44 protein-coding genes (1 of these 44 cut by a window edge) are annotated in these 57671 nt (G+C 53.2%); 27 read left to right on the top strand and 17 right to left on the bottom strand.

Annotated features, from left to right (window positions below; genetic code table 11):
• Both dcd and udk read right to left on the bottom strand, forming a co-directional pair.
• Positions 1-480 carry the 5' portion of a dCTP deaminase gene (gene dcd / locus JTI85_RS09160; RefSeq protein WP_003036774.1) on the bottom strand. Its footprint begins 102 nt before the window's first position, so 480 of the gene's 582 nt are visible here — the first part of the coding sequence; its start codon is at positions 478-480; its stop codon lies beyond the left edge, outside the window.
• A gap of 91 nt (positions 481-571) precedes the next feature.
• Positions 572-1213 carry a uridine kinase gene (gene udk, locus JTI85_RS09155; RefSeq protein WP_005128328.1) on the bottom strand — a complete coding sequence of 214 codons (642 nt, stop codon included), beginning with the start codon at positions 1211-1213 and terminating at the stop codon, positions 572-574.
• A gap of 315 nt (positions 1214-1528) precedes the next feature.
• Between udk and JTI85_RS09150 the strand changes: the two genes are divergently transcribed.
• Complete coding sequence (locus tag JTI85_RS09150) at positions 1529-4858, top strand: diguanylate cyclase (RefSeq protein WP_219352573.1); 3330 nt, start codon at positions 1529-1531, stop codon at positions 4856-4858.
• Here JTI85_RS09150 and alkA read toward each other — a convergent pair.
• Positions 4826-5695 carry a DNA-3-methyladenine glycosylase 2 gene (alkA, locus tag JTI85_RS09145; RefSeq protein ID WP_048212048.1) on the bottom strand — a complete coding sequence of 290 codons (870 nt, stop codon included), beginning with the start codon at positions 5693-5695 and terminating at the stop codon, positions 4826-4828. The two genes, JTI85_RS09150 and alkA, sit on opposite strands and share 33 nt — an antisense overlap.
• 136 nt (positions 5696-5831) lie before the next feature.
• On the opposite strand from alkA, the gene yegD reads away from it, so the two are divergent.
• Positions 5832-7184: a molecular chaperone gene (gene yegD / locus JTI85_RS09140; protein WP_219352461.1), complete on the top strand. Its 1353-nt coding sequence runs from the start codon at positions 5832-5834 to the stop codon at positions 7182-7184.
• A 99-nt stretch (positions 7185-7283) separates the two neighbouring features.
• Here yegD and JTI85_RS21750 read toward each other — a convergent pair whose 3' ends face one another.
• Complete coding sequence (locus JTI85_RS21750; protein ID WP_350203163.1) at positions 7284-7343, bottom strand: type I toxin-antitoxin system Ibs family toxin; 60 nt, start codon at positions 7341-7343, stop codon at positions 7284-7286.
• 278 nt (positions 7344-7621) lie between these two features.
• On the opposite strand from JTI85_RS21750, the gene JTI85_RS09130 reads away from it, so the two are divergent.
• The 7 genes from JTI85_RS09130 (at position 7622) to yegQ (ending at position 20130) form a co-directional block, all read left to right on the top strand.
• Complete coding sequence (locus tag JTI85_RS09130) at positions 7622-8869, top strand: MdtA/MuxA family multidrug efflux RND transporter periplasmic adaptor subunit (RefSeq protein ID WP_219352460.1); 1248 nt, start codon at positions 7622-7624, stop codon at positions 8867-8869.
• Positions 8869-11991, top strand: a complete 3123-nt coding sequence (locus JTI85_RS09125; protein WP_219352459.1) for an MdtB/MuxB family multidrug efflux RND transporter permease subunit — start codon at positions 8869-8871, stop codon at positions 11989-11991. Before JTI85_RS09130 ends, JTI85_RS09125 begins: the two co-directional genes overlap by 1 nt.
• Positions 11992-15072 carry a multidrug efflux RND transporter permease subunit MdtC gene (gene mdtC / locus JTI85_RS09120; RefSeq protein WP_116360253.1) on the top strand — a complete coding sequence of 1027 codons (3081 nt, stop codon included), beginning with the start codon at positions 11992-11994 and terminating at the stop codon, positions 15070-15072.
• Positions 15069-16481, top strand: coding sequence for an MFS transporter (locus tag JTI85_RS09115; protein WP_048212053.1), 1413 nt, complete (start codon positions 15069-15071; stop codon positions 16479-16481). The genes mdtC and JTI85_RS09115 overlap by 4 nt, the downstream gene beginning before the upstream one ends.
• A complete protein-coding gene (gene baeS / locus JTI85_RS09110) occupies positions 16481-17884 on the top strand; it encodes a two-component system sensor histidine kinase BaeS (RefSeq protein ID WP_219352457.1) in 1404 nt (467 codons plus the stop codon). Before JTI85_RS09115 ends, baeS begins: the two co-directional genes overlap by 1 nt.
• Entirely contained in the window at positions 17881-18603 is a 723-nt protein-coding gene (baeR, locus tag JTI85_RS09105; RefSeq protein WP_008785214.1) for a two-component system response regulator BaeR, read from the top strand. Before baeS ends, baeR begins: the two co-directional genes overlap by 4 nt.
• Positions 18604-18768: 165 nt before the next feature.
• Entirely contained in the window at positions 18769-20130 is a 1362-nt protein-coding gene (gene yegQ, locus JTI85_RS09100) for a tRNA 5-hydroxyuridine modification protein YegQ (protein ID WP_048212055.1), read from the top strand.
• 269 nt (positions 20131-20399) lie between these two features.
• Here yegQ and clpA read toward each other — a convergent pair whose 3' ends face one another.
• Together clpA and clpS are read right to left on the bottom strand one after the other, a co-directional pair.
• Positions 20400-22676 (bottom strand): ATP-dependent Clp protease ATP-binding subunit ClpA, encoded by a 2277-nt coding sequence (gene clpA / locus JTI85_RS09095; RefSeq protein WP_048212056.1) that lies wholly within the window; start codon positions 22674-22676, stop codon positions 20400-20402.
• 30 nt (positions 22677-22706) lie between these two features.
• On the bottom strand, positions 22707-23027 hold the full coding sequence (gene clpS, locus JTI85_RS09090; protein ID WP_005128368.1) for an ATP-dependent Clp protease adapter ClpS: 321 nt from the start codon (positions 23025-23027) through the stop codon (positions 22707-22709).
• Between the two features lie 322 nt (positions 23028-23349).
• Here clpS and cspD point away from each other — a divergent pair, with 322 nt between their 5' ends.
• Positions 23350-23574, top strand: coding sequence for a cold shock-like protein CspD (gene cspD, locus JTI85_RS09085; RefSeq protein ID WP_005128369.1), 225 nt, complete (start codon positions 23350-23352; stop codon positions 23572-23574).
• 84 nt (positions 23575-23658) lie between these two features.
• Here the strand turns inward: cspD and macB are convergent, their stop codons facing one another.
• Entirely contained in the window at positions 23659-25605 is a 1947-nt protein-coding gene (gene macB, locus JTI85_RS09080) for a macrolide ABC transporter ATP-binding protein/permease MacB (RefSeq protein ID WP_219352455.1), read from the bottom strand.
• Positions 25602-26717: a macrolide transporter subunit MacA gene (gene macA, locus JTI85_RS09075; RefSeq protein ID WP_048212058.1), complete on the bottom strand. Its 1116-nt coding sequence runs from the start codon at positions 26715-26717 to the stop codon at positions 25602-25604. Before macA ends, macB begins: the two co-directional genes overlap by 4 nt.
• A 161-nt stretch (positions 26718-26878) precedes the next feature.
• Between macA and JTI85_RS09070 the strand changes: the two genes are divergently transcribed.
• Positions 26879-27829 carry a VirK/YbjX family protein gene (locus JTI85_RS09070; RefSeq protein WP_199974782.1) on the top strand — a complete coding sequence of 317 codons (951 nt, stop codon included), beginning with the start codon at positions 26879-26881 and terminating at the stop codon, positions 27827-27829.
• Here the strand turns inward: JTI85_RS09070 and JTI85_RS09065 are convergent.
• Positions 27826-29484 carry an ATP-dependent endonuclease gene (locus tag JTI85_RS09065; RefSeq protein WP_048212060.1) on the bottom strand — a complete coding sequence of 553 codons (1659 nt, stop codon included), beginning with the start codon at positions 29482-29484 and terminating at the stop codon, positions 27826-27828. The two genes, JTI85_RS09070 and JTI85_RS09065, sit on opposite strands and share 4 nt — an antisense overlap.
• A 364-nt stretch (positions 29485-29848) precedes the next feature.
• Between JTI85_RS09065 and aqpZ the strand changes: the two genes are divergently transcribed.
• The 4 genes from aqpZ to hcr all read left to right on the top strand — a co-directional run bounded on the left by aqpZ (position 29849) and on the right by hcr (position 34499).
• Complete coding sequence (gene aqpZ, locus JTI85_RS09060; protein WP_048212061.1) at positions 29849-30544, top strand: aquaporin Z; 696 nt, start codon at positions 29849-29851, stop codon at positions 30542-30544.
• A gap of 268 nt (positions 30545-30812) precedes the next feature.
• Entirely contained in the window at positions 30813-31712 is a 900-nt protein-coding gene (locus JTI85_RS09055) for a lysine exporter LysO family protein (RefSeq protein ID WP_101741491.1), read from the top strand.
• Positions 31713-31867: 155 nt separating this feature from the next.
• Entirely contained in the window at positions 31868-33520 is a 1653-nt protein-coding gene (hcp, locus tag JTI85_RS09050) for a hydroxylamine reductase (RefSeq protein ID WP_048212063.1), read from the top strand.
• 10 nt (positions 33521-33530) lie between these two features.
• Positions 33531-34499 carry an NADH oxidoreductase gene (gene hcr / locus JTI85_RS09045; RefSeq protein ID WP_048212064.1) on the top strand — a complete coding sequence of 323 codons (969 nt, stop codon included), beginning with the start codon at positions 33531-33533 and terminating at the stop codon, positions 34497-34499.
• Positions 34500-34586: 87 nt separating this feature from the next.
• Here the strand turns inward: hcr and JTI85_RS09040 are convergent, their stop codons facing one another.
• On the bottom strand, positions 34587-35021 hold the full coding sequence (locus JTI85_RS09040) for a DoxX family protein (RefSeq protein WP_048212065.1): 435 nt from the start codon (positions 35019-35021) through the stop codon (positions 34587-34589).
• A gap of 153 nt (positions 35022-35174) precedes the next feature.
• Between JTI85_RS09040 and poxB the strand changes: the two genes are divergently transcribed.
• The 4 genes from poxB (at position 35175) to JTI85_RS09020 (ending at position 40602) form a co-directional block, all read left to right on the top strand.
• Complete coding sequence (gene poxB / locus JTI85_RS09035; protein ID WP_048212066.1) at positions 35175-36893, top strand: ubiquinone-dependent pyruvate dehydrogenase; 1719 nt, start codon at positions 35175-35177, stop codon at positions 36891-36893.
• 155 nt (positions 36894-37048) lie between these two features.
• Positions 37049-38050 (top strand): low-specificity L-threonine aldolase, encoded by a 1002-nt coding sequence (gene ltaE, locus JTI85_RS09030; RefSeq protein WP_219352453.1) that lies wholly within the window; start codon positions 37049-37051, stop codon positions 38048-38050.
• Positions 38051-38060: 10 nt separating this feature from the next.
• Complete coding sequence (locus JTI85_RS09025; protein WP_219352452.1) at positions 38061-39491, top strand: SDR family oxidoreductase; 1431 nt, start codon at positions 38061-38063, stop codon at positions 39489-39491.
• 97 nt (positions 39492-39588) lie between these two features.
• Positions 39589-40602, top strand: coding sequence for an NAD(P)-dependent oxidoreductase (locus JTI85_RS09020; protein WP_003840192.1), 1014 nt, complete (start codon positions 39589-39591; stop codon positions 40600-40602).
• 106 nt (positions 40603-40708) lie between these two features.
• Here JTI85_RS09020 and JTI85_RS09015 read toward each other — a convergent pair whose 3' ends face one another.
• Together JTI85_RS09015 and JTI85_RS09010 are read right to left on the bottom strand one after the other, a co-directional pair.
• Complete coding sequence (locus JTI85_RS09015) at positions 40709-41539, bottom strand: N-acetylmuramoyl-L-alanine amidase (RefSeq protein ID WP_116360257.1); 831 nt, start codon at positions 41537-41539, stop codon at positions 40709-40711.
• The gene (locus JTI85_RS09010; protein WP_001160725.1) at positions 41536-41859 is read right to left on the bottom strand and encodes a heavy metal-binding domain-containing protein; all 324 of its coding nucleotides are present in this window, start codon (positions 41857-41859) and stop codon (positions 41536-41538) included. Before JTI85_RS09010 ends, JTI85_RS09015 begins: the two co-directional genes overlap by 4 nt.
• Positions 41860-41985: 126 nt before the next feature.
• Here JTI85_RS09010 and JTI85_RS09005 point away from each other — a divergent pair, with 126 nt between their 5' ends.
• The 6 genes from JTI85_RS09005 (at position 41986) to artJ (ending at position 46504) form a co-directional block, all read left to right on the top strand.
• The gene (locus JTI85_RS09005) at positions 41986-42501 is read left to right on the top strand and encodes a lipoprotein (RefSeq protein WP_219352450.1); all 516 of its coding nucleotides are present in this window, start codon (positions 41986-41988) and stop codon (positions 42499-42501) included.
• Between the two features lie 224 nt (positions 42502-42725).
• Entirely contained in the window at positions 42726-43454 is a 729-nt protein-coding gene (artP, locus tag JTI85_RS09000; protein ID WP_003027295.1) for an arginine ABC transporter ATP-binding protein ArtP, read from the top strand.
• A gap of 16 nt (positions 43455-43470) precedes the next feature.
• Positions 43471-44202, top strand: coding sequence for an arginine ABC transporter substrate-binding protein ArtI (gene artI / locus JTI85_RS08995; protein ID WP_003027298.1), 732 nt, complete (start codon positions 43471-43473; stop codon positions 44200-44202).
• Between the two features lie 6 nt (positions 44203-44208).
• Positions 44209-44925, top strand: coding sequence for an arginine ABC transporter permease ArtQ (artQ, locus tag JTI85_RS08990; protein ID WP_040231854.1), 717 nt, complete (start codon positions 44209-44211; stop codon positions 44923-44925).
• Entirely contained in the window at positions 44925-45593 is a 669-nt protein-coding gene (gene artM / locus JTI85_RS08985; RefSeq protein ID WP_061067660.1) for an arginine ABC transporter permease ArtM, read from the top strand. The genes artQ and artM overlap by 1 nt, the downstream gene beginning before the upstream one ends.
• Before the next feature lie 179 nt (positions 45594-45772).
• Positions 45773-46504 carry an arginine ABC transporter substrate-binding protein ArtJ gene (gene artJ / locus JTI85_RS08980; RefSeq protein WP_048212074.1) on the top strand — a complete coding sequence of 244 codons (732 nt, stop codon included), beginning with the start codon at positions 45773-45775 and terminating at the stop codon, positions 46502-46504.
• Positions 46505-46681: 177 nt separating this feature from the next.
• Here artJ and phoH read toward each other — a convergent pair whose 3' ends face one another.
• The 5 genes from phoH to putP form a co-directional block, all read right to left on the bottom strand.
• Entirely contained in the window at positions 46682-47470 is a 789-nt protein-coding gene (gene phoH, locus JTI85_RS08975) for a phosphate starvation-inducible protein PhoH (RefSeq protein WP_005122110.1), read from the bottom strand.
• 520 nt (positions 47471-47990) lie between these two features.
• Complete coding sequence (efeB, locus tag JTI85_RS08970; protein ID WP_172741418.1) at positions 47991-49274, bottom strand: iron uptake transporter deferrochelatase/peroxidase subunit; 1284 nt, start codon at positions 49272-49274, stop codon at positions 47991-47993.
• A 5-nt stretch (positions 49275-49279) separates the two neighbouring features.
• Positions 49280-50407 (bottom strand): iron uptake system protein EfeO, encoded by a 1128-nt coding sequence (gene efeO / locus JTI85_RS08965; protein WP_048212076.1) that lies wholly within the window; start codon positions 50405-50407, stop codon positions 49280-49282.
• A gap of 58 nt (positions 50408-50465) precedes the next feature.
• Entirely contained in the window at positions 50466-51299 is an 834-nt protein-coding gene (gene efeU, locus JTI85_RS08960) for an iron uptake transporter permease EfeU (protein ID WP_101741501.1), read from the bottom strand.
• Positions 51300-51512: 213 nt separating this feature from the next.
• Positions 51513-53021: a sodium/proline symporter PutP gene (gene putP, locus JTI85_RS08955; RefSeq protein ID WP_048212078.1), complete on the bottom strand. Its 1509-nt coding sequence runs from the start codon at positions 53019-53021 to the stop codon at positions 51513-51515.
• Between the two features lie 422 nt (positions 53022-53443).
• Here putP and putA point away from each other — a divergent pair, with 422 nt between their 5' ends.
• Together putA and JTI85_RS21370 are read left to right on the top strand one after the other, a co-directional pair.
• On the top strand, positions 53444-57406 hold the full coding sequence (gene putA, locus JTI85_RS08950; protein ID WP_219352449.1) for a trifunctional transcriptional regulator/proline dehydrogenase/L-glutamate gamma-semialdehyde dehydrogenase: 3963 nt from the start codon (positions 53444-53446) through the stop codon (positions 57404-57406).
• A gap of 59 nt (positions 57407-57465) precedes the next feature.
• On the top strand, positions 57466-57671 hold a 206-nt coding region (locus JTI85_RS21370; protein ID WP_255575569.1), incomplete at its 3' end, for a lysozyme inhibitor LprI family protein.

Here is a 57671-nt window from a genome sequence, read left to right as displayed (position 1 = left end):
GAAGCTCAGTGCCCCTATCGGCATACCGGGGCGCAGAGCCAACGGTAATTTTCCTGAGTTGTAAAATTCCAGGACGATGCACCCCGACCAGCCCGGATCAATACGGTGTGCCGTAACGTGTACCATCAGGCCCAGACGTGCCAGCGAAGAACGGCCGTCTAACCAGCCAACAAGGTCGGAAGGCAGCGTAACGGATTCGAAAGTTACCGCCAGCGCTAATTCACCCGGATGCAGGAAAAACGCCTCACCGTCTTTGAGGACAATTTCATCACTCATTACGCGGTCAAGCGCAGCACTGACCTCATCCTTCGGTCCGCTCAAATCGATATACGCCGCCGTATGACCGCGGAACGTACGAAATTTGTTACCAAGGCGCACATCTACCGTTGCGCCATTGATACGCTCGACAGGAGGACGTGGATTGATCGACAGACGACCTTCATCCAACCAGGCTTCAATATCTCGGTCACATAAACGCATGGCACTTTCTCCTTTCGTGCTTCAAACCCTTAATGCCAGGCGCGTTAAGGGTGAACCAGGTTATCACTGAACGGTACACAATTCGCTGAACTTATTCAAAGAACTGACTGATTTTCGCCTTCAGAATATCGATAGCAATGCGGTTTTTACCCCCGCGAGGCACGATGATATCGGCGTATTGTTTTGAAGGCTCAATAAATTGCAGGAACATCGGACGTACGGTTTTTTGGTATTGCGCCATCACCGAATCCATTGAACGACCACGTTCATTCACATCCCGCTTGATACGGCGCATCAGGCAAATATCCAACGGCGTATCAACAAAAATAGAGAAGTTCATTTCATCACGCAAACGCGCATCCGTCAGCAACAAAATGCCTTCCAGAATAATGACTTTCTTGGGTTCAATATGAATAGTTTCTTGTGTGCGCGTGTGTTCAACATAGCTATAAACGGGCAATTCAATGGCGGAACCACGTTTAAGTGTTTGCAGATGCTGAAACAGCAAACTGTGATCCATCGCGTTCGGATGGTCGTAGTTCGTTTTTACGCGTTCTTCCATCGACAGATGGCTTTGATCCTTGTAATAGCTGTCTTCGGGAATAACGCCAATATGTTCGTCACCGACTTGTTCACGCAATTCGCGATAAAGGGTACTGGCAATAAGACTCTTGCCGGAAGCCGATGCGCCGGCAATGCCGATAATGACGCACTGATGGGACTGATCAGTCATAAATTTAGCGACCTGATTAACCTGGATGTAAGGAAGGGCGGCGTCGAAACGCCAAACGCGGCAATTATAGGGATTTCAGCCGCGCGATGCCAGCCCAGGCTGCACCAATGCTTTCCCTGTCGCAAATTAAAACGGTTAATTTTAAAGCAGGCTCAAATTTTATTCACCCGCCTTAGGAATTAATGGCTTGGGCGTGTTAATTTATGAGCAACTGGCGTATAAATTGTAAATTATTTGTACTAGCATAAACGAAGATTAAACGTGATGCGGCCGGTAACTCTGCTGGCCGACATCGGCTATTTGGGTAAAGTGGTAATGAGTAAACAATTCCAACATGTTTTAGTTACCCTACCCCATCCTCTGCTGCGCCTGGCCAGTTTAGGTCTGGTAGCATTTATCTTTACGCTATTTTCGCTGGAGCTGTCGCGCTTCGGTACCCAACTGGCACCGCTTTGGTTTCCAACCTCAATCATGATGGTGGCGTTTTACCGCCATGCAGGAAAAATGTGGCCCGGGATAGCGCTGGCTTGCTCATTCGGCAGCATCGGCGCGTCTTTGCTGTTTTTTCCTGGAGGCTCGCTTAACTATACTTATACGACCATCAATATTATTGAAGCGGTCGCCGGCGCGATGTTATTACGCAAACTGCTCCCCTGGTATAACCCTTTACAGAATCTGAATGACTGGGCGCGTTTGGCCTTGGGTAGCGCCGTCATCCCTCCGCTGTTAGGTGGTGTGCTGATGTGGCTACTGCTCCCGGAGGGAACCTCGTTAAATACATTTCTCATTTGGGTGCTTTCCGAATCCATCGGCGCGTTGGCGCTGGTGCCATTAGGTCTGTTATTCAAGCCTCATTATCTGCTGCGCCACCGCGATCCACGTTTACTGCTTGAGACCCTCATCACGCTGCTCGTCACCTTAACGTTCAGCTGGCTTTCCATGATGTACGTGCCGTGGCCGTTTACCTGCGTCATTGTGTTGCTGATGTGGAGCGCCGTCCGTTTGCCGCGTATGGAAGCATTTTTAATTTTCCTCAGCACCGTCCTGATGGTCTCTCTGATGCTGGCGGCCAACCCATCGCTGCTCTACACCCCGAAAGCGAATGTGATGTCAAGTATTCCGTGGCTGCCGTTTTTGATGATTCTGTTGCCAGCCAACATGATGACTATGGTGATGTACGCATTTCGGGCCGAGCGAAAACACATCTCGGAAAGCGAATCGCGTTTTCGCAATGCTATGGAATATTCCGCGATTGGCATGGCGCTGGTCGGTACCGAAGGGCAGTGGTTACAGGCAAACAAGGCGTTGTGCCAGTTTCTGGGCTACAGCCAGGAAGAGCTGAGAGCGCTGACCTTCCAGCAGCTCACCTGGCCGGAAGATCTGAATAACGACCTCGAACAACTCGGCATGTTGGTCCGTGGTGAAATCAACAGTTACTCCATGGAAAAGCGCTATTACACGCGCGCGGGCGACGTTGTCTGGGCATTGCTGGCCGTTTCGCTGGTACGCCACAGCGACAACACCCCGCTCTACTTTATTGCACAGGTTGAAGACATAAACGACCTGAAGCACACCGAGTGGATGAATAAGCGGCTGATGGAACGCATTACCCTCGCCAACGAAGCGGGCGGTATCGGTATCTGGGAGTGGGAACTGCAACCCGACGTGATCAGTTGGGATAAGCGCATGTTCGATCTCTATGAAGTCCCGCTACATATCAAACCCAGTTGGCAAGTCTGGTACGAGTGCGTCGTACCGGAAGATCGCGAGCATGCTGAAAATGTGATTCGCGACTCTCTGGCCGCACGAATTCCCTTTAAGCTCGAATTTCGTATTGCAGTACGTGACGGCGTACGCCATATCCGCTCGTTGGCTAACCGGGTACTGAATAAAGACGGAGAAGTTGAACGCTTACTCGGTATCAATTTGGATATGACCGAAGTGAAGCAGCTTAACGAAGCGCTGTACCAGGAAAAAGAGCGCCTGCACATCACGCTGGACTCAATCGGCGAAGCGGTGATTTGCATTGATGTCGACATGAACGTGACCTTCATGAACCCGGTTGCCGAGAAGATGAGCGGCTGGCAGCAGGACGACGCGATAGGTATTCCGTTACTGACAGTGCTGCGAATTACCTTTGGCGATAACGGCCCATTGATGGAAAACATCTACAGTGCCGATATGTCGCGCACTGCCATAGAGCAGGAGGTGGTTCTGCATTGCCGTAACGGCAACAGTTACGACATTCAGTACAGCATTACGCCACTCAGTACCCTTGACGGTGGTAGCATTGGCTCCGTACTGGTCATTCAGGATGTCACCGAGTCGCGTAAGATGTTACGCCAACTGAGCTACAGCGCGTCGCATGATGACCTCACCCATCTTGCTAACCGGGTCAGCTTCGAGAACCATCTGAAACAATTGCTACAAGCCGTACACAATACGCATCAGCGCCATGTTCTGGTCTTTATCGATCTGGATAGGTTTAAAGCCGTGAACGATAGCGCGGGCCATGCTGCAGGCGATGCCCTGCTGCGCGAACTGGCTTCTCTGATGCTCAGCATGCTGCGTACCAGCGATGTACTGGCTCGTCTCGGTGGCGATGAATTCGGCCTGTTGCTGCCGGATTGCAACATCGAAAGCGCTCGCTTTATCTCAGGCCGTATTATCAGCGCCATCAACGAGTATCAGTTCAGGTGGGAAGGCCGTCTGCACCGCATAGGCGCCAGTGCGGGTATTACGCTGATCGATGAGAAAAATCATGTCGCGACTGAGGTCATGTCTCAGGCAGATATCGCCTGTTATGCCGCCAAAAATAGTGGGCGTGGCCGGGTCTGCGTGTATGAACCCCAGCAAAGTCAGACGCACGCCTCACGGGAACTGCTGTCGTTTGATGAACAGAAGCACATTATTGCGCACAACCCGATGCTCATGATCGCCCGGGGAGTGGCCTCTCCACGCATTCCTGAGACATTCAGCTTCTGGCTACTCTCACTGCGCCTGGGAACAGAGGACGGTGATGTTATCGAAGAGCATATTTTCCGTACCGGACTCGTTGACCCCACGCTTAATCATGCGCTTGACCGCCGGGTTTTTAACGAATTTTTCCAGCATGCAGCGACGGCGATTGCCAGTAAGGGGCTCAGTATTGCCCTGCCCCTTTCTGCCGCCGGACTGTTGAGTACCGAACTTGTGGATGAACTTCTGGCGCAGTTGCAGCATAGTCCGCTACCACCACGCTTATTACACCTGACCATTCCAGCCGGAGTGATGAAATCGCATCCAGCTCAGAGCCTATCGGCCATTCAGCGACTTCGTCACGCGGGTTGTCGGATTATTTTAAGCCAGGTCGGACGCGACTTAGAGATTGTTGAAAACCTGAAGTTTCACACCGTCGATTACCTGTTACTCGACAGCGAGATCAGCGCCAGTGTTCACGGCAACCTGATGGATGAAATGTGGGTTTCTATTATCCAGGGTCATGCACAGCGACTGGATATCAAAACGATCGCCGGCCCCGTGCAAATGCCGCTAACTATGGACGCACTTTCTGGTATCGGTATTGATATGATCTACGGCGACATCATTGCTGATGCTCAGCCGTTGGATCTGCTACTCAATACCAGCAACTTCGCTATCAACTGACGGCTGCCACCCTTCCGTATACCAGATATGTAATAACGCATAGGAGCGCCACGGCTTCCAGCGCTCGGCATAGCGCCGGATCTGGGCTGGTGTCATGCCCGGAAAGCGTTGTTTGATCAAATAATCGTCAGGAAGAAAAACATCTTTCGCCTGCCAACCGCGTAGCGCGAAATAATTGGCAGTCCAGCGCCCTATACCGGGAAACGTTTGTAAGTGCTTTACGCCTTGCTCAATATCAACTGGTGCAACCGATGCAAGCCTTCCGGTAAGCATTGCTCGTGCCAGATGAATGAGCGCTTCGGCGCGTTTGAGCGGCATCCCTAAGGCTTTCAGATGCAAAGGCTCAGCTGCAGCCAGCGCTTGTGGTGTGGGAAAACAAACATACTCAGGCGCGTCATCAAGCCTGTCACCGTAGGCGCGTACAACTTTCGCGGTCAGTTTTGCCGCCATTGCAACGCTAACTAACTGGCCTAATATCGCCCTCACACCTTGTTCAAAGGCATCGACAGAGCCAGGCAGCCGCAGTCCAGGACGCGCTGCGCCCAGGCTGCCCAGCGCGTTAGCAATATGCTGTGGGCAACAGCGAAGATCGAACAACCGCTCAATTTTGGCGAGGCATTCTGGCGCAACGGGCTGTAACCCCGGACTTAGCCTGACCTGCAGCTGGTGTGTCTTCAGGTCAGGCACTACGCTCACCAGTCCACGATATTCACCGATAACCAGGCTTCTGGTGTAATACAGCTCCCCGACGGTTTCGACGCCATCCACCGCACGGGCGGCAAGAAACCCTAGCATCCAGGGCCAGTCATAGGGCGGCTGCCAGCTCAGTGTTAACATTCAGGTGTCCTTTTTAGTTAAACCTACAGCATAAACAGTATTCAATCGATACGCCTTGCTTTCATATTCCAGTTGTCGGGGCGGCGACATTTCGCTAAAGTCACGCCCCTTCTTCACTGGCATGGGGATTTCTACGGTGTTTATTGGTTTTGACTACGGTACGGCAAACTGTTCAGTAGCCGTAATGCGTGACGGGCAGCCACACTTGCTCAAAATGGAAAACAACAGCACGTTACTGCCCTCAATGCTTTGTGCGCCTACGCGCGAAGCGGTGAGCGAATGGTTGTATCGCCATCATGATGTCCCCACGACGGATGCCGAAACACAGGCGCTACTGAGTCGTGCAATGCGCTATAACCGCGATGAAGACATCGATGTTAGCGCCAATAGCGTGCAGTTTGGTCTGGCGTCACTGGCGCAATACATTGACGACCCGGAAGAGGTGTACTTTGTTAAATCGCCAAAATCATTCCTGGGTGCCAGCGGCCTGAAGCCGCAGCAGGTTGCGCTATTTGAGGATTTGGTTTGCGCGATGATGCTGCATATTCGCAATCAGGCGCAAAACCAGCTGCCTGAAGCGATCACCCAGGCCGTTATCGGTCGCCCGATCAACTTCCAGGGGTTAGTCGGTGATGACGCCAACGCCCAGGCGCAGGGTATTCTTGAACGTGCGGCCAAACGCGCCGGTTTTCAGGATGTCGTCTTCCAGTACGAGCCGGTAGCCGCGGGTCTGGATTTTGAAGCAACCTTGCAGGAAGAAAAACGCGTACTGGTGGTGGACATCGGCGGTGGCACCACTGACTGTTCGCTACTGCTGATGGGGCCGCAATGGCATCAGCGCGCCGATCGCGAAAACAGCCTGCTGGGACACAGCGGCTGCCGCGTGGGCGGTAACGATCTGGATATTGCGTTAGCCTTTAAACATCTGATGCCACTGCTGGGCATGGGCGGCGAAACGGAAAAAGGCATCGCATTGCCGATTTTACCCTGGTGGAACGCGGTCGCGATCAACGATGTTCCCGCGCAAAGTGATTTCTACAGTACCGCCAATGGACGTTTACTCAACGATCTTGTCCGCGACGCGCGTGAAGCAGACAAAGTGGCGCTGCTGCTTAAAGTCTGGCGTGAACGCCTGAGTTATCGCCTGGTACGCAGCGCAGAAGAGAGCAAAATTGCGCTTTCTGATCAGACAAACGTTACCGCGGCACTGCCGTTTATCAGCGAAGCGCTGGCCACCGCTATCAGCCAGCAAGGACTGGAAATGGCGTTAAATCAACCGCTGGCACGTATTCTTGAGCAGGTTCACTTAGCGCTGGATAACGCGCAGGAAAAACCGGATGTCATTTATCTGACCGGCGGTAGCGCCCGTTCACCGCTGATTAAAAAAGCCCTTGCTGAACAGCTTCCGGGGATCCCTATCGCCGGTGGCGATGATTTCGGCTCTGTCACCGCCGGACTGGCCCGCTGGGCTGACGTTGTTTTCCGCTAAGCGGCTCGCAGGCTCAAAGGTGCGCGTATTGACATCATCGTTACTGTGGCTTATTTTCAGGAGTGAGGGTTAGGGAAGGTTTCCCCTCCCCCTGGTGTCTTAGTAAGCCGGTAAGCTAATGACTAAGAGTACCACCAGTATGATGACGTACTTCATCATAACCCTTTCCTTATTTTGGCCCCTTCCTCGGGAGGGGCTTTCCCGTTCCAGCATCCCGCTGAAATCTTTGGCTTACCTCCTTTTGCCTTGACCGCACTCTAACGCACAATGACGCATTCGCTATTTTCGCCGCAAATTGTTGCGTAATGCCTCGCAAAGCCGCGCCGTCATTCAGACGAATCCCGACAGTGTTTCATAATTCCTCCATTTTTCTCCCTTGTTCACTGGCTAAACTAGTATCATTCCGCGAAACGTTTCAGGATGAGAAACTCATAACAATGAAAGGCCGTAACAAATCCCGCTGGGTGATAGTAATCGTGATCGTCGTGGCCGCCATCGCCGCCTTCTGGTTCTGGCAAAGTCGCAGCGAGCCCCAGGGAACAGCCCCCGGCGCAACCCGTCAGACGCAACCCGCTCCGACAGCGGGACGGCGAGGAATGCGTTCCGGTCCGTTGGCTCCGGTTCAGGCGGCCACGGCAGTCGAACAAGCGGTTCCACGCTATCTGACCGGGCTGGGTACCATTACTGCCGCGAACACCGCGACGGTACACAGTCGCGTGGACGGCCAACTCATCGCCATACACTTTCAGGAAGGGCAACAGGTGAAAGCCGGCGATCTGCTGGCTGAGATAGACCCCAGTCAGTTCAAAGTCGCACTGGCGCAGGCGCAGGGGCAACTGGCAAAAGATAAAGCCACGCTGGCCAATGCTCGTCGCGACCTCGCCCGCTATCAGCAGTTGGTTAAAACCAATCTGGTCTCTCGTCAGGAACTGGATGCGCAACAGGCGCTGGTCAACGAAACACAAGGGACGATAAAAGCCGATGAAGCCAGCGTCGCCAGCGCGCAATTGCAGCTCGACTGGAGCCGGGTAACGGCACCTGTTGATGGTCGGGTGGGCCTGAAGCTTGTGGATGTGGGTAACCAGATATCCAGCAGCGATACCACCGGGATTGTCGTCATTACACAAACCCATCCTATTGATCTGGTTTTCACTTTGCCAGAGAACGATATCGCGACCGTAGTACAGGCACAGAAATCGGGGACGCCACTGAAAGTTGAGGCCTGGGACCGTACCAACTCACAAAAACTGAGCGAAGGCGTGCTGCTGAGCCTCGACAACCAGATTGACGCCACCACCGGCACCATCAAAGCAAAGGCCCGCTTTAACAACCAGGACGATGCCTTGTTCCCGAATCAGTTTGTTAACGCTCGCATGCTGGTCGACACGCAGCAAAATGCCGTTGTGATCCCAACAGCCGCCCTGCAGATGGGCAACGAAGGCCACTTTGTCTGGGTGCTGAACAGCGACAACAAAGTCAGCAAACATCTGGTTAAACCGGGTATTCAGGACAGCCAAAAAGTGGTGATCGCCGCAGGGTTGTCCGCGGGCGATCGCGTCGTCACCGACGGGATTGATCGTCTGACGGAAGGCGCAAAAGTCGAGGTCGTTGAGGCGCACGACGCCTCTGTTTCCGATGAGAAAACAGCGCCACGCGGATACGGCAAAAAAGGAGCCAACTCCTGATGCAGGTGTTACCTCCCGGCAATACAGGCGGCCCGTCCCGCCTGTTTATTCTGCGCCCCGTCGCCACCACGTTGCTGATGGTCGCGATTCTGCTTGCGGGTATCATCGGCTATCGTTTCCTGCCCATTGCGGCATTGCCGGAAGTGGATTACCCCACCATTCAGGTCATAACGCTCTATCCCGGAGCCAGCCCGGATGTCATGACGTCTGCGGTTACCGCGCCGCTTGAACGTCAGTTCGGTCAGATGTCTGGCTTAAAACAGATGTCCTCGCAAAGCTCCGGTGGCGCATCGGTCGTCACGTTGCAGTTTCAACTGACCCTGCCACTGGATGTTGCCGAGCAGGAAGTTCAGGCCGCGATTAACGCCGCCACCAATTTATTACCCAGCGATCTACCTAACCCTCCGGTCTACAGCAAGGTAAACCCGGCAGATCCGCCGATCATGACGCTGGCCGTCACCTCGACCGCCATGCCGATGACGCAGGTGGAAGATATGGTCGAAACCCGCGTCGCGCAGAAAATCTCTCAGGTATCCGGCGTGGGTCTGGTAACACTTTCCGGTGGGCAACGTCCGGCGGTCCGCGTGAAGCTTAACGCACAGGCCATTGCCGCCCTCGGTTTAACCAGCGAAACCATCCGTACGGCCATCACCGGTGCCAACGTCAATTCAGCAAAAGGGAGTCTTGATGGGCCTACGCGTGCCGTTACCCTTTCAGCTAACGACCAGATGCAGTCCGCAGATGAATATCGTCAGCTCATTATTGCCTATAAAAACGGTGCGCCGGTTCGTCTGGGCGATGTCGCTACCGTCGAACAAGGGGCAGAAAACAGCTGGCTGGGTGCATGGGCAAATAAGCAACCAGCCATTGTGATGAATGTGCAGCGCCAGCCTGGGGCGAACATTATCTCCACGGCAGACAGTATCCGCCAGATGCTGCCGCAGCTCACCGAAAGCCTGCCCAAATCGGTTAAGGTCAGCGTACTTTCCGATCGTACCACCAATATTCGTGCCTCTGTGGCAGACACCCAGTTCGAGTTGATGCTGGCGATAGCGCTGGTGGTGATGATTATCTACCTGTTTCTGCGCAATGTTCCGGCGACGATTATTCCTGCAGTCGCCGTACCGTTGTCGTTAATCGGCACCTTCGCGGTGATGGTATTTCTTGATTTCTCCATCAACAACCTGACCTTAATGGCGCTCACCATCGCAACGGGCTTTGTGGTGGATGACGCTATCGTGGTTATCGAGAATATTTCGCGCTATATCGAAAAAGGGGAAAAACCGCTGACTGCCGCCCTGAAAGGCGCAGGCGAGATTGGTTTTACCATCATCTCCCTGACGTTTTCATTGATTGCGGTATTGATCCCACTGCTATTCATGGGCGATATCGTCGGGCGCTTGTTCCGTGAATTCGCCGTTACGCTGGCCGTGGCGATTCTGATTTCCGCCGTCGTTTCACTTACCCTCACGCCGATGATGTGCGCGCGTATGCTTAGTCAGGCCTCGTTGCGTAAGCAAAACCGCTTCTCCCGCGCCTCGGAGCGCATGTTCGATCGTGTGATTGCCGGGTACGGCCACTGGCTGGCAAAAGTGCTTAACCATCCGTGGCTGACGCTGAGCGTGGCGCTCGGCACGCTGGCATTGAGCGTCATGCTGTGGGTTTTCATCCCCAAAGGTTTCTTCCCAATTCAGGACAACGGCATTATTCAGGGCACGCTGCAGGCTCCACAATCCAGTTCATTTGCCAGCATGTCCGAGCGCCAGCGTCAGGTTTCAGATGTCATCCTTAAAGATCCTGCGGTAGAGAGCCTGACCGCGTTTGTTGGCGTAGATGGTACGAATCCGGCATTAAACAGCGCGCGTTTGCAAATCAACCTTAAACCGCTGGATGAACGTGACGATCGCGTGCAGAAAGTGATCGCCCGGTTACAGGACGCGGTTGACAGAGTCCCCGGCGTTGACCTCTACCTTCAGCCGACCCAGGACCTGACAATTGATACCCAGGTCAGCCGGACGCAATATCAGTTCACGCTGCAAGCAACTTCCCTGGATGCCCTCAGCACCTGGGTTCCGCAGCTGTTAGCAAAACTACAGCAGCTACCGCAACTATCCGATGTCAGCAGCGACTGGCAGGATCAAGGTCTGGTGGCGTATGTGAACGTCAATCGCGACAGCGCCAGCCGTTTAGGCATCAGCATGGCGGATGTCGATAACGCCCTGTACAACGCCTTCGGTCAGCGGCTGATTTCAACCATTTACACCCAGGCCAACCAGTATCGCGTGGTGTTAGAACATGACACCAACAATACGCCGGGGCTTGCGGCACTGGATACAATACGTCTGACCAGTAGCGACGGTGGCATAGTACCGCTCAGCGCGATCGCCAGTATTGAACAGCGTTTTGCCCCGCTGTCGATTAACCACCTCGATCAGTTCCCGGTCACCACCATCTCGTTCAACGTGCCAGACGAACATTCGCTGGGTGATGCGGTACAGGCGATTCTGGATGCCGAAAAAACGCTTAACCTGCCCGCAAATATTACTACCCAGTTCCAGGGCAGCACGCTCGCCTTCCAGGCTGCGCTGGGCAATACCATCTGGCTGATTGTGGCGGCAGTGGTCGCGATGTATATCGTGCTCGGCGTATTGTACGAAAGCTTTATTCATCCGATTACGATTCTCTCTACACTTCCCACCGCGGGTGTCGGAGCGCTGCTGGCGCTCATGATTGCCGGCAGCGAACTGGACGTCATCGCGATTATCGGCATTATTTTGCTCATCGGTATCGTCAAGAAAAACGCCATCATGATGATCGACTTTGCCCTTGCCGCTGAACGCGAACAGGGTATGGCGCCACGTGACGCCATTTTCCAGGCGTGTTTACTGCGTTTTCGCCCGATCCTGATGACTACGCTGGCAGCGCTGCTCGGCGCGTTGCCGCTGATGTTAAGTACCGGTGTGGGCGCGGAGTTACGCCGTCCGTTAGGGATTGGCATGGTTGGCGGTCTGTTGGTAAGTCAGGTATTAACTCTGTTTACCACGCCGGTGATTTATCTGCTGTTTGATCGACTGTCGCTGTACGTGAAAAGCCGCTTCCCACGTCAGGAAGAGGAAGCGTAAATGAACTTTTTCGCGCTTTTCATTCATCGTCCGGTAGCGACCATTCTCATCTCGGTGGCGATTACGCTGTGCGGCATTCTGGGCTTTCGTCTGCTGCCGGTCGCTCCACTGCCGCAGGTTGATTTCCCGGTGATTATGGTCAGCGCATCATTACCCGGTGCCTCCCCTGAAACGATGGCATCTTCGGTCGCAACTCCGCTGGAGCGCTCACTTGGGCGGATCGCGGGCGTAAATGAGATGACATCAAGCAGTTCGCTTGGCAGTACGCGCATTATTCTCGAATTTAAATTTGACCGCGACATCAACGGTGCAGCACGGGACGTACAGGCCGCCATTAACGCAGCGCAAAGCCTGCTGCCCAGCGGGATGCCCAGCCGCCCGACATATCGGAAGGCCAACCCTTCTGATGCGCCAATCATGATCCTGACGCTCACGTCTGACACATACTCACAGGGTGAACTGTACGATTTCGCATCGACGCAACTGGCGCAGACCATCGCACAAATCAATGGCGTCGGTGATGTGGATGTCGGAGGAAGCTCTCTTCCCGCCGTGCGTGTGGGGCTTAATCCGCAGGCGCTGTTTAACCAGGGTGTATCACTGGACGCAGTGCGTAGCGCGATCGACAACGCTAACGTGCGTAAGCCACAGGGCGCTATCGAAGATGAAACCCATCGCTGGCAGGTACAAACTAACGATGAGCTGAAAACCGCCGCCGAATATCAACCTATTATCATCCACTATAACAACGGCGCTGCGGTGCGGCTGGGTGACGTTGCGTCTGTAACCGACTCGGTACAGGACGTTCGTAACGCGGGGATGACCAACGCCAAACCGGCCATTCTGCTGATGATCCGCAAACTGCCGGAAGCCAATATTATTCAGACAGTAGACAGCATTCGCGCCAAATTGCCGGAATTACAAACGCTGGTCCCGGCCGCCATCGATCTGCAAATCGCCCAGGACCGTTCGCCGACTATTCGCGCCTCGCTGGAGGAAGTCGAACAAACGCTGATTATCTCCGTCGCGTTGGTTATCCTGGTGGTGTTTGTTTTCCTGCGCTCCGGGCGCGCGACCTTAATCCCCGCAGTAGCGGTTCCGGTCTCGCTGATTGGTACCTTTGCCGCCATGTATCTGTGCGGATTCAGCCTGAATAACCTGTCGTTGATGGCGTTAACCATTGCGACGGGATTTGTCGTCGATGATGCCATTGTGGTACTGGAAAATATTGCCCGCCACCTGGAAGCGGGAATGAAGCCACTCCAGGCGGCATTACAGGGTACGCGCGAAGTGGGATTCACGGTGCTCTCCATGAGCCTGTCGCTGGTGGCGGTTTTCCTGCCTCTGCTGTTAATGGGAGGATTACCTGGGCGCCTGTTGCGCGAGTTTGCCGTCACGCTGTCGGTTGCCATCGGCATTTCACTGCTGGTATCGCTGACGTTGACGCCGATGATGTGCGGCTGGATGCTTAAATCCAGCACGCCACGCGAACAATCGCGTAAGCGGGGATTTGGCCGTGTATTGGTGGCATTACAACAAAGCTACGCCACCTCGCTGAAGTGGGTGCTACGCCACACGCGCATGGTGGGCGTGGTGCTACTCGCAACCATTGCCCTGAACGTCTGGCTCTATATTTCAATCCCCAAAACCTTCTTCCCGGAGCAGGATACCGGCGTACTCATGGGCGGGATCCAGGCCGACCAGAGCATCTCTTTCCAGGCGATGCGCGGCAAACTGCAGGACTTTATGAAGATCATCCGCGACGATCCTGCGGTGAATAACGTTACCGGGTTTACCGGCGGATCACGCGTCAACAGCGGAATGATGTTTATCACCCTGAAGCCACGTGGCGAACGTCACGAAACGGCGCAACAGGTGATCGACCGCCTGCGTGTCGCGCTTGCCAAAGAACCCGGCGCAAACCTGTTTCTGATGGCGGTGCAGGATATTCGCGTCGGTGGTCGTCAGGCTAATGCCAGCTACCAATACACTCTGTTATCAGATGACCTCGCAGCACTACGCGAGTGGGAACCGAAAATCCGTAAGGCGCTTGCCGCCCTGCCCCAACTGGCTGACGTCAACTCCGATCAGCAGGACAATGGCGCGGAGATGAATCTTATCTACGATCGCGACACCATGTCTCGTCTGGGGATCGACGTCGCAGCCGCCAACAGCCTGCTGAATAACGCCTTTGGTCAGCGACAAATTTCAACCATCTATCAGCCGATGAACCAGTACAAAGTGGTGATGGAGGTCGACAGGCGTTACACCCAGGACATTAGCGCGCTGGACAAAATGTTCGTCATCAACAATGACGGTAAGGCGATCCCGTTATCGTACTTTGCCAAATGGCAACCGGCGAATGCGCCGCTATCGGTAAACCATCAGGGATTATCTGCCGCCTCAACCGTGTCGTTTAACCTGCCGACGGGTTCTTCTTTATCTGAGGCGACAGAGGCCATCAACCGAACCATGACCCAGCTCGGCGTTCCCTCCACGGTTCGCGGCAGCTTTGCCGGTACGGCGCAGGTATTTCAGGACACCATGAACTCACAGGTGATCCTGATCATCGCCGCTATTGCCACGGTCTACATCGTGCTGGGCATGCTGTATGAAAGCTATGTTCACCCGCTGACCATTCTCTCCACGCTACCTTCAGCGGGCGTTGGGGCTTTGCTGGCGCTGGAGCTGTTCAATGCCCCGTTCAGCCTAATCGCCCTGATAGGGATCATGCTATTAATTGGCATTGTGAAGAAAAACGCCATCATGATGGTCGATTTTGCGCTGGAAGCGCAGAGAAATGGCAATTTGCAGCCGGAAGAAGCGATTTTCCAGGCCTGCCTGCTGCGTTTTCGCCCAATAATGATGACCACGCTGGCGGCCCTGTTTGGTGCGCTGCCGCTGGTATTATCCGCAGGTGACGGCTCTGAACTGCGTCAACCACTGGGGATAACCATTGTTGGCGGGCTGGTTGTCAGTCAGCTCCTGACGCTGTACACCACGCCTGTGGTCTATCTCTTTTTCGACCGTCTGCGTCTGCGTTTTTCGCGTAAAAACAGCAAACCGGTAGCAGAGTTATGACAGAACTTCCCGACAGCACCCGCTGGCAACTTTGGATTGTGGCATTTGGCTTTTTTATGCAGTCGCTGGATACCACCATCGTCAACACCGCGCTTCCCTCGATGGCCAAAAGCCTCGGGGAAAGCCCACTGCATATGCACATGGTCATTGTGTCGTATGTGCTTACCGTTGCCGTAATGCTCCCCGCCAGCGGCTGGCTGGCTGATAAAATCGGTGTGCGCAATATATTCTTCACCGCTATCATTCTGTTTACGCTGGGATCGCTTTTTTGCGCCTGGTCCGGAACGCTGAATGAACTGGTGATGGCTCGCGTGTTACAAGGTGTAGGCGGCGCGATGATGGTGCCGGTCGGCAGATTGACGGTGATGAAAATCGTCCCACGCGAGCAATACATGGCGGCAATGACATTCGTCACCTTGCCCGGTCAGATTGGTCCACTTCTGGGCCCGGCATTAGGCGGTATTCTGGTTGAGTACGCCTCCTGGCACTGGATCTTTTTGATTAACATTCCGGTAGGCATTGTCGGGGCAATAGCGACGTTAATGCTGATGCCCAACTACACCATGCAAACTCGCCGTTTCGACCTTTCTGGATTCATGATGCTGGCTGTCGGCATGGCGGTACTCACCTTAGCGCTTGATGGTAGTAAGGGAACCGGCATTTCCCACATCACGCTGGCAGCACTGGTTATCTGTGGCGTACTGGCGATCCTGCTGTATCTGAAACACGCCCACAACAACCCTCGTGCACTGTTTAGCCTGCACCTGTTTCGTACACACACCTTCTCGTTAGGCCTGTTTGGCAGCTTTGCCGGGCGGATTGGTAGCGGGATGTTACCGTTCATGACCCCGGTATTCCTGCAGATTGGATTGGGCTTTTCGCCATTTCATGCTGGCTTGATGATGATCCCGATGGTGCTGGGCAGTATGGGAATGAAACGCATCGTGGTGCAGGTCGTCAACCGGTTTGGTTACCGTCGCGTACTGGTCACCACCACGCTTGGCCTGTCGATGGTCAGCTTGTTGCTGATGAGCACCGCGTTACTCGGTTGGTATTACGCCCTGCCGTTCATACTGTTCTTACAGGGAATGGTCAATTCTACCCGCTTCTCCTCAATGAACACGCTGACGCTAAAAGACCTGCCGGATGACCTCGCGAGCAGCGGCAACAGCCTGCTGTCGATGATCATGCAACTGTCGATGAGTATCGGGGTAACCATCGCCGGTCTGTTGTTAGGCATGTTCGGGCAGCAACATATCGCCATCGACAGCGCGTCTACGCATACCGTCTTTATGTATACCTGGCTGTGCATTGCGTTCCTTATCGCACTGCCCGCCATCATTTTTGCCCGCGTGCCGGACGACACGCAGACCAACGCGGTGATTTCACGGCGCAAAAGGAGTACCTGATGAAGTTCTGGCGGCCCGGTATCACCGGCAAACTGTTTCTGGCGATTTTCGCCACCTGCATTGTGTTGCTGATCAGCATGCACTGGGCCGTACGCATAAGCTTCGAACGCGGTTTTATCGACTATATTAAGCACGGTAACGAACAGCGGCTGCAAATGTTGAGTGATGCGCTCGGCGAACAGTATGAACAACATGGCAACTGGCGATTTTTGCGCAATAACGATCGGTTTGTTTTTCAGATCCTACGTTCTTTTGAACACGACAACGACGATGATAAACCGGGTCCAGGTATGCCGCCGCACGGCTGGCGTACACAGTTTTGGGTTGTCGATCAAAATGCCCACGTACTGGTCGGCCCGCGGGCTCCGGTCCCCCGCGACGGTATGCGCCATCTCATCCGCGTCAACGGTAGCGAAGTGGGTGCTGTGATTGCCTCTCCGGTGGAGCGCTTAACGCGTAATACCGATATCAATTTCGACATGCAGCAAAGACGTTCCAGCTGGCTTATCGTTGCGCTCTCCACGATCCTGGCGGCGCTGGCAACGTTTACGCTGGCGCGTAGCCTGCTGGCCCCGGTCAAACGGCTGGTGGAAGGCACGCACAAACTTGCGGCTGGTGATTTCACCACTCGCGTTGCGCCGACCAGTACGGATGAGCTGGGTAAACTGGCGCTGGACTTTAACCAGCTCGCCAGTACGCTGGAAAAAAACCAGCAGATGCGCCGTGACTTTATGGCCGATATTTCTCATGAACTGCGCACGCCGCTGGCAGTTTTGCGCGGCGAACTCGAAGCCATCCAGGATGGTGTACGTCAGTTCACGCCGGATTCGGTAGCCTCACTGCAGGCCGAAGTCGGTACGCTCACCAAACTGGTAGACGATCTCCATCAGCTTTCTATGTCTGATGAAGGTGCGCTGGCCTATCAGAAAACCTCGCTGGACCTGATCCCTCTGCTGGAAGTGGCCAGCGGCGCGTTTCGTGAACGTTTTGCCAGCCGTGGACTGACGATCCAACTTTCACTCCCGGACAGCATGACAGTCTTTGGCGACAGGGATCGCCTGATGCAACTGTTTAACAACCTACTGGAAAACAGCCTGCGCTACACCGACAGCGGTGGCGGTCTGCATATCAGCGCCGAACAGCGCGAGCGGATGGTGTTATTAACCTTCGCCGATTCCGCCCCCGGCGTTAGCGACGAACAGCTACAGAAGCTGTTTGAACGATTTTATCGCACCGAAGGCTCGCGTAACCGCGCCAGCGGAGGTTCCGGACTGGGGCTGGCGATTTGCGTCAATATCGTACAAGCGCATAATGGTCTGATCCGCGCCGCCCATTCGCCTTTTGGCGGGGTTAGCATTACAGTAGAATTACCGCTGGAACGCGATTTACAGAGAGATGTATGACTGAGTTACCCATTGATGAAAACACGCCGCGTATTCTGATCGTGGAAGACGAACCCAAGCTGGGGCAACTGCTAATTGACTACCTGCGTGCGGCAAGCTATGCCCCTACGCTCATCAATCACGGTGATCTGGTGTTGCCTTACGTACGCCAGACGCCGCCCGATCTGATCTTGTTAGATCTGATGTTGCCAGGTACCGACGGTCTGACTCTGTGTCGGGAGATTCGTCGCTTCTCGGAAGTCCCCATCATGATGGTGACCGCCAAAATCGAAGAGATTGACCGCCTGCTGGGGCTGGAGATCGGCGCCGATGACTACATTTGTAAACCGTACAGCCCGCGGGAAGTCGTCGCGCGAGTGAAAACGATCCTGCGCCGTTGCAAGCCGCAGCGCGAACTGCAACAAATGGATGCAGACAGCCCGCTGATTGTCGATGAAGGTCGTTTTCAGGCGTCCTGGCGTGGGAAAATGCTCGACTTAACACCCGCCGAATTCCGCTTACTCAAAACGCTGTCGCATGAACCGGGAAAAGTGTTCTCCCGCGAACAGTTGCTTAATCATCTCTACGACGATTACCGCGTGGTTACCGACCGCACTATCGACAGCCATATCAAGAACCTGCGCCGTAAACTGGAATCGCTTGATACAGAGCAGTCGTTTATCCGCGCGGTCTATGGCGTAGGATATCGCTGGGAAGCCGATGCCTGCCGGATTGCTTAATCTGCCAGAAGTCAAAAAGGCCGGGTAAGGCGAAACGCCCACCCGGCACAATAACTTTACCTACCCGTCACGCAGCGATACAATGCCCGCCCTTAATATGGGGGCACTCCCCCAACCGCTTCATTCAGTGAAGCGAGTCTGACCTGTCATCAGAACGAGAAAACTATGTTTAAACCGGAACTCCTTTCCCCGGCGGGAACGCTGAAAAATATGCGTTACGCTTTCGCCTATGGCGCAGATGCTGTGTATGCGGGCCAACCGCGTTATTCTCTGCGTGTACGCAACAACGAATTCAACCACGAAAACCTGCAGCTCGGCATTAATGAAGCCCATGAACTGGGTAAAAAATTCTATGTGGTGGTTAACATTGCCCCGCATAACGCCAAGCTGAAAACCTTCATTCGTGACCTGAAACCCGTTGTGGAAATGGGGCCGGATGCGCTGATCATGTCCGATCCAGGGCTTATCATGCTGGTGCGCGAAAACTTTCCGGAGATGGACATTCACCTTTCAGTACAGGCTAACGCCGTAAACTGGGCAACGGTGAAATTCTGGAAACAAATGGGGCTGACCCGCGTGATCCTGTCTCGCGAACTGTCGCTGGAAGAAATTGAAGAGATCCGCACCCAGGTTCCGGATATGGAGCTTGAAATCTTCGTGCACGGTGCGCTGTGCATGGCCTACTCCGGCCGTTGCCTGCTCTCCGGCTACATCAACAAACGCGACCCTAACCAGGGTACCTGTACCAATGCCTGCCGCTGGGAATACAACGTGCAGGAAGGGAAAGAAGATGTAGTGGGTAATATCGTACACAAATATGAACCCATACCGGTACAAAACGTGGAACCGACGCTTGGGATCGGCGCGCCTACGGACAAAGTGTTTATGATTGAAGAAGCCCAGCGTCCGGGTGAATACATGACCGCGTTCGAAGACGAACACGGTACTTACATCATGAACTCAAAAGATTTACGCGCAATTGCCCACGTTGAACGCCTGACCCAGATGGGCGTGCATTCGCTGAAAATCGAAGGCCGTACCAAGTCTTACTATTACTGCGCCCGTACCGCACAGGTCTATCGTAAAGCCATTGACGATGCTGCAGCCGGTAAACCGTTCGATCCGCAACTGCTGGAAACACTGGAAGGCCTGGCGCACCGTGGTTATACCGAAGGATTCCTGCGCCGCCATACGCATGACGACTATCAGAACTACGAATACGGTTTTTCTGTTTCCGAACGTCAGCAGTTTGTCGGCGAATTCACCGGCGAACGCAAAGGCGATCTGGCCGCTGTACTGGTGAAAAACAAATTCACCGTCGGTGACAGTCTGGAGCTGATGACGCCTCAGGGTAACGTCAATTTCACCCTTGAGCAGATGGAAAACGCGAAAGGCGAAGCTATGCCAGTTGCGCCTGGTGATGGTTATACCGTATGGATGCCCGTACCGCAGGATATCGATCTGAATTATGCATTGTTGATGCGTAATTTTGCCGGTGAGTCCACGCGCAACCCGCATGCTAAGTAGTTAATTACGGTTATTTTTCAGCGTTCGGAAGATTCTTAGAAATCGATCACATACCGTTTCGTTCATTAAGGGTATTATCCCACCCGCTGAAAAACATAACCCATAAATGCTAGCTGTACCAGGAACCACCTCCTTAGCCTGCGTAATCTCCCTTACGCAGGCTTATTTTTTGCCTGCCGTTTATACTCTCCGAGTCCCCCCAATTCAAATCACTACTTTCAGGCGAAAAAAAACCGGGCATTACACCCGGTTTATCATGTAATTAGAAATTAATGGGCAGCTTCTGGCTTGTGCTTTTGCGCACTCTGGAAACCATAGGTCAGCTCATTTTTTTCTTTGTCCAGTGCGACGGTAACCTGACCGCCATCCACCAGCGAACCAAACAGCAATTCGTTGGCCAATGGTTTTTTCAGGTTGTCCTGAACCACTCGCGTCATCGGACGTGCGCCCATTGCGCGGTCGTAGCCTTTTTCCGCCAGCCAGTTACGTGCTTCCTGACTCACTTCCAGAGAGACACCTTTCTGATCCAGTTGAACCTGCAGCTCGACAATAAATTTATCCACCACCTGATGAATCACCTCAGTAGAGAGATGATCGAACCAGATAATGTTGTCGAGGCGGTTACGGAATTCCGGCGTAAACACTTTTTTGATTTCGCCCATCGCATCAGTACTGTTGTCCTGATGAATAAGCCCAATCGATTTACGCTCAGTTTCACGTACCCCGGCGTTGGTCGTCATCACCAGCACCACGTTGCGGAAATCCGCTTTACGCCCGTTATTGTCGGTCAGCGTACCGTTATCCATCACCTGCAGCAGCAGGTTGAAGACGTCCGGGTGCGCTTTTTCGATTTCATCCAGCAACAGTACCGCATGAGGATGTTTAATCACCGCATCGGTCAGTAAACCACCCTGGTCAAAACCGACATAACCCGGAGGCGCACCAATCAGGCGGCTGACGGTGTGGCGCTCCATATATTCGGACATATCGAAACGCAGCAGCTCAATGCCGAGCGCTTTGGACAGTTGTACCGTGACCTCGGTCTTACCAACGCCAGTCGGCCCGGCAAACAGGAACGACCCGACCGGTTTATGCTCGTGTCCCAGACCAGCACGGCTCATTTTGATCGCTTCGGTCAGTGCTTCAATGGCTTTATCCTGCCCGAATACCAGCATTTTCAGACGGTTGCCCAGATTTTTCAGCGTATCACGATCGCTCTGCGAAACGCTCTTCTCCGGGATCCGCGCAATGCGGGCCACGACGGACTCGATATCTGCCACGTTGACGGTTTTCTTGCGCTTGCTGACCGGCATCAGACGCGCACGTGCGCCCGCTTCATCAATCACGTCAATCGCTTTATCCGGCAGATGACGATCGTTAATGTATTTCACCGCCAGTTCGACCGCTGCACGTACCGCTTTGGCGGTGTAGCGAACATCATGGTGCGCTTCGTACTTCGGTTTCAGACCGTTGATGATCTGCACGGTCTCTTCCACTGACGGCTCAGTGATATCGATTTTCTGGAAGCGACGTGCTAACGCACGGTCTTTCTCAAAGATATTGCTGAACTCCTGATAAGTGGTTGAACCTATCACACGGATTTTCCCGCTGGAGAGCAGCGGCTTGATCAGATTAGCCGCATCCACCTGGCCGCCCGATGCCGCACCCGCACCGATAATGGTGTGGATCTCATCGATAAACAGAATGCTGTTGGTATCCTGTTCCAGTTGTTTCAGCAGCGCCTTAAAGCGTTTTTCAAAATCGCCGCGGTACTTGGTACCAGCCAGCAGCGAACCGATATCCAGAGAGTAAAGGGTGCAATCAGCCATCACTTCCGGCACGTCGCCCTGGACGATACGCCAGGCGAGACCTTCGGCAATGGCGGTTTTACCGACACCAGACTCTCCCACCAGCAGCGGGTTGTTTTTTCTGCGACGGCACAGGACCTGAATGGCGCGCTCCAGCTCTTTGTCCCGGCCAATGAGCGGATCAATTCCGCCCACACGGGCAAGCTGGTTAAGGTTAGTCGTGAAGTTCTCCATACGGTCCTCCCCGCCAGCTTGCTCTTCGTTATTTGGCTGATTCCCAGAGTCAGAAGATTGACTCGGTTCGTCTTTACGCGTGCCATGAGAAATGAAATTCACCACGTCCAGGCGACTGACTTCATGCTTACGCAGCAGATAGGCCGCCTGTGACTCCTGCTCGCTGAAAATAGCGACCAGCACATTCGCGCCGGTCACTTCATTGCGCCCGGAGGACTGAACATGAAAGACAGCGCGTTGCAAAACACGCTGAAAACTCAACGTCGGCTGCGTGTCGCGCTCTTCTTCGCTGGCAGGCAATACGGGTGTGGTTTGTTCAATGAAGGCTTCGAGTTCCTGACGGAGCGCCACCAGATCCACAGAACACGCTTCCAGCGCTTCACGGGCCGATGGGTTACTGAGCAACGCCAGTAACAAGTGCTCGACGGTCATAAACTCATGTCGGTGCTCGCGCGCTCTGGCGAAAGCCATGTTTAAACTGAGTTCCAGTTCTTGATTGAGCATAGGCACCTCCCCCAATATTTATGCCTGCATTCAGGCTTTTTCCAGCGTACACAGCAACGGATGCTCGTTTTCCCTCGCATATTTGTTCACCATCGCCACTTTGGTTTCAGCAACCTCGGCGGTAAATACGCCGCAGATGGCTTTACCTTGATAGTGAACAGCAAGCATCAGTTGCGTTGCACGTTCTACATCATAAGAAAAGAATTTTTGTAACACGTCAATAACAAACTCCATCGGAGTGTAATCATCATTGACTAATATCACTTTATACATAGATGGCGGTTTTAGCGCGTCGCGCAATTTGTCTTCCGCCAGCTGTTCGAAATCCAGCCAGTCGTTCGTCTTACCCATTGTCAGTCGTCATCTTCAGTTACGGTTACCGGCAGAATAACTTGCCGCTGACAAGAGCCTATGCGCACAATCAATCTACCTCAAGTATTAGATAACTATCATCTATCAGTGCCATCCGCGACATCTGTCACATATCCGACAATAGCGTTAACTGCTTCAAATTTTGATGCATTTTTACCCTATTCCACCTGCCTGGCGCTTGACGCCTCGCCTGATTTCTCTAAATTGTAGTTTCGAGAGTTGGCGAGGTTTTGAACAGCCCCCACTCCGCCACCGGTTCATTCCATCTTACTTATATAAGATTTACGAAGGATGTCGAAGTATGGAAACGGGTACTGTTAAGTGGTTCAACAATGCCAAAGGGTTTGGTTTCATCTGCCCCGAAGGCGGTGGTGAAGATATCTTCGCCCATTACTCCACCATTCAGATGGATGGTTACAGAACGCTAAAAGCCGGACAGTCTGTCCAGTTTGATGTCCACCAGGGGCCAAAAGGCAATCATGCCAGTCTTATCGTGCCCGTCATTGAAGCAGAAGCTGTCGCATAGCTCTTCTGTCTCATTGTGTACATCCCGCAGACAAAATGCCAGCCCCTAAGGCTGGCATTTTTATTTCTTATGCAATACAACGCGTTATTCTCGTGCCAGAGCATCAACGGGATCCAGACGCGCTGCATTACGGGCCGGAAGCCAGCCAAACAAAATTCCGGTGGCGGTTGAACACAGGAAAGCCGTTAGCAGCGCGACAGGAGAGAAACCAATTTCCCACCCAGGCAGGAACAGCTGTAACGTAAAGGCAATTAACATCGACAAACTGATGCCGAGCGCGCCGCCCACCAGACACACCAGCACAGCCTCAATTAAGAACTGTTGTAACACATCGCTGGCCCGCGCACCCACGGCCATCCGAATACCGATTTCACGCGTACGCTCTGTCACCGATACCAGCATAATGTTCATCACACCGATCCCGCCCACCACCAGCGAAATCACCGCCACCAGCGTCAGAAAGAGCTGTAATGTACGTGTGGTTTTTTCGGCGGTTTTCAAGATGCCATCCATGTTCCAGGTGAAGAAATCTTTTTTGCCATGACGCAGCGATAACAGACGGGTGAGTTGCTGCTCGGCCTGGGCGCTATCAAAACCCTCTTTTACCCGCACGGTAATAGAGTTTAACCACGATTGCCCCATGATCCGCCCTGACATGGTGCTGTATGGCAGCCAGACGCGCAGGATCTTGCTGCTGCCAAACATCGATTGTTTTTCTTCCGCGACGCCAATAACGGTGGCTGGCATATTTCCCACCAGAATAACCTCACCCACCACTTTTGCTTTGCTGGGGAACAACTGACGTCGGGTATTGCTGTCGAGCACCACCACCTGCGCCCTCCCCGCCAGCTGTTCTGCATTAAAGGTGGCGCCTTCACTGAACGTCATGCCATAGACGTTGAAGTAATCACCGCTAACGCCGTTTGCGCTGGCGGCGACATCAATATTGCCATAGCGCAGGCGTAGGTTCTTCGATACCGCAGGCGTAACGGAACTGACCCAGGGTTGCTTCTGAATCGCGACTAAATCGTCATACTTCAGCGCCTGCTGATATTGTGGGTCGTCATCACCGAAATCTTTGCCCGGATAGATATCGATAGTATTCGTACCAATCGCCCGGATGTCTGCCAGCACCAGCTGTTTTGCCGCATCGCCCACCACCACAATCGACACCACCGAAGCGATGCCGATGATAATACCCAGCATTGTGAGCAGTGTACGCATCTTGTTGGCGGCCATGGCCAGCCATGCCATGGTCAATGCTTCACGAAAACCGCTGACAAACTGGCTCCAGCCAGAAGCCGTCGTCACCGTTGGTTCATCAATATCACGTCCGGCAGTGGGCTTTTGTGGTGGTGGATTACGCACAATCTCGCCATCACGAATTTCAATGACACGTTCTGCCTGGGCGGCAACCTGGCTGTCGTGCGTGACGATAATTACCGTATGCCCGCGATCGCGTAGCTGATGCAGAATAGCCATCACCTCCTCGCCGGAGTGGCTGTCCAACGCGCCAGTGGGTTCATCGGCCAGAATAACCTGACCACCATTCATCAACGCACGCGCAATACTGACACGTTGCTGCTGACCACCGGAAAGATGGGAAGGCTGATAATCAACCCGGTCGCCCAATCCCAGGCGCTGAAGTAATTCCTGAGCACGCGCCAGACGCTGCTTACGTTCAGTCCCGGCATACACCGCCGGGACCTCTACGTTTTGTGCCGCCGTTAAATGTGACAGCAAATGATAACGCTGGAAGATAAAGCCGAAATGCTCACGCCGCAGTTGCGCTAACGCATCGCTATCCAGTGTAGAAACATCCCGCCCCGCAACCCGATAGGTTCCACTGGTCGGCTTGTCCAGGCATCCCAGAATGTTCATCAGCGTCGATTTACCCGAGCCTGACGCCCCGACAATCGCCACCATTTCACCGGCCTGAATGCGTAAGGAAACGTCCTTTAATACCTCAACCTGTCCCTCGCCTGACGGGTAACTACGGCGGATATTGCTCAACTCAAGCAATGCCGTCATTGTGCTACTCCCGCTTTACCCTCACCGGTGATAACTTCATCACCCTCTTCCAACCCTTTCACAATCTCTACGTCGGTATCATTACGGGCACCGATGACCACCTCGCGCTCGCGGGTTTCACCATTGCGCAGCAGCCTGACGTTATAGCGGTTGTTGCCAATAGGATCGCCCAACGCCGACAGCGGGATCGTCAGTACATTTTTAACGTCTGTGAGCTGGATGTGCACCTGCGCGGTCATATCAAGGCGCAGGATCCCTTTCGGGTTAGGCACTTCGAAGCGGGCGTAGTAGAAAATGGCGTCATTCACCTTCTCAGGCGTCGGCAGGACATCTTTGAGCACGCCTTCATACCGTGTCTGCGGATCGCCCAGCACAGTGAACCAGGCTTTTTGGCCTGGCTGCAGGTGAATAACATCTGCCTCGGAGACCTGCGCTTTTACCAGCATGGTGCCCATATCTGCCAACGTCAAAATGTTGGGTGCCTGCTGGGCGGCAATCACGGTTTGCCCCTGGAGGGTGGTGATTTGCGTCACTTCACCCGCCATTGGCGCGACGATTCGCGTGTAATCGAGGTTCGTTTTTGCCGTATCAAGGGAAGCCTGATTACGCTTAATTTGTGCATCAATAGTGCCAATCTGTGCCTGCTTGACCGCCATTTCGGTCGCTGCCGTGTCGAGATCCTGCTGCGAAACCGCCTGCGTTTTCGCCAGTTGTTGCTGACGAGAAAGCGTTACGCGCGCCAGTTTCCACTCAGCTTCGGCCTGTAAACGCTGAGCCCGCAGCTCCATGAGCGTCGCTTCTACTTCTTTGATTTGGTTTTGCGCCTGCTCAGGATCGATAACGCCGAGCAACTGATCTTTTTTAACTTTATCGCCGATGGCTACTGACAGCGTTTTTAACTGCCCACTCACTTGTGCACCAACATCAACTTTGCGTAACGCATCCAGTTTCCCGGTAGCCAGCACACTTTGCTGGAGATCGCCTGGACGTACAATTAACGTTTGATACTGTGGTAGTGGCGCATTAAGCGTTCGCCAAAGTGAAATCATCGCCACAATAATGATGATGGCGAGCAGAAAATAACGTTTTTTAATTTTTCCCTTGAGCTTCATAAATGTCCCAGTGTCCCCCAATACGCCTACCAGAGTGGAGTGATAACCATCAACGATAAATTAACAGACGTTGAAAAGTGCAAAGAATAACAGAGTTATTGATGAACCGTTAAGGTCCACTGTGCTGAAATTGGTATCAGAGTATCTATTGGATTGTTATTATGAGCCAGCTAACAGAAAGCACTTTTCATTCTTCCAGACCCGCCACAAGTTTTAGTCTTTTTTGTCGTCTGACAACCGGACAATGGCGGCCAGGTAAATTTTGGCATCAACGAAGCTTTCGCCGTAAGTTTGTATGGCGCTCATTGCTGATGCCACGATTAACACGTGAATGGATGGCTGAGCTGGCGCAATGGCCGGATCTCGAAAAAATTCTCGCGATCCAACCCCGTATACCGGTTCGCCTGCATCGCGCGTATCTCGCAGTAAACCTTGACCGTAAAGCAAAACTCGATGCTGTGCGTTTTCATTACAATGTTATTCGCAACGCTTTTTCATCGACAGAATTTAATGATTATTTAAGTGCCGATGGGTTACAACTGGCACAAATTGAAGGCAAAGACAGCGCAATATACACCATTATAATGTCATCATTTATTGCCCTGGATAAAGAAGGTGAAAGTACCATTCTTGTCCGTAATAGTGAGGGCGAGACATTAGCAGAAATGACCTTCACCCTGTGCAACTATGAAGGGCGCAGCGCGCTTTTTATTGGTGGCTTGCAGGGGGGTAACCGATTAATGCCGCACGAAGAAATTCAAAAAGCGACAAAATCATGCCATGGTTTGTTTCCTAAACGTATTGTAATGGAAGCTATTTGTCGTTTTGCAGAACAATTGAATATTGAACAAGTACTGGCCGTCAGCAATGACCAGCATATTTTTCGCAGCCAGCGTTACCATGATAAAAACAAGGTTATTCTTTCTGACTACAATTCATTTTGGGAGTCAGTTGGCGGCGAATGTGACAGCAATGGCTACTATCATATTCCGCGTACGCTGGCGCGTAAAAGCGAAACAGATATTGCCAGTAAGAAGCGCGCGGAATATCGCCGCCGCTATCAGTTACTCGACAGTATCCACTCGCAGTTATCAGTCATGTTCCGCCGCTAATCCGCTCGCCCGCGTGCTAACCACAGCACGCGGGAGAACATTTTCCGCAGCAACGTTGGCACCGCTTCAACACCGCGTCGCCCCGCTTCCATCGCCACTTCAATCGCCAGATCCGGTTTTGACGAGCGATGGATCGCCTTCGCTATAATTTTCCGCATATTCATCGGCACATTTTCCGGTATTTGCGCCACCCGATGAAAAACGTCCGAGAACCCCTGGCGGTACATAAAGTGTTCCATATCCAGCGCAGGTAACATGGTCAAATGCTCGCGCTCTTCCTCTTTGTCATCGTTCAGCAGGCTGCGTACCGTGGCCGCATACTTTTTCCCCGCCTCATCGCCATCGACCAACACATGCCACTCAATTCCCATCCGGCGGGCAAACTTCACCAGGGGTTTAAGCCCTGACTGGGCAAATTCAATGACTTTAATCCCTTCGGCATCAAAGTGATGCCCACACTGACGAGCCAGTTCGTTAATGACCCATGTTTCTGTTTCTCCCTCCACCAACAGCCAGCAACGGGCAAACAGTGAAGACGCCCGATTAAAACGGATATGGAAGGCAATGCGCCGCCCATCTTCCGCATTGAGTCCTCCCGGTCCCAGTCGCCAGGCCGCGACGCGGGAAGATTCTCGAACCAAACGGACCACATGTTCAACGGGCGTAAGCGATAACAGTTCACCAGAGTTGGTCGTCGTCACCCGCTGTAGGGGAAGCAGATTCAACAGTTGCCAGGCAACAGACAACATAATGGGGTGTAAGCGCGTTTCAGGATCTTCTACCAGTAGCAACGGACGAGCATCTTTATCCAGTCTTAGCGACCCTTTGGCCTGTAACAGCGTAGAAAACAGTCCCAGCAGAATCACACGGTGCGTGCGCCCTCCGGGTTTATCAATCATACGGTTGATAATATCCAGATAACGCCAGCTGCGTTGCTCGTTGTTGGAGCGTCGGCGCATCAGACGATAGCGGGATTGACCGGAACCTTGTTCTGAAAAGTAGTGCTCCAGCAGTTGAACCATCGCCGAAAGCCCCTGGCGAATCTGCCCATCTGTCAGATTCTGCGGTCGGGTGGCCAACTCACGTGCCATAAAATCCAGTTGGCGTGCAGTCACTTCAACATCCGCGGAATCCGGCACCGTTCCATTACGGATGCGCCGCATAAAACGCGCATCACGTAAACGTAATACTGGCATCAAACGCACCAGATGACGCGCCTGATCGTTAATATTGTCGATGGGTAATGGGTGGCCTTCGCCATCAAGAAAACTGCGTAATGTCAGGACGCTGCCGTCATCAGCGCACTCGCCTTCCAGCCGATAAAATATACGGTGATAGTTATCATGGCACGGCGACCAGCACGCTTCTAACGGGCGATATCGACGCACACGATGGCGACCCGGTTGAGATTCACGAAATGTCAGGACAATATGCAGATGATGTTCCCGGCCCTGGATGTCACCCGGCGGGAACCAGAAATCTTCGCGGTTAAAGTGGTACAAATCCGACTCTGGCGACAACAGCAGGGTTAACGCATCCAGCAGGCTGGACTTACCCCACGCGTTTTCCCCAATCAGCACGTTGTTTTGCTCCAGCATCAACGACAGCCGATTAATACCACGAAACCCAACAATCTCAACGCGTTCGAGAATCATATAGCCTCCGGAAATGCTCACTTTTTCCTTCAAGTTATCAGGAGTATAACGGTAAGCGGGCGCTCAGAACACCCGATATCATCCGCAGATAAATCGAAAGAGTTAAGAATATTCTCTTTAAAAATTACTTTTGAATATAATTTCAGACGTCAATCATCAGACTTCTGATAACTGAACTATGCTTTATTCACCTGAACTCCAAAAAGGATTCGCATCACATTGCCTTAAATCAAATTTTTTTATTAATTTAAGTGGCGAAGGGATGAGATTTTTTTCTAGAATAAGCGCGTTTTAATCATCGTCCCTTTTAGCGATGAAATACCGGGATAGAAAAACTAACCCGGAACTTTTAATTGAGGTGGTTATGTTCAGGAAATTAGCAGCCGAATTCTTCGGCACGTTTTGGCTTGTTTTTGGCGGGTGTGGTAGTGCCGTTCTGGCCGCGGCTTTCCCGGAGTTAGGTATTGGGTTTGCCGGTGTCGCCCTGGCCTTTGGTCTGACAGTATTAACCATGGCATTCGCTGTGGGTCATATTTCAGGTGGCCATTTTAACCCAGCAGTGACATTCGGTTTATGGGCTGGTGGTCGCTTCCCGGCGAAAGACGTTATTGGTTATGTTATTGCTCAGGTTGTGGGCGGCATTGTAGCAGCAGCAGTACTTTATCTTATTGCCAGCGGCAAAGCCGGTTTTGATGCAGCAGCCAGTGGCTTCGCCTCAAACGGTTACGGTGAGCATTCACCTGGCGGGTATTCCATGCTTTCTGCCATCGTAATTGAAATCGTCCTGACCGCAGGTTTCTTATTAGTGATCCACGGTGCGACCGATAAACATGCTCCGGCAGGTTTTGCGCCAATTGCCATCGGTCTTGCATTAACGTTGATTCACCTGATCAGTATCCCGGTCACCAATACATCCGTAAACCCGGCTCGTAGTACTGCGGTTGCTATCTTCCAGGGTGGCTGGGCATTACAACAGCTTTGGTTATTCTGGGTTATGCCGATTATCGGCGGGATCGTCGGCGGTCTTATTTACCGCACCCTGCTGGAAAAACGCGATTAATCGCTAACAACAAGGCCTGATGAATTGTCAGGCCTTTTTTTCCTCGCTATATTTCCTTTTATTTGCAACTTTACTCCCCTCTTTGCTTTCAGTAGTGTGTATATCCGTCATACTTCAAGTTGCAGATGTGTTGACTGCGCTCGCTCCCCCCAGTTACGTACTTATGTACGCTCCCGGGGATTCACTCCCTTGCCGCCTTCCTGCAACTTGAATTATTTAGGTTATAGTTGTGCATTTCGTCTTACTTCTCAGCAAGGATCGGAGTTTCATGTTCTCAGGGCTGTTAATCATTCTGGTCCCCCTTATTGTGGGTTACCTCATTCCGCTTCGACACAGAGCCGCATTAAAACTTATCAATCGGCTGTTGAGTTGGATCGTCTACCTTATTCTCTTTTTTATGGGGATCAGTCTGGCGTTTCTGGATAATCTCGCCAGTAATCTGTTATCCATTCTTTATTATTCTGCCGTTAGTGTGACGGTCATTCTGCTGTGTAATATCGCAGCGCTGCTGTGGCTGGAGCGCTCACTTCCCTGGCGACACAGCCACCAGCAAGAGAAGCTCCCCTCCCGGATCGCGATGGCGCTTGAGTCGCTACAGCTTTGCGGCGTCGTGGTGCTGGGTTTTCTGTTGGGTCTTAGCGGATTGTCGATGCTGCAGCACGCGACCGAAGCCAGCGAATATACGCTGATCTTTTTATTATTCCTGGTCGGGATCCAACTGCGAAACAGCGGTATGACATTAAAGCAGATTGTACTGAACCGTCGGGGCATGATTGTTGCCGTGGTCGTGGTGGCCAGTTCTCTGCTGGGCGGCGTCATCAATGCGCTGATCCTCGGCCTGCCGTTGAAAACAGCACTGGCGATGGCATCGGGTTTTGGCTGGTATTCCCTGTCAGGCATTCTGTTGACCGAATCATTCGGTCCAGTAATTGGCAGCGCCGCCTTCTTTAACGACCTGGCGCGTGAGTTGATTGCCATTATGCTGATCCCTGGACTGGTGGTCCGCAGCCGTTCAACCGCATTGGGTCTTTGCGGGGCGACGTCAATGGATTTCACGCTGCCCGTGTTACAACGCAGTGGCGGTCTGGAGATGGTTCCCGCAGCCATTGTGCACGGCTTTATTCTGAGTCTGTTAGTGCCACTGTTAATGGCCTTTTTCTCCGCCTGATACACAGACAAATACCTCTCTGGCGGTAGTCAGCTACCGCCAAAATTGCGCTAAATCAATCTCCCTGCAAGTTGTAGCAGAAATCCCTTTAATCCCTTCGCGCGCAGGCATAACCTTAAACATGTATATCAAATATAACTTTAAAAGGTGTGACCATGTTTTGTGTGCAATGTGAACAAACCATCCGTACTCCGGCAGGAAACGGCTGCTCTTACGCGCAGGGTATGTGCGGTAAAACGGCTGAAACCTCCGATCTGCAGGATCTGCTGATTGCTGCCCTACAAGGTCTGTCTGCATGGGCTGTTAAAGCACGTGAATACGGCATCATCGACCATGAGGTTGATAACTTTGCGCCGCGTGCATTCTTCTCCACGCTGACCAACGTGAACTTCGATTCCCCGCGTATTGTTGGCTATGCTCGTGAAGCTATCGCCATGCGCGATGCACTGAAAGCGCAATGCCTGAACATTGATGCTAACGCAACTGTTGAAAACCCGATGGCCGACCTGCAACTGGTCAGCGACGATCTGGGCGACCTGCAACGTCAGGCCGCTGAATTCACCCCGAACAAAGACAAAGCGACCATCGGTGAGAATATCCTCGGCCTGCGTCTGCTGTGTCTGTACGGTCTGAAAGGTGCGGCAGCTTACATGGAGCACGCACACGTTCTCGGCCAGTACGACAACGATATCTACGCTCAGTACCACAAAATCATGGCGTGGCTGGGTACCTGGCCTTCCGATATGAATGCTCTGCTGGAGTGTTCAATGGAAATCGGCCAGATGAACTTTAAAGTGATGAGCATTCTGGATGCCGGTGAAACCACGAAATACGGTCACCCGACCCCAACTCAGGTCAACGTAAAAGCAACCGAAGGGAAGTGCATTCTGATCTCCGGTCACGACCTGAAAGATTTGTACAACCTGCTTGAGCAGACTGAAGGCACCGGTGTTAACGTCTATACCCACGGTGAAATGCTGCCGGCGCACGGCTACCCGGAGCTGCGTAAGTTCAAACACCTGATCGGTAACTACGGCAGCGGCTGGCAGAACCAGCAGGTTGAATTTGCTCGCTTCCCTGGCCCAATCGTCATGACCTCTAACTGCATCATCGACCCAACCGTTGGCGCATATGATGACCGCATCTGGACCCGTAGCATCGTCGGTTGGCCGGGTGTGAGCCACCTCGAAGGTGATGACTTTGGTCCGGTTATTGCTCAGGCGCAGCAGATGGCTGGCTTCCCGTACAGCGAAATTCCGCATCTGATCACCGTTGGTTTCGGTCGTCAGACGCTGCTGGGTGCAGCTGATACCCTGATTGACCTGGTGAGCCGTGAAAAACTGCGTCACATCTTCCTGGTTGGCGGCTGCGACGGCGCACGTGGTGAACGTAACTACTTCACCGATTTCGCCACCAGCGTACCAGACGACTGCCTGATCCTGACTCTGGCCTGTGGTAAATACCGTTTCAACAAACTGGAATTCGGCGATATCGAAGGTCTGCCGCGTCTGGTCGATGCCGGTCAGTGTAACGATGCCTACTCTGCCATTATCCTGGCGGTCACGCTGGCGGAGAAACTGGGTTGTGGCGTGAACGATCTGCCGCTGTCTCTCGTGCTCTCATGGTTCGAACAGAAAGCGATTGTTATTCTGCTGACCCTGCTGTCGCTGGGCGTGAAAAACATCGTGACTGGCCCGACTGCGCCTGGCTTCTTCACGCCAGATCTGCTGGCAGTTCTCAACGAGAAATTTGGTCTGCGTTCCGTGACCACCGTTGAAGAAGACATGAAGCAACTGCTGAGCGCGTAAGGAGTAAAGAATGACAATGCCAACTCATCAGTGCCCATGGCGGATGCAGGTTCATCACATCCATCAGGAAACGCCGGATGTATGGACAATTTCGTTGCTGTGCCACGACTATTATCCGTACCGCGCCGGGCAGTATGCACTGGTCAGCGTACGTAATTCAGCGGACACGCTGCGTGCTTACACCATTTCTTCAACGCCGGGCGTTAGCGAATACATTACGCTGACCATCCGCCGCATTGACGAGGGTGCAGGTTCGCAGTGGCTGACCCGTGACGTGAAGCGCGGCGACTACATCTGGCTGTCCGATGCCATGGGTGAATTTACCTGTGAAGATAAAGCAGAAGACAAGTTCCTGATGCTGGCTGCCGGCTGTGGCGTAACGCCAATCATGTCGATGCGTCGCTGGTTGGCGAAGTACCGTCCACAAGCCGACGTGCAGGTGATTTTCAACGTTCGCTCGCCAGAAGATGTCATCTTTGCCGATGAATGGCGTGAATATCCGGTGACATTAGTCGCTGAAAACAATGCCACTCAGGGTTTTGTTTCCGGCCGACTGACCACCGAACTGCTGAAGAACGTCCCGGATCTGACCTCGCGTACCGTGATGACCTGTGGCCCGGCACCGTATATGGATCTGGTCGAAAAAGAAGTGAAAGCGCTTGGCGTAACACGCTTCTTTAAAGAGCAGTTCTTCACACCTGTTGCCGAAGCCGCCACCAGTGGTCTGAAATTCACCAAGCTGCAACCCGCACAAGAGTTCTATGCGCCGGTGGGCACGACGCTACTGGAAGCACTGGAAAGCAACAAGGTTCCGGTCGTTGCCGCATGCCGTGCAGGCGTTTGCGGCTGCTGCAAAACCAAAGTGGTTGACGGTAACTACACGGTCAGCAGCACCATGACGCTGACCGATGCGGAAATTGCGGAAGGTTACGTTCTGGCTTGTTCCTGTCATCCGCAGGGTGATCTGGTACTTGCGTAAAGAGTCATTGCCGGATGGCATACTTATCCGGCCTACAAGAACCGTTGTAGGCCGGACGGAGTATTAATACCGTCATCCGGTCATTTATCACCGCCAGGCTGAATTGCCGCCCAGGGCATATTTTCCCGCGCCCAAGAACGCCACCGCCATCGCGCCAACAAAAAAGTACACCAGACTTTCAATCGCCCATGCACCGGTTTTATCCAGTGTCCAGGTTTCGCCCATCCCGACCATCAGCCATGCCACAACCATCGTAAACGCCAGCCCTAATGCCGCCGGGCGTGTCAGGATCCCAAGAATAATCAGACACGGCGCTACAACCTCTCCCAGCAGAACGCCGTACGCAATAAAGCCCGGGAAACCTTTCGCTATCAGCATGCCGCTGATGCCATCAATACCCGCGAACAGTTTATGCAGCCCATGAAACAGCATCAGTCCACCGACAGCAAGGCGTAACAAAAACTTGCCAAAATCTTCGTGAGCCAGTACCCGGTTAACTGTATTTAATAGTTTTATAACCATTTGAATTTATTCCTTGTTTCACCATGTGCAATTAACAAACTACGCTTAATACAGATTAAATGAAACCTGCCGGAAATAAGGGGTAATGAGAAGCATAACGATTATCTTCATCTAAACTTGTAACCGGTATCACATTAGAGGAGAAGGAAAACCATGAAACAAACGGTTGCCGCTTTTATTGCTAAAACACTCGAACAAGCTGGCGTTAAACGTATTTGGGGTGTGACGGGAGACTCGCTCAATGGCCTTAGTGACAGTCTGAATCGTATGGGCACGATTGACTGGATGCCAACCCGCCATGAAGAGGTTGCCGCTTTTGCCGCAGGCGCAGAAGCCCAACTGACCGGTGAGCTGGCCGTCTGTGCCGGCTCATGCGGACCGGGAAACCTGCACCTGATTAACGGCCTGTTTGATTGCCACCGCAACCATGTCCCGGTGCTGGCGATTGCCGCGCATATTCCCTCCAGTGAGATAGGCAGTGGTTATTTTCAGGAGACCCACCCGCAGGAGTTGTTCCGCGAATGTAGCCACTATTGCGAGCTGGTTTCCAGCCCTGAGCAGATCCCCCAGGTGCTGGCTATAGCTATGCGTAAAGCGGTGCTCAACCGTGGCGTCTCCGTGGTGGTATTACCCGGCGACGTGGCGCTGAAGCCCGCCCCTGAAAGCGCCACCACGCACTGGTATCATGCGCCACTCCCGGTAGTTACCCCGGAAGAAGAAGAGCTGAGAAAACTGGCGCAACTGCTGCGCTACTCCAGCAATATCGCCCTGATGTGCGGCAGCGGCTGCGCCGGTGCGCATAAAGAGCTGGTTGAGTTTGCGGCTAAAATCAAAGCCCCGATTGTTCACGCTCTGCGTGGGAAAGAGCATGTTGAGTACGACAACCCGTACGACGTGGGTATGACCGGGTTAATTGGCTTTTCATCCGGCTTCCATACCATGATGAATGCCGACACGCTGGTTTTGCTCGGCACCCAGTTCCCCTATCGCCCGTTCTACCCCTCTGATGCCAAAATTATTCAGATTGATATCAATCCCGCAAGCATTGGCGCACACAGCAAAGTGGATATGGCGCTGGTAGGCGATATTAAATCCACCCTCCGCGCCCTGCTGCCGTTGGTGGAAGAAAAAACCGAGCGACAGTTCCTGGATAAAGCGCTGGAACACTATCGCGAGGCGCGTAAAGGGCTGGATGATTTAGCCAAACCCAGTGATAAAGCCATTCACCCGCAGTATCTGGCACAGCAAATCAGCCACTTTGCCGCTGACGACGCCATCTTCACCTGCGACGTGGGCACGCCAACGGTTTGGGCGGCACGCTATCTGAAAATGAACGGCAAACGCCGCCTGATTGGATCCTTTAACCATGGGTCGATGGCCAATGCCATGCCGCAGGCGCTCGGCGCACAAGCGACCGAACCGGGACGCCAGGTCGTCGCCATGTGCGGTGACGGCGGCTTTAGCATGCTGATGGGCGATTTTCTGTCGGTGGTGCAAATGAAGTTACCGGTGAAGATTATTGTCTTCAACAACAGCGTGCTGGGATTTGTGGCGATGGAGATGAAGGCTGGCGGTTATCTGACCGACGGCACCGAACTGCACGACACGAATTTCGCGCGGATTGCCGAGGCCTGTGGCATCACGGGCATTCGAGTGGAGAAATCCTCAGAGGTTGATGAGGCGCTGCAACGCGCCATGTCAATCGATGGTCCGGTTCTGGTCGATGTCGTTGTGGCGAAAGAAGAGCTGGCAATCCCGCCGCAGATCAAGCTCGAACAAGCCAAAGGTTTTAGCCTGTATATGCTGCGCGCAATCATCAGCGGACGCGGTGATGAAGTGATCGAACTGGCGAAAACTAACTGGCTCAGGTAAAACATCCTTATTAAACCACACACAAAATCATTCATGATGCATCAAGGCGGCAAGCCCGAAAATCCCCAGGAGCATAGGAATACTATGTGACTGGGGTTTGAGGGTGAGGCCAACGCCGAGGCAGCTTGAAGGATGAAGTGTAATAAGGAGATACCATGATTGATTTACGCAGTGATACCGTCACCCGACCCAGTCGCGCCATGCTCGAAGAGATGATGGCCGCCCCGGTCGGGGACGACGTCTACGGTGATGACCCTACCGTTAATGCCCTCCAGCAATACGCAGCCGAGCTTTCTGGCAAAGAAGCCGCCATTTTCTTACCTACCGGTACTCAGGCGAACCTGGTGGCCCTGCTCAGCCATTGTCAGCGCGGCGAAGAGTACATTGCCGGTCAGGGCGCGCATAACTATCTCTACGAAGCGGGTGGCGCAGCGGTGCTTGGTAGCATTCAACCGCAACCCATTGATGCCGCGCCGGATGGCTCCCTGCCGCTGGACAAAGTTGCAGCAAAAATCAAAGCAGACGATATCCATTTTGCCCGCACCCGTCTGCTCAGCCTGGAAAACACGCATAACGGCAAAGAGCTGCCGCGCGAGTATCTGAAAGAGGCCTGGGAATTCACCCGGGAGCGCAATCTTGCCCTGCACGTCGACGGCGCGCGTATTTTTAACGCCATCGTCGCCTATGGCTGTGAGCTTAAAGATGTCACGCAATACTGCGACTCGTTCACCATTTGTCTTTCCAAAGGTCTGGGAACGCCGGTAGGCTCGCTGCTGGTCGGCAGCCACGAGTACATCAAGCGTGCCATTCGCTGGCGCAAAATGACCGGCGGCGGAATGCGCCAGGCGGGTATTTTGGCGGCGGCCGGACTGTATGCGCTGAAAAATAACGTGGCGCGTTTGCAGGAAGACCATGACAACGCCACCTGGATGGCGGAGCAACTGCGCGAAGCAGGGGCGGACGTCATGCGCCACGACACCAACATGCTGTTTGTTCGTGTTGGCGAAGAGCACGCTGCCGCGCTGGGCGAATACATGAAAGCACAAGGCGTGCTGATTAACGCCTCGCCGATTGTGCGCCTGGTAATGCATCTGGACGTATCACGTGAACAACTTGCTGAAGTCGTCGCCCACTGGCGCGCTTTTTTAACCCAATAAGGAGATGGGCGTGCCGCAACGGATTTTGGTTCTTGGCGCCAGTGGCTACATTGGTCAGCATTTGGTACAGGCGCTCAGTCAGCAAGGGCATCAGGTGTTGGCTGCGGCACGTCGCATTGAACGACTGGAAAAGCAGCAACTGGCCAACGTCAGTTGCCATAAGGTCGATTTGAATTGGCCAGATAACCTTACGCCGTTGCTGACCGGCGTTGATACGGTTTATTACCTGGTCCATGGCATGGGTGAAGGCGGTGATTTTATCGCCCACGAACGTCAGGTGGCGATGAACGTGCGCGATGCGCTGCGTAATACACCGGTCAATCAGCTTATTTTCCTGAGCTCATTACAGGCTCCCCGGCATGAACAATCCGATCATCTGCGTGCGCGGCAAATAACCGCTGACACCTTGCGTGAATCAGGCGTGCCGATGACGGAATTGCGTGCGGGCATTATCGTGGGGGCAGGTTCTGCTGCCTTTGAAGTAATGCGCGATATGGTTTACAACCTGCCGGTTCTCACCCCGCCACGCTGGGTACGCTCGCGTACCACGCCTATCGCGCTGGAGAATTTGATGTATTACCTGGTGGCACTGTTGGACCATCCCACACAACATCACCGCATCCTCGAAGCCGCCGGGCCGCAGGTGTTGAGCTATCAGGAACAGTTCGAGCATTTTATGGCGGTCAGCGGTAAACATCGCCTGCTCATCCCCATTCCCTTTCCTACCCGCTGGATTTCGGTCTGGTTTTTAAACGTCATTACGTCGGTGCCGCCGACCACGGCCAAAGCGCTGATCCAGGGCCTGAAACACGACCTGTTAGCCGATGATACCGAATTACGTGCGCTGATCCCGCAAAAGCTGATTGCCTTTGATGACGCAGTGCGCAGCACGTTGAAGGAAGAAGAAAAACTGGTTAATTCCAGCGACTGGGGTTACGACGCGCAGGCGTTTGCCCGCTGGCGTCCTGAATATGGCTATTTTGCCAAACAGGCTGGCTTTAGCGTAGAAACCTCCGCCAGCAAAAAAGCGTTGTGGCAGGTCGTGAACCGGCTCGGCGGCAAAGAAGGCTACTTCTTTGGCAACATTTTGTGGAAAACGCGTGCGGCGTTAGATCTGCTGGTCGGCCATAAGCTGGCAAAAGGCCGACCACAACACCCGCTATTACAGGTTGGCGATACTGTCGATAGCTGGAAAGTTATCATTGTTGAACCCGAGAAACAGCTGACGCTGCTGTTTGGAATGAAAGCGCCTGGTTTGGGTCGCCTGAGCTTCACACTGGAAGATAAAGGCGATCACCGACGCATTGATGTACGCGCCTGGTGGCATCCGCACGGCATGCCTGGCCTCTTCTACTGGCTGTTGATGATCCCCGCCCACCTGTTCATTTTCAGAGGGATGGCGAAGCGTATTGCCAAACTTGCAGAACAAATCACAGACTAATGCGAAAAAGAGACTGTATTCTTTCATGTTTCCCATTGCATACAGACGTAATTCACGGAAGAATGCGCACGACGTTTTTTAAACACAGTGGATTGATATGAAGGTACTGGTTACCGGAGCCACCAGCGGCTTGGGCCGAAACGCGGTTGAGTTTTTATGCAGCAAAGGCGTCAGCGTCAGAGCCACCGGTCGCAACGAAGCGATGGGCAAACTGCTGGAAAAAATGGGCGCAGAATTTGTGCATGCGGATTTGACCGAGCTGGTTTCTTCGCAGGCAAAAGTGATGCTTGCCGGCATCGACACGCTGTGGCACTGCTCCAGTTTTACCTCACCGTGGGGAACTCAGGAAGCCTTCGATCTGGCTAACGTTCGCGCTACTCGCCGCCTGGGCGAGTGGGCCGTGGCCTGGGGCGTGCGTAACTTCATTCATATCTCCTCGCCGTCGCTCTATTTTGATTATCATCACCATCGCGATATCAAAGAGGACTTTCGTCCGCACCGCTTCGCCAATGAATTTGCCCGCAGCAAAGCAGCTGGCGAAGACGTGATCGCGTTGCTGGCGCAGGCCAACCCGCAGACGCGTTTTACGGTATTGCGTCCGCAAAGCCTGTTCGGGCCACACGATAAGGTCTTTATCCCGCGCCTGGCCCATATGATGTACCACTATGGCAGCATCCTGTTGCCGCACGGCGGAAGTGCGCTGGTAGATATGACCTACTACGAAAATGCAGTGCACGCGATGTGGCTGGCAAGTCAGCAAGCCTGCGATAAGCTGCCTTCGGGTCGCGCGTACAACATTACCAACGGCGAGCATCGTACTCTGCGCAGCATTGTGCAGAAGCTCATCGACGAGCTGAATATTGATTGTCGGATCCGCTCAGTTCCCTACCCGATGCTGGACATGATTGCCCGCAGCATGGAGCGTTTAGGCAATAAATCGGCAAAAGAGCCAAAGCTGACGCATTACGGCGTCTCGAAGCTAAATTTTGATTTTACGCTGGATACTACCCGCGCTCAGGAAGAGTTGGGTTATCAGCCCATTGTGACGCTGGATGCAGGGATTGAACGTACCGCGGCCTGGCTGCGCGACCACGGTAAGCTGCCGCGTTAACCATTGCCGGATGGCGGCGCAAGCGCCTTATCTGGCCTACAAAAAACCAGCCCAAATTAGCCGTAGGCCTGATAAGCGAAGCGCCATCAGGCATTGGTGTTCTGCGTTAACCCTGCCCGTATTTTTCCAGTAACGCTTCGGCAATCGCCTGAGTTTCTGCGTCCGCCACGCCGTTCCACAACGTGGGGCGGAAGTGCATCTGGAACGCCATAATCACCCGCTGCTGTTCGCGCGGCGTCATTTCAGATTTTACCTCATAGCCGTAACGCGACAGCAGATCGAGTAAAGATGCGGTTTCTACCGGCGTATGAGGCGCTCGCCCGGCAAGATAAAACGCCACACGCTGAGCATCCGGCCACGCGCCAATGCCCTGTTCGGCCAACACTTTCCATGGGAAAAGCGGTCCGGGATCGTCCTTTCGTTGCGGGGCGATGTCCGCATGGGCTACCACGTTCTGCGGTTTGATGTCGTAGCGGGCGATAATATCTTTCGCCAATGGGATCAGCGCCTGAATCTGCGCGGGCTCAAACGGCGCAAAATATTTTATCCCTGCCGATTTTTGCCAGCCGCGGTTTTCCAGCTCAATGCCAATTGAGGTATCGTTAATACGCGTAGCGCCACGCCAGAAGCTAATCCCCGCATGCCAGGCCAGATCTTTTTCCGGCACCAGTTGCCAGATACGCGGTTTGCCGTGGTAGAGCGGCGGCACAGCCGGGATCAAATAGTGCGAGCTGACGTTTTTATCGGTCAGCGTAGCCAGAGAAGAGTCAAAATCATCGGCCGTGTAATGGATAACCAGCACTTTAATGCGTGGATAAGCAGCCTGTGCCTGACGGCGGGTATCTAACTGATACCCGTCTTTGTCGACAATCCCTTTTTCGCCAGCACATCCCACCAGCAACAGCGTAAATGCCAGCAGACACAACAGACGCTTCATCGGCGAGTTTTCACCGCCGTGCCGCTGACGCTCACCATCAGCATACTGCCGTCTTTGCCCACGGTTTCGTAATCAATATCAATACCGACCACCGCATCAGCACCCAGCGCTTTGGCCTGTTCACCCAGCTCCTGGAAAGCAATTTCACGCGCTTTACGCAGCTCTTTTTCATACGCGCCGGAGCGACCGCCGACAATATCGCGAATGCCGGCGAAAAAATCGCGGAAAATGTTCGCGCCTAAAATGGCTTCGCCAGTCACAACACCGCAGTATTCCACGATGCTCTGCCCTTCCAGCGTAGGGGTAGTCGAAAACTGCATGGTTAATCTCCTTTTTGCGCTAAGAGCACGATCTCAAAAGCATTATCGAACCGATCCACTATCATTGAAAGGATATATTCTATCAACGTAGAACACTAATAGTAGAAAGCTAATAAGGAAATCATTATGCGCTACTCGAAACTCTCTCTGCTGGTTCCCTGTGCACTCCTTCTCAGCGCCTGTACTACCGTGACGCCGGTCTATAAAGATAACGGCACGCGTAGCGGTTCATGCGTAGAAGGCGAGCCAGACAGCGTGGCTCAACAATTCTATGATTACCGTATTCAGCATCGAAACAACGATCTTACCGCCCTGCGCCCATACCTCAGCGACAACCTGGCTAAACTGCTGAACGATGCCAGCCGTGATAACGCGCATCGCGCTCTGTTTAACAGCGATCCGTTCTCCAGCCGCGCCACACTTCCGGACAGTGCCAGCGTCGCCAGCGCATCAACCATTCCGAATAGCGATGCACGCAATATTCCGCTGCGCGTCGAACTCAAACAAGGCGATCAGAGCTGGCGCGATGAAGTGCTAATGATCCGCGAAGGCCAGTGCTGGGTGATCGATGATGTGCGTTATCTGGGCGGCAGCGTACACGCGCCAGCCGGGACGCTGCGCCAGTCTGTCGAAAACCGCTAACTGCCCCATTCACCGTCAAAATCATAAACCCCTTAAATTGTCTGGCATTCTGCATAGAATGCCGACAATTATTCTTGCCCGCTGGTAGCCCCGCTATTTTGTGCTATGTTTAGATAAGAATGCGGTTTGCATTTAACTTTTAACGCATAAATATTGCATAACTATTCTGTCAAAGGTAGTATCTGCGGCTTCAATAGCTATCAGACTGCCAGTATCGAGTGTCAATGAGTATTCAATTAAACGGCATTAACTGCTTCTACGGCGCACATCAGGCGCTGTTCGATATCACGCTGGATTGCCCTCAGGGTGAAACACTGGTGTTACTTGGCCCAAGTGGAGCCGGGAAAAGCTCGCTACTGCGCGTACTCAACCTGCTTGAGATGCCGCGCTCGGGCACGCTCTCTATTGCGGGTAACCGTTTCGACTTCACGAAAACCCCGTCAGATAAAGCCATTCGGGATCTGCGTCAAAACGTGGGCATGGTCTTCCAGCAATATAATCTTTGGCCGCATCTCACGGTGGTGCAGAACCTGATTGAAGCGCCCTGCCGCGTACTGGGTCTGACAAAAGAGCAAGCGATGGCGCGTGCCGAGAAACTGCTGGAACGTCTGCGTCTGAAGCCGTACAGCGATCGCTATCCACTGCATCTGTCCGGCGGCCAGCAGCAGCGTGTGGCCATCGCCCGCGCGTTGATGATGGAACCACAGGTGCTGCTGTTTGATGAGCCTACCGCAGCGCTTGATCCGGAAATTACCGCCCAAATCGTCAGCATCATTCGTGAGCTGGCAGAAACCAATATTACTCAGGTGATCGTCACCCACGAAGTGGAAGTTGCTCGTAAAACGGCCAGTCGCGTGGTGTACATGGAAAACGGTCATATCGTCGAGTTTGGGGATGCGAGCTGCTTTGCCAACCCGCAAACCGAAGCGTTTAAAAACTATCTTTCTCACTAAGATTCGGGACAATACAATGAAAAAAGTTCTGATTGCCGCGCTAATCGCAGGTTTTAGCCTTTCCGCTACCGCAGCCCAAACCATTCGTTTCGCCACCGAAGCGTCTTATCCTCCGTTTGAATCGATCGATGCTAACAACAAGATCGTAGGGTTTGACGTTGATCTGGCGAATGCGCTGTGTAAAGAGATTGACGCCACATGTACCTTCACCAATCAGGCCTTCGACAGCCTGATCCCGAGCCTGAAATTCCGTCGTTTTGACGCGGTGATGGCCGGTATGGACATCACGCCTGAACGTGAAAAACAGGTTCTGTTCACCACCCCGTATTACGACAACTCTGCGCTGTTTGTTGGCCAACAGGGTAAATACACCAGCATTGATCAGCTGAAAGGCAAAAAAGTCGGTGTTCAAAACGGTACTACGCACCAGAAATTCATCATGGATAAACATCCGGAAGTGACTACCGTGCCGTATGACAGTTATCAGAATGCCAAACTCGATCTGCAAAACGGTCGTATTGACGGCGTCTTTGGTGATACCGCAGTAGTAACGGAATGGCTGAAAGACAATCCGAAACTGGCCGCGGTTGGCGACAAAGTCACGGATAAAGATTACTTCGGTACCGGTCTGGGCATTGCTGTGCGCCAGGGTAATACCGAGCTGCAGCAGAAATTTAACGCTGCGCTGGAAAAAGTGAAGAAAGATGGGACTTACGAGACCATCTACAACAAATGGTTCCAGAAGTAATATTTGATGAATGAATTTTTTCCTTTAGCAAGCGCCGCCGGGATGACCGTCGGCCTTGCCGTTTGTGCGCTGATCATCGGCCTCGCGCTCGCCATGTTTTTTGCCGTCTGGGAGTCCGTAAAATGGCGTCCAGTGGCATGGGCAGGTTCAGCGCTGGTCACCATTCTGCGCGGGTTACCAGAAATTCTGGTGGTTCTGTTTATCTATTTCGGCTCCTCACAGTTGCTACTGACGCTGGCCGATGGCTTTACGATCAATCTCGGATTTGTACAAATTCCGGTGCAGATGCAGATCGAAAACTTCGACGTCAGCCCGTTCCTGTGCGGTGTGATTGCGCTGTCATTGCTGTACGCCGCTTACGCGTCGCAAACGCTGCGTGGCGCGCTGAAGGCCGTACCACTCGGGCAATGGGAATCAGGCCAGGCGCTGGGTTTATCTAAAACCGCGATTTTCTTTCGCCTGGTGATGCCGCAAATGTGGCGTCACGCGCTGCCGGGGCTCGGTAACCAGTGGCTGGTATTGCTGAAAGATACCGCGCTGGTCAGCCTTATCAGCGTGAACGATCTGATGCTGCAAACCAAGAGCATCGCTACCCGTACCCAGGAACCCTTTACCTGGTACATTGTGGCGGCCGCTATTTACCTGGTGATTACACTGGTGAGTCAGTACATTCTCAAACGCATTGACCTGCGCGCGACACGTTTTGAGCGGAGACCGGGCTGATGCTTGAGTATTTACCTGAATTGTTGAAAGGGCTACATACCAGCCTGACGCTGACGGTCGCCTCCATCGTAGTTGCTCTGGTGCTGGCGCTGATTTTCACTGTCATCCTGACGCTTAAGACGCCGATTGTGGTCTGGCTGGTTCGCGCCTATATCACGTTGTTTACCGGTACACCGCTGCTGGTGCAAATTTTCCTGATCTACTACGGACCAGGGCAGTTCCCTGCGCTGCAGGAATATCCGGTGCTCTGGCATTTGCTGTCAGAACCGTGGCTGTGCGCGTTAATCGCGCTGTCCTTAAACAGTGCGGCCTATACCACGCAACTGTTTTACGGTGCGATTCGAGCAATCCCGGAAGGCCAGTGGCAGTCCTGTGGTGCGCTGGGGATGAGCAAAAAGGATACGCTGGCAATTCTGTTGCCGTACGCCTTTAAACGCGCCCTCTCCTCGTATTCCAACGAAGTGGTGCTGGTCTTTAAAAGTACCTCATTGGCATACACCATCACGCTGATGGAAGTTATGGGCTATAGCCAGTTGCTGTACGGTCGTACTTATGACGTGATGGTATTCGGTGCTGCGGGTGTGATTTACCTGATCGTCAACGGCTTGCTGACGCTGATGATGCGCTTAATCGAACGTAAAGCGCTGGCGTTTGAACACCGTAATTAAGCCAAATAACTGCATAAACCTAAAAACACAAGACGGGCAAGTCTCACAATAGCCCGTCTTTTTTTACATCAAAAAAATACTTAATCATTTTTATTGCATATAAATTCATTAAATGGCATTGTTAATCCACGCCGCAGACACGGTAAATAATCATAAGATTGACAGACGGGAGTTCCACCATGAAAAAGTTAGTACTGGCCGCATTACTTGCTACTTTCGCCGCTGGCGCCTCAGCTGCAGATAAAATTAATTTCGGTGTATCAGCGACTTACCCGCCATTTGAGTCGCTGGACGCCAGCAATAAAATTGTCGGTTTTGACATCGATCTGGCGACGGCGCTGTGCAAACAAATGCAGGCTGACTGTACTTTCACCAATCACGCTTTTGACAGCCTGATCCCCGCGCTGAAATTCAAAAAATATGATGCGGTGATTTCCGGCATGGACATCACGCCTGAACGTAGCAAGCAGGTTTCCTTCACCCAGCCGTACTATGCCAACTCAGCGCTGGTAATTGCGAAGAAAGACACCTATAAAAGCTTTGATGATCTGAAAGGCAAACGTATTGGGATGGAAAACGGCACCACGCACCAGAAATACCTGCAGGACAAACATCCTGAAGTAAAAACCGTGGCCTACGACAGCTATCAGAATGCGATTATCGACCTGAAAAATGGCCGTATTGATGGCGTATTTGGCGACACTGCCGTCGTCAATGAGTGGCTGAAAACTAATCCACAGTTAGGTACTGCAACGGCAAAAGTCACCGATCCGCAATACTTTGGTACGGGTCTTGGCATTGCTGTTCGCCCGGATAACAAAGCCCTGCTGGAAAAACTGAACAGTGCGCTGGCGGCTATCAAAGCGGACGGCACGTACCAGAAAATCAGTGACCAGTGGTTCCCACAGTAACCTCAGTTTTATTTAAAAAGCCGCGACCAGCGGCTTTTTTATAGCTATTTTCCCATGCGGGATACAACGTGAACACCTGACCTCACCAACAATGTTGGCCACGCCATCAGTCCGTTGTGCTCATAGGGGTACAAAAAACAAAGCCCGGTTTCCCGGGCCTTGAAGACGCAAAACAGATCAGTTGTAAGCATTGAGCGTCCGCTGACACAGTGCCGAGCGAACGCAATCATCTTTGTTGAATCGAACGATCCCAATCATGTCATCTTCTTCGAAACGGGCCAGCGCATCGCTTAGCCCTGAACGAACATGAGCGGGGAGATCGCACTGGGTAATATCCCCATTCACAATCACCGTCACATTCTCTCCGAGTCGGGTCAAAAACATCTTCATTTGCGCAGCAGTCACATTCTGAGCCTCATCCAGAATAACAACAGCATTTTCAAATGTACGTCCCCGCATATACGCGAACGGCGCGATTTCTACCTTACCAATCTCAGGTCGCAGGCAATATTGCATAAAGGAGGCTCCCAGACGTTTTACCAGCACGTCATAAACCGGACGAAAATAGGGAGCGAACTTCTCGGAGACATCCCCAGGTAAGAAGCCGAGGTCTTCATCAGCTTGCAGAACTGGACGGGTTACAATGATCCTGTCCACATCTTTGTGGATCAGGGCTTCTGCTGCTTTCGCCGCGCTGATCCAGGTTTTACCACACCCGGCTTCACCGGTGGCGAAGATCAGCTGCTTGCTCTCGATAGCATTCAGGTAGTGCGCCTGAGCTTCATTTCGCGCCGTGATCGGTGTGGCGTCGCGGCTATCACGCGCCATACCAATCGCTTCTACGCCGCCCATCTGCACAAGCGAGGTGACCGATTCATCTTCGCGCTGTTTATGGCTACGCGAATCCCGCCTCAGCACACGTTTTGCTTCGCGACGAGCTTTGATCACTGCTTTTTGTCTTCCCATGGATAGCACCTTGAGTTGTAGGTATACATCACACGCGCCGTTGGCGGCACGATTATGCGCACGAACATCTGAGGGTTGGCTTCCTTGTAAGCCATTGCCTGCCTTCGGATAAGACGCCATACACGGCTACGCGCACCGTACAGGGTGTCAGTTACAAGGATAAGAAGTGAAAGGGAGAGAGATTTAACGGTGACGAGATGGCTACCGGAAGAGAAACGTCCGCGTAAGGGACTGCAATAACGTTGAAAAACATGTCCAGTACAGGACTTTTCCATTCGCGATCTCCATAGTGAACGACTATCACCGCCGGGAACTACCGCTATTACTTATAATTACATCATAACCCTTCGTTAATGCAACAATATTTTTACTTATCGTTAACTTAATTTCATCTTATCGCCAGCAACAGTCTCTTGCAGAGAGATGACAGAATTATTTCAGTCGCCGCCGATCATGAAAAATAATTTTTTCATTCATCAGAGTGTCAGGAAATGCCCCGCCGCACTGCGGGGCACAATCATCATGCTTCGAGCAGGGCCTGTCCCAGATAATGGTCTGCAGTTTTGACGCCCGGCAAGGCAAAGAAGTATCCCCCACCAATAGGTTTGACATACTCCTCAAGCGCTTCACCGTTCAGGCGTTTTTGCACCGTCAAAAACCCTTTTTCCAGGTCGTGCTGATAGCAAACAAACAACAGTCCCATATCCAGTTGACCAGAATTGGTCACGCCGAGCGAATAGCTGTAGCCACGGCGCATCATCAAACTGGAGTCAGTCTCTTTGGTGCGCGGATTTGCCAGACGGATATGGCTGTCGAGTGCAATTACCTCGCCTTCGGGATCGTTGGCGTAATCCGGCACATCATGCTCGTGCTGCATACCCAGCGGTGCGCCGGTATGTTTATCGCGGCCGAAAATCGTTTGCTGCTCTTTAAGCGGCGTACGGTCCCAGAATTCCACACGGAACTGGATGAGCCTGACGGCCTGATAGCTACCATCTTGTGCCCATGCCGGTTCCCCCTGCTCCGCAGTGACCCACACCACGTTTTGCATCAGCGTTGCATTGGCTGCGTCGGGATTCGCGGTTCCATCCTTAAATCCCAGCAAATTGACAGGTGTCTCTTTACCTTTACTGCGTGCGGCATGGTCGGAAATAAACCCTTCCCGCTTCCAGCGCACGCTGAGCAGATCGGGCGTATGCTTAATGATATCGCGCAGCGCATGGATAACGGTGTCCTGCGTGTTGGCGCAAATCTGCAACAGCAAATCGCCATGACATAACGCTGCATCCAGTGAGTCATTCGGAAAACGCGTCATTTTTTGCAGTTTTTTCGGCATCTGTGCTTTCAGACCATAGCGCTCATCAAACAGTGAAGATCCAACCGACAGCGTCATCGTCAGATTATCCGGCGCTATGTATGCCCCAAGAATACCGGAATCCATTGGCGGTAAACGTGGATTCGGCGTTTCTGGTGCCGGCCCACCGGTGGTTAGAAACGCAAACCGGCTGGTTAGTAAACGAAACAGACGCTCAAGATCAGCTTTATCACTGGCGAGCACATCGAACGCCACCAGCATCATTGAGGCTTGCTGCGGCGTCAGGATCCCGGCCTGGTGCTGGCCATAAAACGGTTGTTGTTCACTGCGTGCATCAGGTGACAGTGTTCCCGGCGCGCTTTGCGTTTTTTGCGCGTGAGCGACCGGGCATCCACCCGCCAGCGCCAGCGCCCCACCCAGGGCGCCCATCCCTTTCAGTAAACGTCGGCGTGACGGTTCGCTCACGCCGTTTTCATTATCTTGCTGCATAGTGCTTAATCCAGACCCAGAACACCGCGTAATTGCGACAAGTCTTCCGCCAGCGTCGTGATTGGCCCTTTCAGCGCATTGCGATCGGCATCGGTCAGTTTGTCATAGGTTTCAAAACCGTCTTTGGTACGGTACTTGCTCAGAATGGTATCGACTTTTTTGAAGTTCGCATCCACCTTCGCCAGCAGTTCAGCATTGGATTTTTGTAATTGAGGACGCAGGAGATCGACAATTTTCTGCGCGCCATCGACGTTAGCCTGGAAATCCCACAGATCGGTATGGCTGTAGCGATCTTCTTCCCCACTGATTTTGCTGGCAGCAACTTCTTCAATCAACCCTGCTGCTCCGCCAACCACTTTAGACGGTGGGAAAGCCAGCTCGCTAATACGCGTTTGCAGGTCAAGAACATCACTGTTTAATTGGTCGGCGTACTTGTCCATACCTTTAGTGGTATTGTCGCCAAACAGCGCTTTCTCCAGGCGGTGGAAGCCGGTGAATTTCGGATCGGCGGCTTTTTGCTCATAATCATCTTCACGCGCATCAATGCTGCCGTCGAGATCGGAGAACAGTTCAGCAATCGGTTCAATACGCTCATAATGCTGACGGGTTGGCGCATACAGCGATTTCGCTTTTTCCAGATCACCTGCTTTAATCGCATCGGTGAAGGCTTTCGTGCCTGTCACCAGTTGTGCGGTTTCTGCCGTTACATAGGCTTTGTATTCAGTAATCGCGCCGCTCAGACTCAGCAGAGCGTCGCTGTGCGCGGCATCTGCCGTTGCAGTCCCCTTCACGATCAGCTTGCCTTTCGGGTTGGTCAGCAGACCGCAGGTCATATCATATTCACCCGGCTGCAGGTTAGCCGTCATTTTCTGGCTAAAACCGGGCGCAATGTTTTCGCGCTCTTCAACCACCATAACGCCTTTAAGAATTTCCCACTCCAGCGCTTTCTGGCTGTGGTTCTGGATGATGAACTGCGTTTTCCCGGCGTTAACCGTGATCGTCATCGGTTCACACTGTTTGTCGTTAACCGTGACTTTCACCTGCGGAATATCGGCGGCTTGTGCAGAAAAAGCGGATGCAAACAGCGCGGCAATACCCAACTGCAGCGCACTACGGCGAAAATTAAACGTCATAACCTATCCCTATAAATAAGTATGTTGTAACTAAAAAGTATTCTGCATCGCGTTTTTATCAAGGTGCGGTACGCGATGCCGTAGTGCCTGAACGCGGCGGTAGTGCAAACATAATCAACGCCGGAATCAGGTAGATAAACCAGACAGCGACTTCACTAACGCTTGGCGCTTCCTGATAACCGAAGATCCCTTCCATTAATGTGCCAAACAGCGAATGCGTTGACAGAACGCTGCTCATATCAAACGCCACATCCTGAAAATGATTCCACAACCCAGCTTCGTGGAATGCACGAATGGCCCCAGCGGCAAGACCGGCAGCTACCAGCAAAATGAACAGGCTGGTCCATTTAAAGAATGCCCCGAGGTTGAGGCGAATGCCGCCGAGGTAAATCAGGTATCCCAGTACCACCGCGGTAGCCAGTCCCAGCATCGCACCTAGCGGTGGCCAAATACCCACATCCTGCTGGAATGCCGCCAGCAGGAAGAACACCGATTCCAGCCCTTCTCGCGCAACAGCAAAAAAGACCATCATCACCAGCGCCCAGCCGTGATGATTACCGCGTTGCAACGCGTTATCGACAGCCTGTTCAAGCTGGACTTTGACGTTGCGGGAAACTTTACGCATCCAGAACACCATCCAGGTGAGGATCACCACGGCAATGACCGCCACGATACCTTCAAACAGCTCCTGTTCTTTTTGCGGAAATTCACCGGTGGTTTCGTTGATGAAAATCCCTAACGCCAGGCATAACGCCGCCGCCAGCAGAACACCAATCCACATCACACCAATCCATCGACCGCGCTGAGTCCGTTTCAGGTAGCTGGCAATCAGGCTGACAATCAGCGCGGCCTCTAACCCTTCGCGCAACATAATTAGAAATGGAACAAACATGCGAAGAACCCTTAAACGTTATTCTCGGTCAATTGATGAAAAGAAAAGTAAATTACAGTGATAGTGATTATCATTACAGCAAAGAAAAACTCAAGCAGAATGTTTTGAGAATGATGACTGAATGTAAAAGGTTAGGTAGGTAACGGTTATGACGGTTTTACGACCGGGTCAATATAAAAGCCCGCACACGGCGGGCTTGAGGACAGAGGCTGATTATTCTTCCTGCAAACGCGACGGCGGTGCTGAATGATAATGCGCATCAGCCTCGGCAAAACGTTTCTGCATTGCTGCTGATGGCGCTTTCCCCCACAGACTGAAGACCACAATCCCGATGCTGCCGAACACGAAGCCCGGGATGATTTCATACAGGCCCAACCAGGCAAACTGCTTCCAGACGATAACCGTCACTGCACCAATGACCATCCCTGCCAGTGCGCCGTTACGGGTCATACGCGACCACATTACGGAGAACAGAACAACCGGACCAAAGGCAGCACCAAAGCCAGCCCAGGCGTAGCTCACCAGGCCGAGCACACGGTTCTCTGGGTTTGCCGCCAGCGCGATGGACACCAGCGCCACGACCAGCACCATGATACGCCCAATCCATACCAGCTCTTTCTGGCTGGCATTTTTACGCAGGAACGCTTTGTACAAATCTTCGGTAATCGCACTGGAGCATACCAGCAGCTGGCAGCTCAGCGTCGACATCACCGCTGCAAGGATCGCAGACAACAGAATACCGGCAATCCATGGATTGAACAGGATCTGCGCCAGTTCAATAAACACACGCTCAGCATTCTGGTTCACGGCACCCGCCAACGACGGGTTGTTATTGAAGTAAGCAATGCCGAAGAACCCAACGGCAACCGCGCCAGCCAGACACAGAATCATCCAGGTCATACTAATGCGACGTGCGTGGACAATGCTATGGTGAGAATCTGCCGCCATAAAGCGCGCCAGAATATGCGGCTGACCGAAATAGCCCAGTCCCCATCCCATCAGGGAAATGATGGCAACAAAGTTAAGCCCTTTGAACATATCCACGTTCTCAATGCTCTTTTGTTTAATCACTTCCAGCGAATCATCAAACCCACCCACACCAATAATAACCATCACCGGCGTCAGGATCAGGGCGAAGATCATCAGGCTGGCCTGGACGGTATCGGTCCAGCTTACTGCCAGGAAACCACCGATAAAGGTGTAAATGATCGTCGCGGCCGCGCCCGCCCACAGCGCTGTTTCGTAGCTCATGCCAAAGGTGCTTTCAAACAGACGCGCCCCTGCCACAATCCCTGAAGCACAATAGATGGTGAAAAACAGCAGAATAACCAGCGCGGAGATAATACGTAGAATTCGGCTTTTATCTTCAAAGCGACCGGTAAAGTAATCCGGTAACGTCAGCGCATTGTTATTGTATTCGGTGTGTACACGTAAACGCCCGGCCACCAGTTTCCAGTTGATCCATGCCCCTAATACCAGACCGATAGCGATCCAACTTTCTGAAATCCCCGACAGGAAAATCGCGCCAGGCAGCCCCATCAGCAGCCAGCCGCTCATGTCAGATGCCCCGGCGGACAACGCCGTTACGAACGGACCCAGACTGCGTCCACCCAGAATATAATCGTCAAAGTTTTTGGTCGAACGCCAAGCAATAAACCCTATCAATATCATGCCGAAAATATAGACACAGAATGTCACTAACATCGGTGTGCTAATAGCCATCAAAACTCTCCAAAATTATGTATCAGCAATGCCGTGGCTTGCCGTTTTATTACCCTGCCGGAACGTGGCAAAGATATCTATGTTGACCAGGGCGACCGTATCCTGCCGGAAGCGATGGTTATTCACAATCGATTTAACACACCATTTACATCAAATTTGATCCAGAGTAGATAGCATTTTTCTGTAGGTTGCACTCTCTCACATTTTTTTCGGTTGCACCTTTTAAAAGTGTTAACTACCGCAGAGAAAAAGATTTTGTAATTTTTACAGCCCACATCATAAAACTCACATTTATTAACATTTCATTCATTTCCAAGCTTGCAAACCAAGTCACATTTAACACGGTTGCACAAAGTTGCAACATAGTGGATATTTCTCGGTAACTATCAGACCCGTATTTCAGTACAACAGGAGTAAACGGCATGGGAACCACCACGATGGGGGTTAAGCTGGATGACGCCACTCGCGAGCGTATTAAAACAGCAGCATCACGAATCGATCGCACGCCACATTGGCTGATCAAACAAGCCATCTTTAATTATCTCGAAAGACTGGAAAATGACGACGCGCTTCCTGAACTACCGGCCCTGCTGGCGGGTGCCGCGAATGAGGGTGAGGAGCCAACCACGCCGCAGAATGAAGCGCACCAGCCTTTCCTTGAATTTGCCGAGCAGATCCTGCCGCAGTCAGTTTCCCGCGCAGCAATCACCGCCGCGTACCGCCGCGCCGAAACCGACGCAGTGCCGATGCTGATGGAGCAGGCTCGTCTGCCGCAACCCATCGCTGAGCAAGCGCACAAGCTGGCATACAGCCTGGCCGACAAACTGCGTAACCAGAAGACCGCCAGCGGCCGCGCAGGGATGGTTCAGGGTTTATTGCAGGAATTTTCTCTTTCTTCGCAGGAAGGCGTTGCGCTGATGTGTCTGGCGGAAGCCTTGCTGCGTATTCCTGATAAGGCAACCCGCGATGCGTTAATCCGCGACAAAATCAGCAACGGCAACTGGCAGTCGCACATTGGACGCAGCCCGTCACTTTTCGTCAACGCGGCGACCTGGGGGCTGTTGTTTACCGGTCGTCTGGTTTCTACGCATAACGAAGCCAGTCTCTCACGCTCGCTGAACCGCATCATCGGCAAGAGCGGTGAACCGCTGGTGCGTAAAGGCGTCGACATGGCGATGCGTTTGATGGGGGAGCAGTTTGTCACCGGAGAGACTATCGCCGAAGCGCTGGCTAACGCGCGTAAGCTGGAAGAAAAAGGTTTCCGCTACTCTTATGACATGCTGGGTGAAGCCGCACTGACCGCCGCTGATGCCCAGGCTTATATGGTGTCGTACCAACAGGCAATCCACGCCATTGGTAAAGCCTCAAACGGGCGCGGTATCTATGAAGGGCCGGGCATTTCTATCAAGCTGTCGGCATTGCATCCGCGTTATAGCCGCGCGCAGTATGACCGCGTGATGGATGAGCTTTATCCGCGCCTGAAGTCGCTGACCCAGCTGGCACGCCAGTACGACATCGGTATCAATATTGATGCTGAAGAGGCAGACCGACTGGAGATCTCCCTCGATCTGCTGGAAAAACTGTGCTTTGAACCTGAGCTGGCGGGCTGGAACGGTATCGGTTTTGTTATCCAGGCCTACCAGAAGCGCTGCCCGTATGTTATCGACTACCTGATTGACCTCGCCACGCGCAGCCGCCGTCGCCTGATGATCCGCCTGGTTAAGGGCGCCTACTGGGATAGCGAAATCAAACGTGCGCAAATGGACGGTCTGGAAGGTTATCCGGTCTATACCCGTAAGGTGTACACCGACGTTTCCTATCTGGCCTGTGCGAAAAAACTGCTTGCTGTACCGAATCTGATCTACCCACAGTTCGCCACCCACAACGCCCATACGCTGGCGGCCATTTATCAGTTAGCGGGTCAAAACTACTATCCAGGTCAGTATGAGTTCCAGTGTCTGCATGGTATGGGTGAACCGCTGTATGAACAGGTCACCGGCAAAGTCGCTGATGGCAAACTGAACCGTCCATGCCGCATTTATGCGCCGGTCGGCACGCACGAAACGCTGCTGGCGTACCTGGTGCGTCGTCTGCTGGAAAACGGCGCCAACACCTCATTCGTCAACCGTATTGCAGACACCACCCTGCCGCTGGACGAACTGGTTGCCGATCCAGTCGAAGCTGTTGAAAAACTGGCACAGCAGGAAGGTCAGGCCGGGCTGCCGCATCCGAAGATTGCCCTGCCGCGTGACCTGTACGGTAAAGGCCGGGAAAACTCAGGCGGACTGGATTTAGCTAACGAACATCGTCTGGCCTCGCTGTCCTCTGCCCTGCTCAATAGCGCGCTGCAAAAATGGCACGCAAAACCAATGCTTGAACAACCGGTCGCTGACGGTGAAATGACGCCCGTCGTCAACCCGGCCGAACCGAAAGACATTGTCGGTTACGTGCGTGAAGCGACTCACAGCGAAGTGGAGCAGGCGTTGCAGAACGCCGTCAATAATGCCCCAATCTGGTTTGCTACACCGCCCCAAGAGCGCGCCGCTATTTTGCATCGTGCCGCCGTGCTAATGGAAGGTCAGATGCAGCAGTTGATTGGCATCCTGGTGCGAGAAGCGGGTAAAACCTTCAGCAACGCCATTGCGGAAGTACGCGAAGCGGTCGACTTCCTGCACTATTATGCCGGCCAGGTGCGCGATGACTTCGATAATGAAACCCATCGTCCGTTAGGCCCGGTGGTCTGTATCAGCCCATGGAACTTCCCGCTGGCTATTTTCACCGGACAGATTGCTGCCGCACTGGCGGCGGGCAATAGCGTGCTGGCGAAACCTGCGGAGCAAACCCCACTGATTGCCGCCCAGGGCATCGCAATCTTGCTTGAAGCGGGAGTTCCGCCGGGCGTGGTGCAACTGTTGCCTGGTCAGGGTGAAACGGTCGGGGCGCAGCTCACTTCCGATGAGCGCGTACGCGGCGTGATGTTTACCGGCTCCACGGAAGTCGCCACGCTGTTACAACGCAATATCGCGACCCGCCTGGATGCTCAGGGACGTCCAATCCCGCTTATCGCCGAAACCGGCGGGATGAACGCCATGATCGTCGACTCCTCCGCATTGACGGAACAAGTCGTGGTCGACGTCCTGGCCTCTGCCTTTGACAGCGCCGGGCAGCGCTGCTCCGCGCTTCGCGTCCTGTGTCTGCAGGACGATGTAGCCGACCATACGCTGAAAATGCTGCGCGGCGCGATGGCGGAATGCCGCATGGGTAACCCGGGCCGCCTGACCACCGATATTGGACCGGTTATCGATGAAGAAGCCAAAGCCAATATTGAGCGCCATATTCAGGCCATGCGCGCCAAAGGGCGTCCGGTGTTCCAGGCCGTGCGCGAAAATAGCGACGATGCGCGGGAATGGCAAACCGGTACCTTTATCGCCCCGACGCTTATTGAGCTGGAAAGCTTCGATGAATTACAAAAAGAGGTGTTTGGTCCGGTACTGCACGTCGTGCGTTACACCCGTAATAATCTGGGCAGCCTGATTGAACAAATTAATGCCTCCGGCTACGGTCTGACGCTGGGCGTACACACCCGTATCGATGAAACCATCGCCCAGGTCACGGGCTCAGCACATGTGGGGAACCTGTATGTTAACCGCAATATGGTCGGCGCCGTCGTCGGCGTGCAGCCATTCGGTGGCGAAGGCTTGTCAGGAACCGGGCCAAAAGCGGGTGGGCCGCTGTATCTGTACCGCCTGCTGGCAAACCGACCGGAAAATGCGTTAGGCATTACCCTTGCCCGCCAGGATGCAGACTACCCGGTCGATGCGCAGCTTAAAGCCGCACTCGTTCAACCGCTGGAAGCGCTCAGCGAATGGGCAACCGACCGTCCAGCACTGCGTGCGCTCTGCCAGCAGTTTGGCGAACTGGCGCAGGCCGGAACCCAGCGTCTGCTGCCAGGACCCACCGGCGAGCGCAATACCTGGACGCTGTTGCCGCGCGAACGCGTTCTATGTATCGCCGATGACGAACAGGATGCACTGGTACAGGTTGCCGCTGTAACTTCCGTTGGTAGCTTAATCCTGTGGCCTGATGATGCATTCCATCGCGACCTGGCAAAACGCCTGCCAACCGCGGTCTCCGGGCGCATTCAATTTGCCAAAGCGGACAACATCGCCACGCAGCCGTTTGATGCCGTTATTTTCCATGGCGATTCCGATCAGCTTCGCGCACTGTGTGAAGCAGTGGCGGCCCGCGAAGGGGCGATTGTGTCGGTCCAGGGCTTTGCCCGTGGCGAGAGCAATATTCTGCTGGAGAGGCTGTACATTGAACGTTCCCTGAGCGTCAATACTGCCGCTGCCGGGGGGAACGCCAGCCTGATGACAATCGGCTAAGGTTGTGGTTAATTAAGGCTCCGGCAACGGAGCCTTTTTTTATGAAGCCAGAGGGAAGCATGAAACGAATTGTACTGACCTGTGCCGCACTGCTGCTGAGCGGCCAGGTGCTGGCGGATGACTGCGCCAACGCGAACAACCAAATTGAAATGAATACCTGCGCCGCTGAGCAGTATAAGACGGCCGACGCAAAGCTAAATGATACTTATCAGAATGCACTGAAGCGCGCCGCCCCCACCCAACGTGATTTACTGAAAAAAGCACA

Source organism: Citrobacter sp. Colony219 (assembly GCF_019382635.1).
In the GTDB taxonomy this organism is placed as follows: Bacteria; Pseudomonadota; Gammaproteobacteria; order Enterobacterales; family Enterobacteriaceae; genus Citrobacter; species Citrobacter youngae.
The sequence above is the reverse complement of the archived record's forward strand: the minus strand, read 5'-3'. Positions and strand labels throughout refer to the sequence as shown.

Bases quoted from the DNA above. Each gene is read 5' to 3' on its own strand.
- poxB (WP_048212066.1), top strand. From the start codon at position 35,175: ATGAAACAAACGGTTGCCGCTTTTATTGCTAAAACACTCGAACAAGCT.
- JTI85_RS09070 (WP_199974782.1), top strand. From the start codon at position 26,879: ATGAGCCAGCTAACAGAAAGCACTTTTCATTCTTCCAGACCCGCCACA.
- macB (WP_219352455.1), bottom strand. From the start codon at position 25,605: ATGACGGCATTGCTTGAGTTGAGCAATATCCGCCGTAGTTACCCGTCA.
- putA (WP_219352449.1), top strand. From the start codon at position 53,444: ATGGGAACCACCACGATGGGGGTTAAGCTGGATGACGCCACTCGCGAG.
- JTI85_RS09020 (WP_003840192.1), top strand. From the start codon at position 39,589: ATGAAGGTACTGGTTACCGGAGCCACCAGCGGCTTGGGCCGAAACGCG.
- udk (WP_005128328.1), bottom strand. From the start codon at position 1,213: ATGACTGATCAGTCCCATCAGTGCGTCATTATCGGCATTGCCGGCGCA.
- ltaE (WP_219352453.1), top strand. From the start codon at position 37,049: ATGATTGATTTACGCAGTGATACCGTCACCCGACCCAGTCGCGCCATG.
- baeR (WP_008785214.1), top strand. From the start codon at position 17,881: ATGACTGAGTTACCCATTGATGAAAACACGCCGCGTATTCTGATCGTG.
- JTI85_RS09065 (WP_048212060.1), bottom strand. From the start codon at position 29,484: ATGATTCTCGAACGCGTTGAGATTGTTGGGTTTCGTGGTATTAATCGG.
- JTI85_RS09040 (WP_048212065.1), bottom strand. From the start codon at position 35,021: ATGGTTATAAAACTATTAAATACAGTTAACCGGGTACTGGCTCACGAA.
- hcp (WP_048212063.1), top strand. From the start codon at position 31,868: ATGTTTTGTGTGCAATGTGAACAAACCATCCGTACTCCGGCAGGAAAC.
- artM (WP_061067660.1), top strand. From the start codon at position 44,925: ATGCTTGAGTATTTACCTGAATTGTTGAAAGGGCTACATACCAGCCTG.
- artP (WP_003027295.1), top strand. From the start codon at position 42,726: ATGAGTATTCAATTAAACGGCATTAACTGCTTCTACGGCGCACATCAG.
- alkA (WP_048212048.1), bottom strand. From the start codon at position 5,695: ATGTTAACACTGAGCTGGCAGCCGCCCTATGACTGGCCCTGGATGCTA.
- efeO (WP_048212076.1), bottom strand. From the start codon at position 50,407: ATGACGTTTAATTTTCGCCGTAGTGCGCTGCAGTTGGGTATTGCCGCG.
- JTI85_RS09055 (WP_101741491.1), top strand. From the start codon at position 30,813: ATGTTCTCAGGGCTGTTAATCATTCTGGTCCCCCTTATTGTGGGTTAC.
- baeS (WP_219352457.1), top strand. From the start codon at position 16,481: ATGAAGTTCTGGCGGCCCGGTATCACCGGCAAACTGTTTCTGGCGATT.
- JTI85_RS09130 (WP_219352460.1), top strand. From the start codon at position 7,622: ATGAAAGGCCGTAACAAATCCCGCTGGGTGATAGTAATCGTGATCGTC.
- JTI85_RS09015 (WP_116360257.1), bottom strand. From the start codon at position 41,539: ATGAAGCGTCTGTTGTGTCTGCTGGCATTTACGCTGTTGCTGGTGGGA.
- JTI85_RS09150 (WP_219352573.1), top strand. From the start codon at position 1,529: ATGAGTAAACAATTCCAACATGTTTTAGTTACCCTACCCCATCCTCTG.
- artI (WP_003027298.1), top strand. From the start codon at position 43,471: ATGAAAAAAGTTCTGATTGCCGCGCTAATCGCAGGTTTTAGCCTTTCC.
- clpS (WP_005128368.1), bottom strand. From the start codon at position 23,027: ATGGGTAAGACGAACGACTGGCTGGATTTCGAACAGCTGGCGGAAGAC.
- clpA (WP_048212056.1), bottom strand. From the start codon at position 22,676: ATGCTCAATCAAGAACTGGAACTCAGTTTAAACATGGCTTTCGCCAGA.
- cspD (WP_005128369.1), top strand. From the start codon at position 23,350: ATGGAAACGGGTACTGTTAAGTGGTTCAACAATGCCAAAGGGTTTGGT.
- JTI85_RS09125 (WP_219352459.1), top strand. From the start codon at position 8,869: ATGCAGGTGTTACCTCCCGGCAATACAGGCGGCCCGTCCCGCCTGTTT.
- JTI85_RS09010 (WP_001160725.1), bottom strand. From the start codon at position 41,859: ATGCAGTTTTCGACTACCCCTACGCTGGAAGGGCAGAGCATCGTGGAA.
- mdtC (WP_116360253.1), top strand. From the start codon at position 11,992: ATGAACTTTTTCGCGCTTTTCATTCATCGTCCGGTAGCGACCATTCTC.
- efeU (WP_101741501.1), bottom strand. From the start codon at position 51,299: ATGTTTGTTCCATTTCTAATTATGTTGCGCGAAGGGTTAGAGGCCGCG.
- yegQ (WP_048212055.1), top strand. From the start codon at position 18,769: ATGTTTAAACCGGAACTCCTTTCCCCGGCGGGAACGCTGAAAAATATG.
- hcr (WP_048212064.1), top strand. From the start codon at position 33,531: ATGACAATGCCAACTCATCAGTGCCCATGGCGGATGCAGGTTCATCAC.
- JTI85_RS09005 (WP_219352450.1), top strand. From the start codon at position 41,986: ATGCGCTACTCGAAACTCTCTCTGCTGGTTCCCTGTGCACTCCTTCTC.
- putP (WP_048212078.1), bottom strand. From the start codon at position 53,021: ATGGCTATTAGCACACCGATGTTAGTGACATTCTGTGTCTATATTTTC.
- macA (WP_048212058.1), bottom strand. From the start codon at position 26,717: ATGAAGCTCAAGGGAAAAATTAAAAAACGTTATTTTCTGCTCGCCATC.
- efeB (WP_172741418.1), bottom strand. From the start codon at position 49,274: ATGCAGCAAGATAATGAAAACGGCGTGAGCGAACCGTCACGCCGACGT.
- aqpZ (WP_048212061.1), top strand. From the start codon at position 29,849: ATGTTCAGGAAATTAGCAGCCGAATTCTTCGGCACGTTTTGGCTTGTT.
- artJ (WP_048212074.1), top strand. From the start codon at position 45,773: ATGAAAAAGTTAGTACTGGCCGCATTACTTGCTACTTTCGCCGCTGGC.
- phoH (WP_005122110.1), bottom strand. From the start codon at position 47,470: ATGGGAAGACAAAAAGCAGTGATCAAAGCTCGTCGCGAAGCAAAACGT.
- JTI85_RS09115 (WP_048212053.1), top strand. From the start codon at position 15,069: ATGACAGAACTTCCCGACAGCACCCGCTGGCAACTTTGGATTGTGGCA.
- artQ (WP_040231854.1), top strand. From the start codon at position 44,209: ATGAATGAATTTTTTCCTTTAGCAAGCGCCGCCGGGATGACCGTCGGC.